This is a genomic window from Streptomyces sp. NBC_00250, assembly GCF_036192275.1.
GTDB lineage: Bacteria > Actinomycetota > Actinomycetes > Streptomycetales > Streptomycetaceae > Streptomyces.
Genome location: NZ_CP108088.1, coordinates 8,924,099 through 8,980,918, shown reverse-complemented (window position 1 = coordinate 8,980,918; position 56,820 = coordinate 8,924,099). Strand labels below are relative to the sequence as shown.

53 protein-coding genes, 1 tRNA gene and 2 pseudogenes (2 of these 56 only partly in view) are annotated in these 56,820 nt (G+C 69.9%); 30 read left to right on the top strand and 26 right to left on the bottom strand.

All coding sequences use genetic code 11. The features are described 5' to 3' along the window. On the top strand, positions 1-26 hold the end of the coding sequence (locus tag OG259_RS40425) for a hypothetical protein (RefSeq protein ID WP_328946817.1). 244 nt of this gene lie to the left of the window's left edge; 26 of the gene's 270 nt are visible here — the last part of the coding sequence; its start codon lies beyond the left edge, outside the window; its stop codon occupies positions 24-26. A 61-nt stretch (positions 27-87) separates the two neighbouring features. Here OG259_RS40425 and OG259_RS40420 read toward each other — a convergent pair whose 3' ends face one another. Further along, complete coding sequence (locus OG259_RS40420) at positions 88-471, bottom strand: hypothetical protein (RefSeq protein WP_328946816.1); 384 nt, start codon at positions 469-471, stop codon at positions 88-90. Between the two features lie 72 nt (positions 472-543). Between OG259_RS40420 and OG259_RS40415 the strand changes: the two genes are divergently transcribed. Further along, positions 544-1,314 (top strand): transposase, encoded by a 771-nt coding sequence (locus tag OG259_RS40415; RefSeq protein ID WP_328946815.1) that lies wholly within the window; start codon positions 544-546, stop codon positions 1,312-1,314. Between the two features lie 136 nt (positions 1,315-1,450). On the opposite strand, the gene OG259_RS40410 is transcribed toward OG259_RS40415, so the two are convergent. Together OG259_RS40410 and OG259_RS40405 are read right to left on the bottom strand one after the other, a co-directional pair. Beyond that, the gene (locus OG259_RS40410; RefSeq protein WP_328946814.1) at positions 1,451-2,323 is read right to left on the bottom strand and encodes an MFS transporter; all 873 of its coding nucleotides are present in this window, start codon (positions 2,321-2,323) and stop codon (positions 1,451-1,453) included. Between the two features lie 53 nt (positions 2,324-2,376). Further along, entirely contained in the window at positions 2,377-2,922 is a 546-nt protein-coding gene (locus OG259_RS40405) for a hypothetical protein (protein ID WP_328946813.1), read from the bottom strand. Between the two features lie 90 nt (positions 2,923-3,012). On the opposite strand from OG259_RS40405, the gene OG259_RS40400 reads away from it, so the two are divergent. Further along, the gene (locus OG259_RS40400; RefSeq protein ID WP_328946812.1) at positions 3,013-3,504 is read left to right on the top strand and encodes a hypothetical protein; all 492 of its coding nucleotides are present in this window, start codon (positions 3,013-3,015) and stop codon (positions 3,502-3,504) included. Positions 3,505-3,646: 142 nt separating this feature from the next. On the opposite strand, the gene OG259_RS40395 is transcribed toward OG259_RS40400, so the two are convergent. From OG259_RS40395 to OG259_RS40385, 3 genes are all read right to left on the bottom strand, one after another. Next, on the bottom strand, positions 3,647-3,985 hold the full coding sequence (locus OG259_RS40395; protein WP_328946811.1) for a DUF4288 domain-containing protein: 339 nt from the start codon (positions 3,983-3,985) through the stop codon (positions 3,647-3,649). A gap of 285 nt (positions 3,986-4,270) precedes the next feature. Continuing rightward, the gene (locus tag OG259_RS40390; protein WP_328946810.1) at positions 4,271-4,936 is read right to left on the bottom strand and encodes a response regulator transcription factor; all 666 of its coding nucleotides are present in this window, start codon (positions 4,934-4,936) and stop codon (positions 4,271-4,273) included. Positions 4,937-4,972: 36 nt separating this feature from the next. Next, positions 4,973-6,145, bottom strand: a complete 1,173-nt coding sequence (locus tag OG259_RS40385) for a sensor histidine kinase (RefSeq protein ID WP_328946809.1) — start codon at positions 6,143-6,145, stop codon at positions 4,973-4,975. Between the two features lie 162 nt (positions 6,146-6,307). Here OG259_RS40385 and OG259_RS40380 point away from each other — a divergent pair, with 162 nt between their 5' ends. The 3 genes from OG259_RS40380 to OG259_RS40370 all read left to right on the top strand — a co-directional run bounded on the left by OG259_RS40380 (position 6,308) and on the right by OG259_RS40370 (position 9,308). Further along, the gene (locus OG259_RS40380) at positions 6,308-7,033 is read left to right on the top strand and encodes an ABC transporter ATP-binding protein (protein ID WP_328946808.1); all 726 of its coding nucleotides are present in this window, start codon (positions 6,308-6,310) and stop codon (positions 7,031-7,033) included. Next, positions 7,033-8,370 carry an ABC transporter permease gene (locus tag OG259_RS40375; protein ID WP_328946807.1) on the top strand — a complete coding sequence of 446 codons (1,338 nt, stop codon included), beginning with the start codon at positions 7,033-7,035 and terminating at the stop codon, positions 8,368-8,370. The genes OG259_RS40380 and OG259_RS40375 overlap by 1 nt, the downstream gene beginning before the upstream one ends. Positions 8,371-8,660: 290 nt before the next feature. After that, positions 8,661-9,308, top strand: a complete 648-nt coding sequence (locus OG259_RS40370; RefSeq protein ID WP_328946806.1) for a DUF4097 family beta strand repeat-containing protein — start codon at positions 8,661-8,663, stop codon at positions 9,306-9,308. A 46-nt stretch (positions 9,309-9,354) separates the two neighbouring features. Here the strand turns inward: OG259_RS40370 and OG259_RS40365 are convergent. The 5 genes and pseudogenes from OG259_RS40365 to OG259_RS40345 form a co-directional block, all read right to left on the bottom strand. After that, positions 9,355-9,471 (bottom strand): annotated as a pseudogene (locus OG259_RS40365) (IS5/IS1182 family transposase); the annotation flags it as partial. A gap of 145 nt (positions 9,472-9,616) precedes the next feature. Beyond that, entirely contained in the window at positions 9,617-10,267 is a 651-nt protein-coding gene (locus tag OG259_RS40360) for a hypothetical protein (protein ID WP_328946805.1), read from the bottom strand. Then, positions 10,246-10,551, bottom strand: a complete 306-nt coding sequence (locus OG259_RS40355; protein ID WP_328946804.1) for a mycothiol transferase — start codon at positions 10,549-10,551, stop codon at positions 10,246-10,248. The genes OG259_RS40360 and OG259_RS40355 overlap by 22 nt, the downstream gene beginning before the upstream one ends. 31 nt (positions 10,552-10,582) lie before the next feature. Next, positions 10,583-10,861 carry a mycothiol transferase gene (locus OG259_RS40350; protein WP_328946803.1) on the bottom strand — a complete coding sequence of 93 codons (279 nt, stop codon included), beginning with the start codon at positions 10,859-10,861 and terminating at the stop codon, positions 10,583-10,585. A gap of 500 nt (positions 10,862-11,361) precedes the next feature. After that, complete coding sequence (locus OG259_RS40345) at positions 11,362-12,330, bottom strand: site-specific integrase (protein WP_328946802.1); 969 nt, start codon at positions 12,328-12,330, stop codon at positions 11,362-11,364. A 241-nt stretch (positions 12,331-12,571) separates the two neighbouring features. Here OG259_RS40345 and OG259_RS40340 point away from each other — a divergent pair. Further along, a pseudogene (locus OG259_RS40340) lies at positions 12,572-12,730 on the top strand (transposase); the annotation flags it as partial. Between the two features lie 298 nt (positions 12,731-13,028). On the opposite strand, the gene OG259_RS40335 reads toward OG259_RS40340, so the two are convergent. From OG259_RS40335 to OG259_RS40325, 3 genes are all read right to left on the bottom strand, one after another. Beyond that, a complete protein-coding gene (locus OG259_RS40335; RefSeq protein WP_328946800.1) occupies positions 13,029-14,450 on the bottom strand; it encodes a hypothetical protein in 1,422 nt (473 codons plus the stop codon). A gap of 632 nt (positions 14,451-15,082) precedes the next feature. Continuing rightward, positions 15,083-15,565: a DedA family protein gene (locus OG259_RS40330; RefSeq protein WP_328946799.1), complete on the bottom strand. Its 483-nt coding sequence runs from the start codon at positions 15,563-15,565 to the stop codon at positions 15,083-15,085. A 731-nt stretch (positions 15,566-16,296) separates the two neighbouring features. Continuing rightward, positions 16,297-17,337: a hypothetical protein gene (locus OG259_RS40325; protein WP_328946798.1), complete on the bottom strand. Its 1,041-nt coding sequence runs from the start codon at positions 17,335-17,337 to the stop codon at positions 16,297-16,299. Between the two features lie 294 nt (positions 17,338-17,631). Between OG259_RS40325 and OG259_RS40320 the strand changes: the two genes are divergently transcribed. From OG259_RS40320 to OG259_RS40310, 3 genes are all read left to right on the top strand, one after another. Next, positions 17,632-18,186 carry a nucleotidyltransferase domain-containing protein gene (locus OG259_RS40320; RefSeq protein ID WP_328946797.1) on the top strand — a complete coding sequence of 185 codons (555 nt, stop codon included), beginning with the start codon at positions 17,632-17,634 and terminating at the stop codon, positions 18,184-18,186. 523 nt (positions 18,187-18,709) lie between these two features. Beyond that, positions 18,710-23,239, top strand: a complete 4,530-nt coding sequence (locus tag OG259_RS40315; RefSeq protein ID WP_328947323.1) for a polymorphic toxin type 27 domain-containing protein — start codon at positions 18,710-18,712, stop codon at positions 23,237-23,239. A 19-nt stretch (positions 23,240-23,258) separates the two neighbouring features. Then, on the top strand, positions 23,259-23,666 hold the full coding sequence (locus tag OG259_RS40310) for a hypothetical protein (RefSeq protein WP_328946796.1): 408 nt from the start codon (positions 23,259-23,261) through the stop codon (positions 23,664-23,666). A gap of 69 nt (positions 23,667-23,735) precedes the next feature. On the opposite strand, the gene OG259_RS40305 is transcribed toward OG259_RS40310, so the two are convergent. Both OG259_RS40305 and OG259_RS40300 read right to left on the bottom strand, forming a co-directional pair. Next, positions 23,736-24,512 (bottom strand): carbonic anhydrase, encoded by a 777-nt coding sequence (locus tag OG259_RS40305; RefSeq protein ID WP_328946795.1) that lies wholly within the window; start codon positions 24,510-24,512, stop codon positions 23,736-23,738. Between the two features lie 181 nt (positions 24,513-24,693). Next, a complete protein-coding gene (locus OG259_RS40300; protein ID WP_328947322.1) occupies positions 24,694-25,674 on the bottom strand; it encodes an NADP-dependent oxidoreductase in 981 nt (326 codons plus the stop codon). Positions 25,675-25,862: 188 nt separating this feature from the next. Here OG259_RS40300 and OG259_RS40295 point away from each other — a divergent pair, with 188 nt between their 5' ends. From OG259_RS40295 to OG259_RS40280, 4 genes are all read left to right on the top strand, one after another. Next, positions 25,863-26,909, top strand: coding sequence for a GlxA family transcriptional regulator (locus tag OG259_RS40295; protein WP_328946794.1), 1,047 nt, complete (start codon positions 25,863-25,865; stop codon positions 26,907-26,909). A gap of 24 nt (positions 26,910-26,933) precedes the next feature. Further along, positions 26,934-27,065 carry a hypothetical protein gene (locus OG259_RS40290; RefSeq protein WP_328946793.1) on the top strand — a complete coding sequence of 44 codons (132 nt, stop codon included), beginning with the start codon at positions 26,934-26,936 and terminating at the stop codon, positions 27,063-27,065. A 213-nt stretch (positions 27,066-27,278) separates the two neighbouring features. Continuing rightward, positions 27,279-28,943, top strand: a complete 1,665-nt coding sequence (locus OG259_RS40285; protein WP_328946792.1) for a helix-turn-helix transcriptional regulator — start codon at positions 27,279-27,281, stop codon at positions 28,941-28,943. A gap of 139 nt (positions 28,944-29,082) precedes the next feature. Continuing rightward, positions 29,083-29,382 carry a hypothetical protein gene (locus OG259_RS40280; RefSeq protein WP_328946791.1) on the top strand — a complete coding sequence of 100 codons (300 nt, stop codon included), beginning with the start codon at positions 29,083-29,085 and terminating at the stop codon, positions 29,380-29,382. 124 nt (positions 29,383-29,506) lie between these two features. Here OG259_RS40280 and OG259_RS40275 read toward each other — a convergent pair whose 3' ends face one another. Together OG259_RS40275 and OG259_RS40270 are read right to left on the bottom strand one after the other, a co-directional pair. Further along, entirely contained in the window at positions 29,507-31,054 is a 1,548-nt protein-coding gene (locus tag OG259_RS40275) for a serine/threonine-protein kinase (protein ID WP_328946790.1), read from the bottom strand. A gap of 252 nt (positions 31,055-31,306) precedes the next feature. Beyond that, the gene (locus tag OG259_RS40270; RefSeq protein WP_328946789.1) at positions 31,307-33,577 is read right to left on the bottom strand and encodes an MMPL family transporter; all 2,271 of its coding nucleotides are present in this window, start codon (positions 33,575-33,577) and stop codon (positions 31,307-31,309) included. A gap of 175 nt (positions 33,578-33,752) precedes the next feature. On the opposite strand from OG259_RS40270, the gene OG259_RS40265 reads away from it, so the two are divergent. Further along, complete coding sequence (locus tag OG259_RS40265; RefSeq protein WP_328946788.1) at positions 33,753-34,925, top strand: sensor histidine kinase; 1,173 nt, start codon at positions 33,753-33,755, stop codon at positions 34,923-34,925. Next, entirely contained in the window at positions 34,900-35,562 is a 663-nt protein-coding gene (locus tag OG259_RS40260; protein ID WP_328946787.1) for a response regulator transcription factor, read from the top strand. Before OG259_RS40265 ends, OG259_RS40260 begins: the two co-directional genes overlap by 26 nt. A 23-nt stretch (positions 35,563-35,585) precedes the next feature. Here OG259_RS40260 and OG259_RS40255 read toward each other — a convergent pair whose 3' ends face one another. Both OG259_RS40255 and OG259_RS40250 read right to left on the bottom strand, forming a co-directional pair. Beyond that, positions 35,586-35,945, bottom strand: a complete 360-nt coding sequence (locus OG259_RS40255; RefSeq protein WP_328946786.1) for a DoxX family protein — start codon at positions 35,943-35,945, stop codon at positions 35,586-35,588. A gap of 167 nt (positions 35,946-36,112) precedes the next feature. Then, the gene (locus tag OG259_RS40250) at positions 36,113-36,607 is read right to left on the bottom strand and encodes a cupin domain-containing protein (RefSeq protein WP_328946785.1); all 495 of its coding nucleotides are present in this window, start codon (positions 36,605-36,607) and stop codon (positions 36,113-36,115) included. Between the two features lie 81 nt (positions 36,608-36,688). On the opposite strand from OG259_RS40250, the gene OG259_RS40245 reads away from it, so the two are divergent. The 3 genes from OG259_RS40245 (at position 36,689) to OG259_RS40235 (ending at position 38,941) form a co-directional block, all read left to right on the top strand. Beyond that, positions 36,689-37,540 (top strand): LysR family transcriptional regulator, encoded by an 852-nt coding sequence (locus OG259_RS40245; protein WP_328946784.1) that lies wholly within the window; start codon positions 36,689-36,691, stop codon positions 37,538-37,540. A 182-nt stretch (positions 37,541-37,722) separates the two neighbouring features. After that, positions 37,723-38,265 carry a 2'-5' RNA ligase family protein gene (locus tag OG259_RS40240; protein WP_328946783.1) on the top strand — a complete coding sequence of 181 codons (543 nt, stop codon included), beginning with the start codon at positions 37,723-37,725 and terminating at the stop codon, positions 38,263-38,265. A gap of 295 nt (positions 38,266-38,560) precedes the next feature. Further along, complete coding sequence (locus OG259_RS40235) at positions 38,561-38,941, top strand: FKBP-type peptidyl-prolyl cis-trans isomerase (RefSeq protein ID WP_328947321.1); 381 nt, start codon at positions 38,561-38,563, stop codon at positions 38,939-38,941. A gap of 228 nt (positions 38,942-39,169) precedes the next feature. Here OG259_RS40235 and OG259_RS40230 read toward each other — a convergent pair. Further along, a tRNA-Met gene (locus tag OG259_RS40230) sits at positions 39,170-39,243 on the bottom strand. A 493-nt stretch (positions 39,244-39,736) separates the two neighbouring features. Between OG259_RS40230 and OG259_RS40225 the strand changes: the two genes are divergently transcribed. Both OG259_RS40225 and OG259_RS40220 read left to right on the top strand, forming a co-directional pair. Further along, on the top strand, positions 39,737-40,342 hold the full coding sequence (locus OG259_RS40225) for a hypothetical protein (RefSeq protein ID WP_328946782.1): 606 nt from the start codon (positions 39,737-39,739) through the stop codon (positions 40,340-40,342). Positions 40,343-40,761: 419 nt separating this feature from the next. Beyond that, positions 40,762-41,991, top strand: coding sequence for a PP2C family protein-serine/threonine phosphatase (locus OG259_RS40220; RefSeq protein ID WP_328946781.1), 1,230 nt, complete (start codon positions 40,762-40,764; stop codon positions 41,989-41,991). 52 nt (positions 41,992-42,043) lie between these two features. On the opposite strand, the gene OG259_RS40215 is transcribed toward OG259_RS40220, so the two are convergent. Beyond that, positions 42,044-42,760: an esterase/lipase family protein gene (locus OG259_RS40215; protein ID WP_328946780.1), complete on the bottom strand. Its 717-nt coding sequence runs from the start codon at positions 42,758-42,760 to the stop codon at positions 42,044-42,046. A gap of 162 nt (positions 42,761-42,922) precedes the next feature. Here OG259_RS40215 and OG259_RS40210 point away from each other — a divergent pair, with 162 nt between their 5' ends. Next, on the top strand, positions 42,923-43,519 hold the full coding sequence (locus OG259_RS40210; protein ID WP_328946779.1) for a SixA phosphatase family protein: 597 nt from the start codon (positions 42,923-42,925) through the stop codon (positions 43,517-43,519). A gap of 100 nt (positions 43,520-43,619) precedes the next feature. Here the strand turns inward: OG259_RS40210 and OG259_RS40205 are convergent, their stop codons facing one another. The 3 genes from OG259_RS40205 to OG259_RS40195 all read right to left on the bottom strand — a co-directional run bounded on the left by OG259_RS40205 (position 43,620) and on the right by OG259_RS40195 (position 46,876). Further along, positions 43,620-44,672, bottom strand: a complete 1,053-nt coding sequence (locus tag OG259_RS40205; protein WP_328946778.1) for a polyprenyl synthetase family protein — start codon at positions 44,670-44,672, stop codon at positions 43,620-43,622. Positions 44,673-44,752: 80 nt separating this feature from the next. Beyond that, a complete protein-coding gene (locus tag OG259_RS40200; protein WP_328946777.1) occupies positions 44,753-45,901 on the bottom strand; it encodes a tetratricopeptide repeat protein in 1,149 nt (382 codons plus the stop codon). Positions 45,902-46,225: 324 nt separating this feature from the next. Further along, the gene (locus tag OG259_RS40195; RefSeq protein WP_328946776.1) at positions 46,226-46,876 is read right to left on the bottom strand and encodes a DUF4360 domain-containing protein; all 651 of its coding nucleotides are present in this window, start codon (positions 46,874-46,876) and stop codon (positions 46,226-46,228) included. 1,042 nt (positions 46,877-47,918) lie between these two features. On the opposite strand from OG259_RS40195, the gene OG259_RS40190 reads away from it, so the two are divergent. From OG259_RS40190 to OG259_RS40165, 6 genes are all read left to right on the top strand, one after another. Continuing rightward, positions 47,919-49,688, top strand: coding sequence for an ATP-binding cassette domain-containing protein (locus tag OG259_RS40190; protein WP_443052163.1), 1,770 nt, complete (start codon positions 47,919-47,921; stop codon positions 49,686-49,688). A 138-nt stretch (positions 49,689-49,826) separates the two neighbouring features. Next, positions 49,827-50,711, top strand: coding sequence for an aminoglycoside phosphotransferase family protein (locus tag OG259_RS40185; protein ID WP_328946774.1), 885 nt, complete (start codon positions 49,827-49,829; stop codon positions 50,709-50,711). Then, entirely contained in the window at positions 50,708-51,133 is a 426-nt protein-coding gene (locus tag OG259_RS40180) for an NUDIX domain-containing protein (RefSeq protein ID WP_328946773.1), read from the top strand. The genes OG259_RS40185 and OG259_RS40180 overlap by 4 nt, the downstream gene beginning before the upstream one ends. After that, positions 51,130-52,413, top strand: a complete 1,284-nt coding sequence (locus tag OG259_RS40175) for an MFS transporter (RefSeq protein WP_328946772.1) — start codon at positions 51,130-51,132, stop codon at positions 52,411-52,413. Before OG259_RS40180 ends, OG259_RS40175 begins: the two co-directional genes overlap by 4 nt. Further along, positions 52,410-53,009, top strand: coding sequence for a class I SAM-dependent methyltransferase (locus tag OG259_RS40170; RefSeq protein WP_328946771.1), 600 nt, complete (start codon positions 52,410-52,412; stop codon positions 53,007-53,009). The genes OG259_RS40175 and OG259_RS40170 overlap by 4 nt, the downstream gene beginning before the upstream one ends. Positions 53,010-53,048: 39 nt before the next feature. Beyond that, on the top strand, positions 53,049-53,813 hold the full coding sequence (locus tag OG259_RS40165) for a class I SAM-dependent methyltransferase (protein WP_328946770.1): 765 nt from the start codon (positions 53,049-53,051) through the stop codon (positions 53,811-53,813). A gap of 126 nt (positions 53,814-53,939) precedes the next feature. On the opposite strand, the gene OG259_RS40160 is transcribed toward OG259_RS40165, so the two are convergent. Next, entirely contained in the window at positions 53,940-54,830 is an 891-nt protein-coding gene (locus tag OG259_RS40160) for an AraC family transcriptional regulator (protein WP_328946769.1), read from the bottom strand. Between the two features lie 361 nt (positions 54,831-55,191). On the opposite strand from OG259_RS40160, the gene OG259_RS40155 reads away from it, so the two are divergent. Both OG259_RS40155 and OG259_RS40150 read left to right on the top strand, forming a co-directional pair. Further along, positions 55,192-56,307 carry a serine hydrolase domain-containing protein gene (locus tag OG259_RS40155; protein ID WP_328946768.1) on the top strand — a complete coding sequence of 372 codons (1,116 nt, stop codon included), beginning with the start codon at positions 55,192-55,194 and terminating at the stop codon, positions 56,305-56,307. Positions 56,308-56,616: 309 nt separating this feature from the next. Beyond that, a protein-coding gene (locus tag OG259_RS40150; protein WP_328946767.1) for a serine/threonine-protein kinase crosses the window boundary here: on the top strand, positions 56,617-56,820 show its beginning. It continues 1,509 nt past the right edge of the window; 204 of the gene's 1,713 nt are visible here — the first part of the coding sequence; the start codon lies at positions 56,617-56,619; the stop codon falls past the right edge of the window.

Below are 56,820 nucleotides of genomic sequence, written 5' to 3'. Positions count from 1 at the left end.
TGCAGGCAGAGTGGGATGCCGCCTAAGCATGATCTGAAAGAGACGCCCTAAGGGGTGTCCCGTAAGTGGTTCCGTGGTCGGTGGGCTTCAGAGGAAGACCAGCGGGACGCTCTTCTCGATGCAGAGCCGCAGGATGCCCGCCAGCTGGCGGGCATCCTTGATGTGCTGCTGGAGGAGCTGGTCGCCGCCCTCCCGCGCCCACTGGTCGCTGATCGCCTCCAGCCGGACCAGAATCGACGCGCACTCGCCAGGCGAGAGGTCGTCACCGCTGTCATCCGGATGATCGAGGAGTGGCTCCAGAGCGGTGGACACCTCGCTCCATGGACGCTCGCCGCCGAAGCCCCACATCTCAGACAGGACGAGCCCCTCGGCCTCGGCCAGACGCCGCCGGAACGTGGCAAAGCCGCTGTAGGACCAGGAGACATCCGGACTGCTGTTGTCTCCGTCGCCCGGGAAAAGAACCAGGCCCATGTGCCCTCCCTGCTTGCCGAGCACACAGGATCGAGGACATGGGGCAGCGTCGGCAACTGGGATGATCCTGGTGTGGCTGGCGTGATCACGGCGTCGGAGCCGTCCTGGATAGCACCGTTCTCCGGGCTGAGCCCGCGCGCCTTCGGGAAGCTGGTGACGGTGCTGCGTCGCGCAGGTGCGGACTCGGTCCGCAAGGGCCGGCCGTGGAGCCTTCCACTGGAGGACCGGGCCCTGCTGGTCACTGCGTACTGGCGAACGAACCTGACCATGCGGCAGCTCGCCCCGCTGTTCGGGATCTCGAAGTCGGCAGCGGACCGCATCATCGACCATCTCGCGCCGATGCTCGCGCTCCAGCCCCGCAAGCGATTCGCCAACGACGCCGTGCTCATCGTGGACGGCACCCTGGTCCCTACCCGTGACCACTCCATCGCCGAGCGGTCGAAGAACTATCGGTACTCCACCAACCACCAGGTCGTCATCGACGCCCACACCCGCCTGGTCGTTGTGGTCGGCCGGCCGCTCGCCGGGAACCGCAACGACTGCAAGGCGTGGGAGGAGTCCGGCGCCAAGGCCGCAGTCGGCAAGACCCTCACGGTCGCCGACGGCGGCTACCCAGGCACCGGACTCGTCATCCCTCACCGCCGCAAGCGCGGCCAGACCGAACTCCGCGGCTGGAAAGAGGAACACAACAAGTCCCACAAGCAGGTCCGGGCCCGCGTCGAGCACGTCTTCGCCCGCATAAAGAACTGGAAGATCCTCCGCGACTGCCGCCTCAAGGGCGACGGCGTCCACCACGCCATGCTCGGCATCGCCCGGATGCCCAACCTCGCCCTCGCCGGCTAGATCAGCTGGCCGTACGGCGGTCAGCCCTGCCCGAGGCGATCCGAAGATCATTTACGGGACAACCCTTAGGCGACTCGCACGTGAGCGAGCCGGACGAGAACGACGACCTCCTGCAGTGCCTGTGGTTTCCGGGGCGCTATGGGGAGCGACTGGCAGCGATGGCAACTCCGCATTGCCGCACGCGGAGCGGCCCTGTGCCGTGGCTGCCGGTGTCAGTGGGAACCGGTTTGAAGCGGGCGCGGGAGCGGAGATGAGGGGGTTCCTCAGCATCGCGGAGGCCTTGGGTGGTGACCCAGAACACGGCGGCCAGGGCCAGTGGCGTGCTCTGGCCCATCCCGAGGACTGTGTAGCCGGCGGCCGCGGTGAGGGCGGCGAGCCAGGTGGTGGGGCCGCCGCCGATGCGGGGCACGACGTGTTCGGCGAGCAGTGAGCCGGCGATCGACGCGGCCGCGGGAACGGCGATGAGCAAGCCGTAGCTCGACATGGCCAGTCGGTACGGCCCGGTGATCAGCAGGACGAGGAGCCCGCCGGTGGCCGCACCGAAGAAGTTGATTGCTGCCGACATGAATGCGACTCGGCGCAGCAGGTCGTGGCGCCAGAAGTGGGTCCATCCGCAGCGGATGTCCTGGGCCATGGTGGTCGGGTTCGAGCGGCGGTGCTCGTATCCCTTGCTGGTGGGACGCAGCGCGGGCAGCAGCGGGGCCGCCAGGCCGGCGAGGGCCAACGCGGCCGCGCCGGTGCAGAAGGCCGCCGATGCCGCCAGCGCGAACAACGCCGCACCGGCCGGCGGACCGATGAACGTGTTGATGACGGACTGCGTAGCGAACAGCCTGCCGTTGGCGCGCTCCAGCTTCTCGCGGGTCAGGAGGCGGGGCGGGCCGGAGCGTCGGTGACGGGTCGCCTGGCCTGGAAGAACGGGCCCCGTGGCCTTGCGATCCCGGTCGCGGCCGGGAGCGCAAGGCCAGTCTGAGGGCGGAGCGAGTTGGCACCGGAGCCCCCGCCCGGACACCGGGTCACACGTATCCCGCCAGTGACTTCCAGGGCTTCGCGGCGACCGACGTGTCAGCCGGTGGTCTTCCCGGTTACGCAGGGCCAGGCGAAGGACGCCTTGCAGGGCGCGCTGGCGTAGTGCCCTACCAGGGGCGACGCCGCACGGATGGTGAGGAAGTCGTGGGTGGAAGGTCCCAAGGCGTCGGTCACATACTTGGACCCCTGCTTGATGGTCAGGTCCACTGCTGTGATGTCCACCCGGGGGCGGAAGCCGTCACGCTCCCGCGCTTGCGCGTGCAGGTCGTCGCCATCTAGATATCCAATGATCTTCCAGTGGAACTTGCCGCCCAGGAAGCCGTACTCCTGCTGGTTGACGTACCAGACGTTCGGCCACCTGTTGTCCAAGGCTTCGACTTGGGACAGCCTCACCGTGCTCTGCAGATCGAGGATGGGTCCCCCAAGGGGCCAGACGGCGATGGAGTGGCACTTGTCGCGCGCCGGCTCCCTGCGCACCTGCATGAACGTGCCAGATGGTCCCGCCCACCCGTTGCCTTGCTCGACCAAATGCCGTGCCATCTCATTGGCAAGCGAATCCCTGATCCAGTCGTCGTTCCCCACTTAACCGCCTCCCTCGGTCGAATCGTCACTCCACTCTGCCAGTACGTCACTGCCGCGGATCTCAACTGCAGGAAGCTACCGCAGGGTTACTTGACCGAGGTCGCGACGATCCTGACGGTCATGCCGGAGACCGCAAGACACGTTGGCCTCATCGTGCGTCAGCCAGTCGCCGCCAGGCTCGCGGGGCATCCGCATGCCGAAGTCCGCCGCGCGGTCGCACCCGGCGAGGCGACGTCACCAGTCGTGCCGGCGGCGCTGGCCACCGGCGAGGGGGCTGCCTCGCGCCCAGGGATATCTAGTCTGCGAGCGCCCGAGGAAACGCCATTCGTACGTGCGCCGCAGTGCCCATGCCTCGGCTGCGATCTGCTGCCCGGCGCCTCGTGCGACGGCTCCCACGAGTTCACCGTGCACGACATGCGGCGGATGGCGCTGGGGAACCCGGCCACCCCCACCAAAGCAGTCGTCCGCTTCCCCGACCATCCTTCAGTGCTACCGCGCTGGGCACTCGCCGCACGTCCCGAACCAACCTCGGAGGTGTACGCGAAGGCGGCGGCGTCCCGGCGCCGAAATCCGGTCGGCTGACCGGGCAGGGCCGGTCAGCCGACCGGAGGCGGATCGTTGCGGTGCTTCATCGTGCACGCGTCATCGAAGGCCATCAGGCCGATCACGCCACAACTCCTCGCCCCACACACCATGACTGCAGGGCCGAGCGCCACCAACGACATCACTCACTGATCTGAGTGTGGGCCGGTCCCGAGTCGTAGCGGTCGAGAAACTCGTTCGCCGGGAGGTCGAGCGCATGCAGTTTGGAGAACACCTCCGTGCCCGTTCCCACTTCTTCGTCGCCGTCGCAGATCCGGTATGCCTGGACCATGTCGAGGACTTCGAAGTCACTCTCCCCGGCGTACTCGGCCGACTCCCGCTCGGCCAGTTCAACGGCCTCGCCGAGGGACCGGGCCCTGAACAGCACGACGCGCTCCTCGTAGGGCCGATTTTCCCAACTCGCCCACCTATAGAAGGTTCTGGCGCTGTACCACGCCTTCGGCTCTTGCTTCATCGCCAACCCGTCGTCCCCTTCACGCCGAACCGTGATCGTCGCAAAGGAAGATCCGCTTTCGCAACAGCCCTAGTACAGATCTCCGCCCCGTTCGACGGCATGGCGAAGAGTTCGAGCGGAAGCTCCTCGAACGAGCACTACCTGCGCCCCCCAATGACTGGCGGCGCCCACGAGCTCGTAGGGACCAGGATTCTGGGGCCGACACGCGTTGAGAACGCTCCCAGAACCTGCGGCACCGACGCAGGGCTCACGGAGCTGTGGGCGCTGCTGGACGGCGCCCGGGGCCAATCCTCAGTTGTATTCGAACCAGGCCAGAATGGCCTTTACGCGCCGATTGTCCTCGTCGGGAGGCATGCCGAGCTTCACGAAAACGTTCGCCACATGCTTACTCACGGCAGCGCCGGAAAGAAACAGCTCCGTCGCGATTTCTGCGTTGGAGTGCCCTTCGGCCATGTGGGCGAGCACTTCCCTTTCCCGAGCGGTGAGCCGGGCAAGCGGCCCCTGTGGCGAGTCCGCGCGGGTGACGTGGCGAACAACCTCGGGGTCGATCACGACGCCACCTGCGGAGACCGTCTCGACAGCTCGCAGGAAGTCGGCGACTCTGCCCACTTTCTCCTTGAGCAGGTATCCGACGGCTCCGTCGGCACCCGGGCCGTTCAGAAGCTCCCTCACATAGGGGCCCGTGACGTAGGCGGAGAGAACCAACACCGGCAGGTCCCGGTGACGGGAGCGCAGATCGATCGCGGCACGCAGTCCGTCGTCGGTGTTCCTGGGGGGCATGCGGACATCCGTGATCACCATGTTCGGGGCGGCTCCGGCACGCACCAGCTCGTCGACCGCGGCAACCAGTTCGTCGGCGTCCTCGCATTCGCGGATGACATCATGAGCGTGGGAGGTCAAGATTTCCCGGATGCCGGCCCTTATCAGCACGCTGTCATCTGCCAGAACAATTCTCATGACCCCCCTCCCCGGGGAACGTCCTGATTCAATTTATCACCATGGGGGTTGACTGGGAGCGGACGCCACAACCAGCGTCCCGCCACCCGGTGGGCTGATGATTTCGAGATTCCCGCCGACACTTCGCATTCGCTCGCGCAGTCCGGCGAGCCCGGAGCCCGTGTCGATTCTCGCACCGCCGACACCATCGTCATGCACACGCACGTGTACGTCTGTCGTGGCGCATCGTAGGTCGATCCGAGCGATTCCCACACCTGCGTGTTTCGAGATGTTCGTCAGGGCTTCGGACACCGTGAAGTATACGGCGGTCGCAGTCGGTGACGAAAGCTGGGTGTCATCGCCGGTGCTGGTCAATTCAACCCGCAAAGGTGATCGCGCGGCCAGCTCTCGGACGGCGGCGATGAGACCGAGGTCGCTCAGTTCACGGGGATGGATGTCGCGCACCGTGTCCCTCAGCCGTTCGAGTGCACGCTCCGCGTGAGCCTGGGCCTGCCGCGCCAGCCGCACGATTCGTTCCCGGTCGGCGGCTGCGCCTGCGGCCGTGGCTTCCAACATCCCGAGACGCATGACGACGGCGACGAGTTCCTGTTGGGCGCCGTCGTGCAGATCGCGTTCGATGCGCTGTCGCTCGAATTCGAAGGCCGCTGTCAGCGAAGCGCGACTGGTCCGGAGCTCCTCCAGTTTCGCGAGAAGATCCGGGTCCCGGCTTCTGGAGAAGGCGCGCAGGAGAAAGTCGCGAAGAAATGATGTGCCGGTCAGTACGGTAGTGGTGACCGCGCCGAGAACGATGCCTGCGGGCATCGCCAGGAGGGTTTCCCCAACGGATTCAGGGGTGAATGGACCGACCTGCGCAGCGATACCGAAGAGCCAGAAGACGGGGGAGAACACCAACGCGGCAGCGCCGATGAATCCGAAGAAGGCCACCAGCAGTGACAGTGCGGACAGGAGCACGACGGTCACGAAAACCGGGAGGTCGGTGCGCCACATCGACCGTGAACGCAGCCGGAGTACCACCCACTGGGCCCAGCTGTGGTCAGAGGGTTTCAGGGGCATCGTCTCGACGCCGCACCACCGGGCTCTCGAACGGTCCGTCTCCGCCACCACCGGGGCCGAGACCGGCGCGACGAGAATGGAAAGCAGCAGAATCGGAAAAGCCATTGCCGCGATGCATTCCGTCAGCACCCTCCGGGCAATACGAATCTGCGCCATGCCCGCCATTGTCGCATACTGCGGATCGCGCAAAAGGTAGACCTAGGTCTACCTTCAAGCAGAGCAGACACCCGTGTGGCTCCCGCCGCGCCCTGCTTAGCTCGATGCATGCCTATCTCAGCTGCCGCTTCCGTGCCATGCATCCGTTTGCGCGGCCTACATATGGACTTCCCCGTCCCGGGTCGTCGACGCGAGACGACGCGCGTCCTGCACGATATCGACCTGGACATTCCCGAAGGCCGGCTGACCGCCATCGTCGGCCCCTCCGGGTCGGGCAAGTCGACGCTTCTGCTCTGCATGGCTGGTCTGGAGCAAGCGACCGCGGGTTCCATCGAGGTCCTGGGAACGGATGTCCTGTCGCTCCCCCCTCGCAAGCAGGCCGCATTCCGCAGTGAGAACGTCGGATTCATCTTCCAGGAGTACAACCTCGTCAGCTCGCTGACGGTCGAGGACAACATCGCCCTGCCGGCGCGACTCGCCGGCCATCGGGTACCCAGGTCGAGGGTCGGCGACGCCATGTCGAGGCTCGGTATCGCCCAGCACGCGCGGCGGCGCCCCGACCGGCTCTCCGGAGGGGAACGCCAGCGCGTCGCGGTGGCCCGGGTCGTCGCGAATCAGCCGCGGATCGTCTTCGCCGACGAGCCGACCGGCGCGCTCGACCTCAAGTCGGGTCACGTCGTGCTCGATTGGCTGCAGGCACTTCCCGCGCAGGGAACCACGGTCCTCATGGTCACACACGATCCTCATGCGGCCGCACGTGCTGACCAGGTCGTGGTGCTGGGGTCCGGGCGAGTGCACGCCGTCATTCCTGGTGGCGACTCCCACGCGGTGAGCGATGCCGTCCTCGCGGCGCAGTCGGAGGACGAAGCGGGTGAGCAGGCGTCGTGATGCGACTTGTCCTGTCGGACATTCGGATGCAGGCGTCCATGTGGTTGTGGACGTTCCTGTGCGCAGTGGTCGGTGCGGCATGCTCAGCGGGCTCGGTCATCGCCATGTTCACCGCCGTCTCGGCAGCGCGGGCGGCGGGTGATGCGCGGATGGTCTCCGCGTCGATCGCACTCGGCGGCAACATCGTCTTCTTCACCGTGCTTGCCGCCGTGGGCATCGTCGCATCCACCGTCGGACTGACCTTGACGACCCAGCGACGCGATCACGCCCTGTGGGCGATCCTCGGGATCCCGCGCAATCGCATCAGATCCATTCTGCGCACGGAACTGATCGTGCTCGGCACTGCAGCCGGCGCGCTGGCAGTACCGCTGGCCCCTCTTGTCGCGAGCACCGCCCTCTCACAGTGGACGACCACGGGACTCGACCTGCACGGAGCCACGGCCGGATTCCAGCTCTGGCACGTCGGGGCGAGCGTGCTGTCCGGAGTGGTTCCGTGTCTGCTCGGCGGCTGGGGAGTCACGCGCCGCGCCGCCAAGACACCGGAGATGCGCGCGTTCCGAGACCTCTCTGATCCACCGGCGCGGCCCGGCGTCACGCGCAGCGTTCTCGCCCTCTGCCTCCTCGCCGGTGTGGTCGGGATGTGGATTCCCGGGCTGGGACTCGAACTCGAAGGCGGGATCGCACAGCGGACGGCCTTCGCTTTCGCCGGCGACCTCTTTCTCATCTGCCTGTTGCTGCTGATGGGGCCGTGGGTGCTCACACCTCTGATGAGGTTCTGGACCGCACTCCTGCCCTCGCGCGGTGTCGCCTGGCACCTTGCCGTGCAATCGTGCCGCACCCGCGCGGCGAGAAGCGTCGCCACGGTGCTGCCCTTCGCCCTCTCCTTGTCGTTCGTCGGACTCTTCATGGTCATGGGGAACGTCATGCCCGGAAGCGCCGCCGGGCTGGACGATGTCCTGGTCGTGCTGGGCTGGGTCTTCGTCGTGTCCTGGGTCGGCGGCCTTGCTGTGATCGCTCTGGTCGGGCGGGAACGCACACGTGATTCCGCCATCGTGGCGGTCGCCGGTGCGCGACCGGGCGTGGTCACCCGATCGACGATCTATGAGGGAGTGATCTACGCGGGGACGGCGATCATCTTCGGTGCGATCTCCATCGCGGTGACGAGTGCCACTATCGCCGTGGGCGCCAAGATCAGCGTCGTCCGGGTTCTGGACGGCCTCCCCTGGGCGACTCTCGGCGTGCTCGCCGGCGTGACGCTTGTGACCACCTGCCTCGCTCTGGCTCTCCAAGCCGCCCGTGTGTCGCGCACGGTCGCAGCCCGGGCTCTGCGCTCGTGAAGCAGGGCGACGTCCGTACCTGTCGCCGCGACAGCAGAATCCCCCGCCCGTTATTCAGGTTGCCTGCTGACGCCACGGAACGAACTCGCCACCGATGCGATCGCGCCCTTTGAACCAACCACCATCATGAACGGCATGCGTCACCTGCATGTCCAGAATTACGAAGGAATGAATCAATGGGAACAAGGCCTCACGCTGTGCTCGCCCTCGGGGGCGTCGCGATCCTCGCTGTCGCAGCAACGGGATGCAGCCCGGACGGTACCCCGGCGAACACAGTCGTGGAATCGAAAATGTTTGATTTCAGTGGGGACAGCCTGACCGTGAAGTCCGACTCCGCCGACCTGGAACTCGTAGCCGCCGATGTCAAGGGCGTTCGGGTGACGCGGCAGGTCAGCGGTACGAAAGTAGGCGGCGAAATAGAATCCGGATGGAAGCTCGAAGGGGGCGTTCTCACGCTCTCGCTGGACTGCACGGGCCTCTCCGTCAGCTGCGGTGCGAAGTACACCGTGAAGGTACCGCGCGACGTCGCGATCACTGCCGAGAACGACAAGGGTCTTGTTGAAGCCACGGGCTTCACCGCAGATTTCTCGGCCAAGGCCGACGACATGCGGTTGTCGGAACTCAGCGGGCCCCATCTGGATCTGGAAGGCCGCGACGGAACCATCGAAGGCGACAGGATCTCCGCAAGGTCGGTCACCGTCGCCTCACGGAACGGCGACAACGAGCTGAACTTCGTCTCCGCACCTGACCTCGTCGATGTGCGAAGCCAGGACGGCGACGTTCGGCTCGGCCTGCCGGAGGCGACGTACGCAGTCGACACGGCCGCCAAGAAGGGCGACATCACAATGGATGTCATGAAAGACGACACAAGTGACCATGCCGTGAGGATTCACACCCGTAACGGAGACATCGTCATCGGCAAGAGGGAGGCACCTTGATGGCTGTACCGTAAATGACCCCTGGGGCGGTGCCAGTGAGCCTGCTTCATCCTGCATAGTTGCAGGTCAGCAGCGTGTGGACAGCCTGGATGACGGTGCTGATGCGGCGGGTGGAGCATCTGGCTCGTCGTAGCAGCCGCCAGGACTTCATCTGGGTGATGGAATCCCCAGGTTGACCGGTCCCTGGCGGCCAATCGCCGAGACTGTTCGCGCTTGCTCCGCAACCCGTGGCCGGAGGACCCGGCTGCCGCCGAGCCGACCCGGCGGCTCAACACGCCCAACCGGGGAGCGCCACGGGCGGCCCGGGGTCAGCCGCCACCCGAGCCGGCCGAGGCCGAACCGCCTGAAGTCCAGCCGGAGTTGGGCTGCGGCCGATCGCGCGTGCTGCGCTCGGTGCGCAGCTCCACCACGACCCCAGCCGGGCCGAGCAGGGCCTTCAGCGCGTCGGCGAGCCGCTGCGGGTCGCCGCCGAACGGGAGCGCGAGCCGCTCCCGGACGCCCCGCAGGACGAGTTCCAGCGCGAGCGTGGAGACGGCCGGCTTGTAGTCCCCCTGGTACGGCTCCACCACCTTGTGCGTCAGCCGCACCTCGCGCAGGGTCTTGATGGGCAGCCAGTCGTCCGGCCCGGCGGCCCGGACCAACCGCAGAGACGCGGGCACCCCGGCCGGCGCGAACTCCACCCGCAGGATGTCCCGGGCCCGGGAAAGGGCCAGCGCCAGCCAGCCGATCAGGTACTCCAGCCCGGCGATCACCCCCACCACCACGAACACGGTCGACGCCCGCGCCCCGGCCAGCGCCATCCAGAAGGCGACGAGCAGGGTCGGCACGCCCAGAGCGATCGGAGTGAACAGCGCCGGCCCCGCCGAGGTCAGCGCGTTCCGCGTCGGCCCGGCCGGGCCGACGCGCAGGACCAGATCCGTCGAGTCGGGGCCCTGCCTCAGCAAGGGATCGGTGGCCATGCTTCCAGCGTAGGACCGGTCCGCAAGAGCGCCTCGACCATATCCGGCCGATGGGGCACGACTTCTGACGGCCGTAGCCCACAGCCGGCGGGCGCGGCGGGCTCCCAAGGCTCGAACCACGGATCGGGCCACTGGGCGGCGGCCATCAGCGGGTAGAGGGTGGCGCCGTCCAGGCTCTCGCGGATGATGTCGGCGTGGCCGCCGTGGCGTGCGGTCTCCTCGATCAGGTGCAGCAGCACCCACCGCACCGACCACTCCTCGACGTCGGCGGGGAACCACGGCACACCCCGGGGGACGGGAACGCCCTGGCCGAGGTCAGCGATGCCGGAGAACGGCCTCGTCGGTCTCCCCGGTCGCCAGCTCGTAGTCGGCCGACAGCCCGGCTAGGGTCTCGCCGGGCGCGGGCTGGAACTCGTCGTCGTCCGACTCGTCGGCCGCCCGCTGCAGGGCGCCGGAGCGCCGCAAGGCGAGGGCCGTCCAGCCACGCTCGCAGCGCGCGGCGTGCTTGATCAGTTCGGCAATGCTCAGCCTACTGGCGGAGGGAGTGGCCCGGCCCTGCTCCTCGGTCAGGCCGTACGCGGGGATGCGCAGCAACTGCCGCTACCTGTCGAGGAAGGCGAGCCGCGCAGGACCCGCCCGAAGTACGCGTCGGCGTCGGCGGGCTCCATGTCCCATGGCGGTCGGCCGAACCACGTGCGGATCTACTCCAGTTTGCCGACGTCCCCTCGGATGGTGCCGTCTGCCAGCCCTGCCGAGGCCCGCACCCGCACGAAGCCGAGAGCACGTCCGTCTCGAACGCCTCCAGTTGCTCATTCGAAACCGGTGCCCTGAAGTCACGCAGATCCCGTACAGCGGCCAGCGCCAACCCGAGCCCCCTCAGCTTCACCCAGAAAGTGGAACCATCGTTAAAGCTGGGATTACTTCATGAATCATGAACTTCCTTCACTGGGACCCGAGCCACGGAGGGAGGGGTGAACCCCCTGGCCAGCAGGCTGGACTCTCTTCGGGGATCAGTGGAACTCACGGGATGTCGCACAGTAGGCGCACAGCCTGTCGCGCGCCTACCACCGGCTCAGCAGGTTCATGGATGGCTGTCACTCCTCCCTGACAGGGGTGAGTCTGCCGGCGGTGGTGCGTAAGTCGGGCATGCCCAGGTGGACGGTGGACGGTTGCGCTGCACGCTCGTGCATGGCCTCCAGCTTCTGCGCTGCGGCGGCCATGGTGGTCTCGATGGCGGCCACCTCGCCAAGCCAGCCCTGGTCCCGGGCCTCCTGGAGGCGGTCGACGAGGTTGGCGTGGATCTCCTGGAGACGTGGCATCTGGGCCGGGTCCACGAGCAGTAGGGGACATCTGACGCAGGCGTTTTCATGCTGGCACGGGGTCGCGTAATCGCGACCGCAGGTTCCCAGGGCGACCTTGCGGAGTTCGAAGTGAGCCAGGAACTCGTCCCACTCGGTAGCGGTGAGCTCGCGGTACTCCTCGCTGGGCCGCTCAGTTCGGCGGCGGGCGATGAAGGCCCGGTGATGGGAGATCACGTCCTCCGGGTAGATCGCGGCATAGCCCATGGTCGTATCCAGAGTGGCGTGCCCGCAGATCTTCGCGGCGATGTGCGGGGGCAGTCCGGAGCGGATGGCGTCGGTCACGAAGATCCTTCTGAAGTCGTGGGGACGCCATTCGAGCGGGTCGCCGGCCACGGCGATCTGGGCGGACTGCGAGGTCGTGACTAGGCACTCGCGGATGTAGCTGCGGGTCAGCGGCCGGTCCTCGGTTCCGTACCGGCGTTGGAACAGGAACGGCATGGGCGGGCTCCAGGTCTGCTCGAACACGTCGTAGGCCGACACCAGCGGCAGGGCGGCGTTCCCGGCCCGGACCCGGAAGATCACTGCGGTCAGCACCTCCGCCAGCTCCGGGGAGACCAGCAGCAGGCGCTCCGCATCGGTCTTGGACGGGGCGACCTGCAGCATCGGCACCACGTCGCCGGTGGTGGGCAGGCTGTAGGCGATGAAGCTGTGGTGGGTGAGCTCCAGCATCTCCTCGATCCGGATGCCGGTGTGCCGCAGCACCTCCACCGTCGCCCAGGACCAGAACGCCGCCTCCTCCTCGTGGGTCAGGTTCCGCCGCCTGCCGGCGGCCCCACCTCGTTGACGTAGACGCGGCGGGCCTGCCCGGACCCGCAGCGCTCGAACTCCTCCCCGGCGACGAGGAACCGTCCACCGGCCGGCATCGCGCGAGCTGCGGTGATGCGGGCCTCGGCGTTCTTGCGCTGCCGGTCGACGGCGCGGAGCAGGGCGGGCAGTAGCGGCAGTCTCTGCCAGGCTGCTGCGCAAGGAGTACGACACGCACATGCGCCGGTACCTGTGGGGCGGACACTTCTGGTCCGGCACCTACTTCGCCGGAAGCTGCGGCGGCGCACCCCTGACCATGGTCAAGCAGTACATCGAGAACCAGAAACGGCCCGTCTGACCACCACTTCGGAGGCGCAACGAACTCCGGCGCTTCGCGCCTCCAGGTCAAGGATGCGCCCCACCCCCGCCCTCAAGGGCGGAGCACTGCGCAAGATCATTGGTAGACACCGACGGCCGAAATCCCACCGACGACGACCGGGGCGGGACAGCCGTGAGCACATCCATGGTCAAGACCGCCAGTTACGCAGACTCGATGAACTACAGAACTGGAGCCAGGACCCGTCCTCTTGGACAGTGCCACACCCGCACCCGCACCCGCACCCGCACCCGCACGGCATGGTGGCCCAGAACGTCGGTCAGTGCTTCAGGTCGAGGACGATCAGTCGCATGATGTCCGTGCCGGCGTATGTGACGAACACTCCTGCGCCGGTGGCCATGGCATCGGGCACGACGGCCTTCTCCGGCAGGGGGGTGGCGACGCCCGTGGTGGCCGAGACGGAGACCGGGGTCAGGGGCGGTTCCTCACCCGCGGTGCCGTAGGCGGTGCCGTCGTCTCCGACGGTCCTGAGGGTGATCTTTTTGGCGTCCTCGCCGCTGTCGGTGCAGGTGCCCTTGCCGGTCTTCAGGTCGAAGACATTGCCGCCCTTGACCAGGAAGCGGTCGTTGGGAGACAGGGCAGGCTTCACTCCGGCCCCGTTCCCCGGGCCCGGGATGCGGATCGCGTACTCGGTGTCCTCGGTCCGGCACGGGGCAGTGGACCGGACGGCGCCCGTCGACAGGTCGTGGACGGCGGAGAGGTCGTCGCCCTCGGTGAGCCAGTTGGCGATCACGTAGTTGCCGGCGGCGCCGGCGATACGGCCGTTGGGCGTCTCCGTCATGCCCGAGCCCACGCTCTCCTCCTTGCGGACGGCCTCCACACCGGGCGGAGCGACGCGCGTGCTCTGCCAGCCGCCTGCGGCGCCGAAGCCGCCGTCGTCCCCGAAGCGATCGTCGCCGTTCGTCACCAGCCCCTTCGCGCTCGGAAACGACATCAGGTAGTCGGGGTCCGCCGACTCACCGTTGAGGGTGACCTTCGCGTCGCTGGTGTCGCTGACCTTGCCGTCGACGGACACCAGGATGTTGTCCCCGCCGTACGAGGTGACGACCAGGCCCCCCGGTCCCGGCAGGACGCTGGGCCGGTCGAAGTCGCCGTCCGGGGCCTCCGCGTTCCCCGTGCCGACCGGGGCCAGGTCCTTGCCCCAGGCGTCGGCCGGGTAGAACGCGACGGCGACGACCTCCTTGTACTCATGCAGCTCGTCCTTGCGCGCCTCACCTCGCGCCCACACCGCGTAGTACTCGCGGTCCTGACCGGAGATCAGGGCGATCTGCGGGACCGCCAGCGCGCCGGACTGCTCGTCCGCCTGGTCCTCGGTGAGTTTGGGGCCCTGCCACGGCTTGCTCGTCGACAGCACCTTCCCGGAGGCCGCCTCGCGTACGTTCAGGACGTAACCCTGCTCTGTCTTGTCGAGAAAGGCGACCGTGCCGGCTTTCCGCGAGACCGCATAGGGCAGCGGCTGCCCCTGAGGGAGCCACTCGGCCTGGACCTCCCAGCCTTTGGCCGCGTCAAAGGCGGCGGGGGCGGCGATCCTGCTCGTCAGCGCAGCGCCGCCCGTGCTCCCGGTGCCACCCCCGCCCGACACGTCGCCACCGGTCGCGTCGCTGTCCGAAGAGCAAGCGGAAAGGGTGCACAGCAGCGCCCCCGCCAGCAGTATGGACGTCCCCGCCGTGCGGATTCTCATGGTCGGACCCCCGAGTCCCTGTGCGCCATGGAGGGGGCGACCAATCGTCGTCCCCCGACAGACGATCTGTAAACGATCAAGCAGAGGGGGGAGCCTAGCAGCGCGCTGTGGGCGAGGGGCGATGCCGTCGTGAAGGACCGGAGCGTGCTCCGGCCTGAGTCTTCAGGTCTCCCGGCAGGTCCCGTTCCGGGGTTTCGCTGCGCGCGCAGAGAGCCAGAGCGGAGCGATAGGCCGTGGGCGCGCCACCGCCCAACTCCCCCGGCGACATGTCGGCTCCTGCTCCCTCTCCATGCCGTGTCCGGACAACAGACCGGCCGTCGCGCCGTTCGGTGAGCTACCGAGGGCGTCGCTTGAGCATGCGGTGCAGACGGGGCCATCCCTGCGGGCGGGGGAGCACGTACCGATCGTCGGAGGCTGGTCTAAGGTGGCGAGGCCGACCACGCGTACCGGCCCGGATAACGGCCTCCTGCTCGCCACCCGGCACCCACCTGCGGCCCGTCAGGCCGGGCGGGACGGAGGAGGGGCGAAGAAACCCGGCTTCGCGCACGACTTCGTCCTACGGATCCCGTCCGAGAAGAGCTAAGACCGTGTGTACGTCGCGCCTGTAGAGGCATCTGCCCTTGCCGACGGGCTCACGATTCGTCGGTCACGGGGTCACCGGAGGACGGGACCGCTCTCCTCCTGAGGTACGTCGCCACCCCGCACACCGCGAGGAGGAGGGCAGCCACGGCAGACACGCCGAGGGCCGTCCGCTCGGCGAAGAGTCGTCCCAGCACTTCGAGCACGCCGATCCCTGCCGTCGCGTAGACCAGCGCCCAGGCCGCTCCGCCCACGAACAGGGCGGGGAGGTAGCGCGGCAGCGGCATGCGCATGCTGCCCGCGAGGAAGTTGGCGGCGGTCTGGAAACCGACAGTCAGGAAGGAGACGGCCACCACCGGTGCGCCCCACCGCTGGATCGCGCGCTCGGCGCGCTGGAACTTCGCCGAAGAGATCCGCCCGGCGAACCTGCTGCGCCGTGCACCGGCGCCGGCGAGCCACCCGACGGCGAACGTCCCTCCGGCGCGAAGCAGGACGATGACGTAAAGGGCTCCGGCCGTGACCGCGATCTTATCCACGGTGCCTCGTCTCAGGCGCCGGTCCGGAACCCGCGTTCCCCGTCACTCGCATGGGCGTCCCACTCCACCGAGCGCACGACGTGCACAAGCCCGATCACCGTCTCTCACCTGCGCCCCGCCTCTGCCCGTTCCGTCCTCTGTGTTCCCACCTGCGGCACCCGAACCCGAACTCGCTCGCCCGAACCCGCACGTCAGACAAGGGCAGCCTAACCTAATGCCCATACAGCGGATACAGGGCATGTTCCCGGGTCGTTGCCGGAGGGGAATGCCGCGGCGAGCAGGGATCCCCAGGCGTCGGCAGTGGGTGTCCGGCTCAAGGGACGGCCGCGGTGGGTTCGAGACACTGCGGGGCGACGAACGCCTGTCGAGCAGAGCCTAGAGGATCATCTGCTTCGCCCCTGTCATTGCCGCTCCGGTGACGGCACTACGCGGGCATGGGTTGCTGGGGCATGGTCGGCGAACCAACTGGCGGTCTCCTCTTCCCAATCCCAGATAGTCAAGATCCCAGCCGCACGGACCGTAGCGGTGCCCTGCGGACCGTTGCCGTCGTCCTCGCCGGTCGTCTCGCCGTAGCCAGCCGAATCCGTGGTCTGCCCAGCCGTTCCAGCCCCACCACGCGTCATGGCCGAGGTCGGTCGTCCCCGGCGGAGTGGTCGCCTTGGATGGTCATGATGCGGTGGGGGCGTTTGGGTGCCGCTGCCACGTGCAGTGCAGCCCACGCAGGTCCAGGACTACTGGAAGGAGAGGTGGTGGGGGTGGAACTGATCGGTGGGGCAGGCGTGGATGCGCATGTAGCCACGCCCCAGGTACACGCCGGTGGGGGTGATGACGTGCCGGTTCAGGTCGGGACGGAGGTCTTCGCGAGGGGCCCAGCTCTGCGATGCGGGGTCCCATTCGACGTAGTGGGTGGTGAGGAGCGGTGGCATGGAGGTGCCGCAGACGGTGCAGTGGACGGGGCGGGGGTCGGTGAGGTGCCAGGTGGCGAAGCCGCCGACCTTCCAGCCTGGTGCGAGGGAGAGGTCGCTGGTGTACTCGGTGGGGAAGTTTGATTCCCCTTCCCCTTCCCCTTCCCCTTCCCCTTCCTCTTCGTGCTCGTCGAGGAGGTCTTCCTCCCATGTCGCAATGGCTTCCTGGATGTCCCCTGGGAGCAGGCCGAGGTATTCGTGCTCGATGATCTGCTCGGGGTGGACTTCGCAGGGCCGTGGCACGCACTCGGGTGATCCGACGACGACCGGCTCGGGCTGTTCGGTGAGGGTCGCGCCGATGTCTTCGCTGCGGCGCCACTTCAGTACGACGTCGACGCTTTCACCGGGGCCGTGTACTTCGAAGGGGCACCAGAAGACCTGGAGGAGGTCGTGTCCCTCGGGTCCGGTGAAGTCGGGGATGTCGCGTCCCCAAAGCTGCGCTACGGCCAGCATGGGGATGGGGTCCGCTTCGCCGATGGTGGGGTCGTGGAGGCCTGCCTGGAGCGTGGCGAGGAGTGCGATCTCCTGGTCGGTCTTCCTTCGTCCCTCGGCGGCAGCGTGGATTCGGCGCGCGCGGCGCACGTCGGCGAGCAGGTGCCCGGTTCCTTTGGGGTGGATGGCGGTGCACACCGGCCAGGGCTCGTCGGCCGGCCACAGCATGGGGCCGGCGACGGAACTCTCCTGGACATTCGGGTCGCCGGGGCGGGGGTGCAGACGCGTCGCCGTGCGCCGGTAGTCGGCGAGGGCGGGAAACAGCGCCTCGACGTCGTAGGGACGCGGGGGTGTGGCGCGGGTCATGCGGGTCATGCGGGTCTCCGGAACGAGTCGTCGTGGGTGTTGGACAGTTACCGGTTCAGATGTAGCCGACGGCCTGTTCCAGCTTGGACCTGCTGGAGCAGACGCTCCCATGTCCCCGTCGGTCGACCTCAGCCGGTGCCGTTCATGCACGGTCTTCCGCGGCCTGAAGCGTTCGGGCAGGGTACGCCGCTGCGCTCCGGTCCGAGCCCGGTGCCGAATCCCATCAGTTACAGAAGAACGGGCGCGGAAGCGCCAGCGGAAAGACAGTCGCGGTTGATCAAGGCGCCTGAAAACCTGACCGTCATGACTCCGGACCCCGTTGACCAGGCTCGACGGCTCGCGCGTGACCCTTTCCCCGATGCGCTCGGCGTGGTCCTTGCCGGGTCGCCCACTGCGGGGCGAGCCACTGCCGGCAGCGACCTGGACATCGCTGTGCTCATCGGGGACGGTGGCGAGGCCTGCCGGGAGACGATCCGGTTCGAGGGGCGCGTCGTGGAGCTCTTCATCCACACCCGTGCCGGTCTCGTGGACCTCTTCGCTGCGGACGTAGCCGCACGTCGTGCGGTCCTGCAGAGCATGTGTGCCACCGGTCTCGTCCTGGTCGACACGGATGGGGAGGCCGGACGCGCTCGCGCCCTGGCCGAGGCGGACCTCCGCGAGGGTCCGCCGCCGCCGGCACCGGAGACAGTGGAGACAAAGAGGTACGGGCTGACGGACGCCCTGGACGATCTCGCTGATGCGGGCGACCCCATTGCGGCATCAGGGATCCTCGACCTGGTCGGCGGTCCGCGTCGCGAGGGCTGTCGCAGGTCCTGGCGCGGTGTCGTCGATTCGGTGGCTGCTGCCTCCGGGAGCTGACGCGTTGCGGCCGGCGGCGATCAGGGCAATCCCCGCGGCAGGATCCCGGGCTGGGTGAGTGGGGCCCGAGCCAGGGGTACGAGCCAGGTGGGGCACGAGCCAAGTGGGGCAATAGCCAGGTGCCGCCATCTCAGGACGGCACGGTGGGGACGCCCGTACTGCATCGCGTCGAGACTGCCGTCGAGACCGCCGCTGTCGCAGCACGCCGGGCCGCCCCCGCCGCCCCTGGTCCGCTCGACTCCCCCGCCGGGGAAGATCATCCTCTATCCAAGCCTGACGCTCTCTGGGTAGCATCCTGCCCCCAGGTTCGGACACCTGTTCAACATCCGTTCCGGACACGCTATTTGAGTGGCCGTCAGGTGCGAGGACTTGAGGCCGCTGAGTCATGTCGGCCGCGCCGCATCCTTCGGTCGGCTCCCTGATCAGAAGTGGTACTCCATTGCGCTCCAGACCCCCAGGCTCTTTCAAACCCTTGCATCGACTTTCCCGCTTGACCAGCCGTCTGCTCCCGCCGTTGCTCGCCATGGCCGTGGTGGCCGGGGTGGGTGTGAGCAGCGACTACACGGCGCCGCAGATCGAGCCGGTCGCCGACTACGACTGGTACGAGGACACCGCCGCCGAGCAGTTGCGGCAGGACCAGTGCCTGATGAGCGACGTCCTGCGGCTGGGTGGTCCGGCCATGGCCGGCACCGCGCAGGACGGGCTCAACCAGAGTCCGGAGCGGCTGCGGGAGCTGGCCGACCGGGACTATTGGGAGAACACTCCGCTCGCCACCGCGTACAAGTCGGACCGGGATGCCGCGCTGGTCGAGCTCGACCGGCTCAACACGCTCCACGACAGCTGGAAGATAACCGGGCTCCAGACGCCGGGCGGCTTCGGTTCCGTCGTCGACTTCGAGTGGCCGCCCGGGACCAGCGGTGACGACGGTGAGGACTTCCACACCCAGACCGGCCTCACGGCGTGGATCGCCGACCGGTTCTGGAAGGACGAGAGCGACTTCTACGAGGACGCGACTCCGCCGGCCGACGCGGAGACCATCGCGGCCGTCAAGGCTCTGGGACAGCCGCTGTACGGCGGTGACCCCGATCCGTCCCTGCCGGACTGGAACCGACAGCTCGCCCTCCGGAGCGCCTACGAGCACCTGACGGACTGGAGTCTGGAGCCGACCGGCGCGGACAACGCCCGTATGTTCCTGAGCTCGGGCGGCTTCCCGAGCAAGGCACCGGTGCCGGGTACCGCCGAGCACCGGGTCGCGGTCGAGGACCTCAAGTCCCGGTTCGCCGCCTGTGCGTGGCGTGATCCGATGGACCCGGAGAAGGTCCTGGGCGAGGTCTCCGCGACCGCCGGGGCGGAGTGGCAGCAGGAGATCGGCTCGCAGGCCGCCAAGCGCAACGACATCCTGACCGCGAACAAGAACGCCGTCCAGGCGTTGACCTTGGCCTCCGAGTCGATGGGCAAGTTGCTCGGCCACTCGTGGGTCGCCGACCACATCACCCGCTGGCAGGACTACTGGTCCTCCGGCGGCATCGGTTGGATCGGCTCCTCCCCGATGGCCGTCCAGATCCCGGGCGCGACCGGCAAGTGCCTGGGCGTGCAGGGTTCCGGCACGGCGAGCGGCACGGCTGTCGAGGTCGTCGCCTGTTCCACGGCGGCCGCCCAGCAGTGGAGGATCAACGGGAGTTACGGCGAGGGCTACAGCCTGCAGAACGTGAACTCGCAGAAGTGCCTCGACGTCGCGACCAACCAGACGAAGATCCAGATCTGGACCTGCAACGGCACGCCCATGCAGGTGTGGAAGTTCGGTGTCCGGGCCGGCGCCACCCTGCAGAACCTGGGGGCGAACAAGTGCCTGAACTTCCCCACGTACACCGCGGGGCAGGACGCGCTCGCGGCCGCCTGCAGCACCGCTGCCACGCAGAAGGTGCTGTTCAAGGTCTCCGAGCACAACGGCAGTGTTCCGCCGTCGACGGAGTTCACCAAGGCTTCGCAGCGGCTGAGTGCCGCGCGCGCGGGGGCGGCGGCCGAGCTGGCCAGACTCAAGAGCCAGGCGACGGCTGCGACGACCGCCCAGACCTCCAGCGCCACCGCCGAACAGGCCGCGTACGCGATCGCGGACGCCAACGGGTCGCCGCGGGGCCGCGGTCTGCTGGTGGGCCAGCAGAAGGCGCAGGTCACTCAGGGTGCGGCGGCCGCGGTCACGGCGCTGGTGAAGGCCGGCGAGACCGCCGAGGCGGCCACCCGGGCGGCTGCCTCGGACAGCGCCACGATCGCCCAGCGGGCGCTCGCGCAGGCCGCGCAGTCGAAGGCGGAGTTCCGCAAGCAGGCGGCCTACCGGGCCGAACTGCAGGCCAAGGCTGCCGCGGACGCGGCCAAGCTGCACCGCGACAACGCCAAGAAGGACAAGGAGCTGGCCGAGGCCAAGCTCGCCGAGTCCCTGGTCGCGGAGGCGGACGCGAAGGCGGCGGCGGCTGACGCGCACGCCAAGCGGCTGAAGGCCGAGGCCGAAGAGGCCACGGCGAAGAAGGAGAAGGAGACCGCCGACCTCAAGAAGGCGGAGGCGGCCCAGCACCGGCAGACCGCGGAAGCCGAAGCGGTCAACGCCGAGACCGCCAAGGGCGAGGCCGAGGCGTCGGAGGCCACCGCGGTGGCCCGGAAGAAGGACGCCGAGACCGCCCGGGATCGTGCCAGGGAACTGCGCGACGACGCGTGGGACGCCCAGCAGAAGGCCGACGCGGAACGCGCCAAGGCCGATGCCAAGAAGGCCTACGCCGAATCCCTGGAAGCGGGGGACGCGGCGGACGCCGCGCGGGCGGCGGCCAACGAGGCCGACGGGCACGCGGACGACGCCGAGGCGGCGGCCGGCCGGGCCCGCACCGCGGCCGACGCGGCCACCCAGGCGGCAGCGGACGCGGACGCGGCGGCGACCCGCGCGGAGGCCGCCGCCAAGCGGTCCCGGGCAGCCGCGGACGAGGCGCAGGCGGCCAAGCTGCGCGCGGACGCCGCGGTGCGCACCGCGACCAGCGCCGCTGCCGACGCCATCGACGCCTCCGAGCACGCCTCGGCCGAGGCCGCGCTGTCGGTCAAGGCGGCCGACGAGGCTGAGGCACACGCGAAGACGGCCAAGGCGGAGGCGGACGCGGCGCAGGTCGAGGCCGACAAGGCCACCGTCGCCGCGGCGAAGGCGGCAGGGTTCGCCTACGTCACCGCGCAGGCGGCGGTGGACGCCGGGAACTCGGCCGCACAGGTCGCGGCTCCCGCGAACGACGCGATCCAGCTCGGCTCGCCGTACGTCACCAAGGACTCGGCCGCTTCTCTGGTGGTCCTGTCCGGCCAGGCGGCGAAGACCATCGCCGAGCAGCAGAAGGCCGTCGCGGACGCCCACGCCGCGAACGCGGCCGAGGAAGCGGCTGCCGCCCAGGTCATCGCCGACCAGGCACAGGGCGACGCCAAGGCCGCGTACCAGCACGCGGCGAACGCCTCCAAGCACGCCGCGGACGCCCGCGGCTACTCGAAGGAGGCACTGACCTACGCGGCCGCAGCGGCGACCGCCGCGGCGAAGGCGCAGCAGTCACTGGCCCGCACCATCGAGTACGGCCGGCAGGCCACCGCCGACGCGGCGGCCGCCGACAAGGCCGCGGGCCGTGCCGAAGGCTACGCCGAGGCCGCCCGCACGTCCGCCGATGCCGCCGCCCTCGACGCCGCCGCCGCCCGCGCGGCCGCCACGCAGGCGGAGGAGTCCGCGAGCCAGGCGAGGGCCGCCGCCGAGCGGGCCGACGCCGCGGCGACGGCGGCGGAGGAAGCCGCCAAGGACGCCCAGGCGTACGCCGAGTCGGCCCAGCAAGCCGCGACGCAGGCCGAGAACGCGGGGAACACCGGGCAGATCGAGACCGGGACGGTCCCGGACGAGGCCGGCGGACTCATCGGTGGCGTGTTCTACGTCGTCAACAGCATCGAGAAGGTCGGCGAACCGCAGATCCTCAAGAAGACGGAGGGCTGCGACGGTTGGTGGGACCAGCTCTTCTACGACGGCGACTGCACGATGACCCAGAGGATCGGGTACAAGGCCGACCTCGACCTGTACCTGTGCCGTACGGAGGTCTGGGAGAACTCGTGCTACTCCGGGAACACGCTGTACCTGGGACCGCACAAGACGGACACGCAGTACACCGAGGTCACGCACACCATCACGATCGGTGAGTACCAGCAGGGCGTCGACCCCATCGACATCCTCTTCGGCAGCTGGATCCGATGCGCCCAGAAACTCACCCCTGGTGGTGAGAACGGGAGCTGGGGCGGTTGCGCCTGGGCCGTGGTGGATGTGGCGTCGCTGTTCGCGGGCAAGATCATCCGCCCGATCGCGGACGCCGTCCGGGCGATGGACGCCGCCGCCAGGACCGGAATCGGATTCATCGACGCGTGGGCGGCTCTGCGCACCCTTCGGTTCTCCGAAGTCGCCGTCGCGGGCATCGCCAGCAAGATCATGCAGGCGGTGTACGAGGCGTGCGAATCCGCCGCTTCGAGGGCGGGGCCGGCCGTCGGCGTTCGGGCGTTCGCCGCCCAGAGCTCACCTCAGGAGTGCATCGAGGAGATCCTCGAGGGCCTGGTGAAGGACGGGGACCACGTCGTCCTCGGCATCAACCCCTACGCGGACGACCTGGCGGAGTCGATCGGAGCCAAGACGTTCAACAACGACGCCTACGGCACGAACCTGCCACGGGACATGGGTATGGGCGAGCGTCCGATCTGGACGGTCGGAGTCGAGAGGTCGGTGTCCAACCCCAACGTGCGGCTGACGGTCTCCCTGGACGGTGTCGCCGGCGCCGCCAACGCCGACGAGGCGATCCAGCGTCTGCTGCAGCGAGGTGAGACGATCAGCAACAGTGACTGGAAGTTGATCCGGTCCAGCGGCTACGGAACCGCGTGGGAGATGATAAAGCTGCGCACGGCGGTCAGGCTGGGCCAGCGTACCTGGAAGTCGATCGAGTGGCGCATGGGCGGCAAAGAGGTCTTCCCCGAGCGCTTCAAGCTGGCCAACGGGGAGCCGGTGCCGTGATCGAGAGAGGGCTTCGGGCATGACCGAGTTCATCCGTACCGGGAGGCTGTTCCGAGTGCACGGGTTCAACCCGTCCCACCGGCAGCTCATCCTGCAGAGCGAAGCGACGCTGATCGACGGGACCTCGACCCACATCGAGGTGCATGTCGGCCACGTGAGGCTGATGCTCCTGCAGCCCTACTACCGCAACGGCCTGCACATCCGGCGCGCCGGCCCGCAGGAGTTCGCGGTGCTGGCGGAGCGGCACGGGCTGAAGCCTGAAGACGCGGCCTACACCTGGATGCTGGACCCTGACGGCGACAGCTTCGTCATCGGTAGCCCGCCGGACTGGCGGGAGGCGGAGTACGCGCTGATGGGCGACCGGGAGTCGCTGTACGACGGGCCCTGGCCACCGGACTTCCCGACGGAATCGGGAAACCTCTTCTGACGCCTCGGCGCTGCGGAGACACACAAAGGTGAGGGCGGCACCCGTATCGCGGGTGCCGCCCTCGGCCTTTCAGTGACGGTCCGGCACCTGGTCGACCGGATGGACGAGTTGGCTGGTCAGTTCGTATCGCGCGCCGACGATCGCCAGCCGTCCCGCCGTGATCCTCGTCGCGAGGTCGGGCTCCGCGGCGAGTTGTGACCGCACGCGCCGCACCTGCGCCGAGACGGTGGCGTCGATGCGGGCGGGGCCCTCGTGCGAGTGGTCGATCGCGGGCTTGATCTGGTCGGCGATGTACTGGATGTGCGCGGGAAGCCGCTCACCGGTCTGCTCCGCGTGGACGGCCGCGGAGACGGCGCCGCACGACTGGTGTCCGAGGACCACGACGAGCGGGATGTCCAGTTCCAGCACTCCGTACGCCACGCTGCCGAGCACCGCCTCGTCCAGGACCTCTCCCGCGGATCGTACGGTGAGCAGATCGCCCAAGCCCTGGTCGAAGACGAGCTCAGGCGGGACACGGGAGTCGATGCAGCCGAGTATGACGGCGAACGGATGCTGTCCGGAGACCATTTCCCTCCGTACGGCGAGCGTCTCGTGAGGGTGGCGCTCGTGGTGGGTGCGCCAGCGACGGTTGCCCGCGTTCAACTCGCGTAATGCCGCTGCGGGGGTGGCGGGTCTCGGCTTCTCGTTCACCGGAGGTGCTGCCGACGCCGCGGGGAGGTCCGATGCCCAGGACCCTGCGGTGAGCGCCGCTCCTGCGAGGGCGGTGCGCAGCAGTGTGCGACGCGAGGAGGAAGCGGCCGTGGCAGGGCTCTGGGATATGTGTGGTTCAGAAGAAGAAGGAGTCATCCGAGGAACGTACGGCCCTGTGAGGCCGCCCCGGTTGCGCATTGCTCAATGCGCAGAACGTCTTTGACGGCTGTTGACGGCTGTTGACGCCACGCCGCCCGAGGGCCCGCTCCCCCACCTCGGGAGGTATGGGGAGCGTGCGGATCGGCCGCTCGCAGGGCAGTGGCCGAGCCGTGCCGGGTCAGGGGGTGACGGTGAGGACGATCTTGCCGGTGGTGCGACCGGTCTCGCCCAGCGTGTGGGCCCGGGCTGCTTCTTCGAGGGGGAAGACCTCGTCGACGATCACGCGCAGGCGGCCGTTCTCGACCAGGGAGGCGATCTCGCGCAGCCCCGCGTGGTCGGGCTCGACGAGCATGAACACCGCCCGAACTCCGGCGAGTTCGGCTTCCTCGATGGGAAAGGTGTCGTCCAGCGGCAGGATCGACACCAGTGTGCCGCCCGGGCGCAGCGTTCGTAGGGAGCGGGCCCGGTCGAGGCCGCCGAGGGGATCCAGGACGACGTCGATGTCGACGTCGCGAAGGGTCTCGGCGACGTCCTGGGTGCGGTAGTCGATCGTCTCGTCGGCGCCCAGCGAGCGCAGCAGCCCGTGCTTCGCGGCGCTGGCCGTGCCGATGACGTACGCTCCGCGCGCCTTGGCGATCTGTACGGCCAGGTGGCCGACGCCTCCGGCGGCCGCCTGGATCAGGACGCGCTGGCCGGGCTGCACGTTCGCGGTGTCCACCAGGGCCTGCCACGCGGTCAGTGAGGCGAGTGGCAGGGCGCCGGCCTGTACGTGGGTGAGGCCGTGGGGGCGAGGGGCGAAGTGGCGGGCCGGGGCGGTGACGTACTCGGCGTAGGCGCCCGCCGGGTGCGGGAAGCGCGGCATCCCGAACACCTCGTCGCCGGTTTGGAAGAGCGTCACTCCGTCGCCGATCGCCTCGACCACCCCGGCGACGTCGAAGCCGAGCGTGAACGGCGGCCTGCTGCCGTCGGCGAAGACTCCCCGCTGGCGGGTCTTCCAGTCGGCCGGGTTCACGCCCGCCGCATGCACGCGGACCAGGATCTCGCCACGTCCGGGGACCGGGCGCCGCGTCTCGACGAGCCGGAGAACGTCCGGCGCTCCGGCGGCGTCCTGGGAGACGGCTCGCATGGTCGTGGCGGCGTCCCGGGAGACGGCTCGCATGGTCGTGGCGGCGTCCCGGGAGACGGCTCGCATCGTCGTGGTGGTGGTCGGCTTGTCCATGATCACGTGCTCTTCTCATCCGGTGCTTCTTGTCCGCTCGTGCCGTTCGGCTCGGCACGCCCCAAGACTGTCCGGGCGGGCACCGCCCTCGTAGTGGCCCGATGGTCAGGGAGTGAAAGGATCGGGCCATGCACCACGTTGGCGTTCTGGCCCTGGACGGCGTCTTCCCCTTCGAGCTCGGCATCCCCGCGCGGATCTTCGGCGCCGCCCGCGACGACGCGGGCAACCGGCTCTACCGGGTGACCACATGCAGCCTGGACGGCGGCCCGGTCCGCACGGAGGGCGACTACGAGATCACCGTCGCCCACGACGCCCGCCTCCTGGCCGCCGTCGACACCGTCGTGATTCCGCCCTCCCACACCCTGGGACCCATCCGCGAGGAGGGGCGCCTGCCCGACCCCCTGCGCGAGGCGCTGGCCGCCATCCGTCCCGGAACCCGGATCGTGGCCATCTGCACCGGCACCTACGTGCTGGCGGCAGCCGGACTGCTCGACGGCCGCAGCGCCACCACGCACTGGCGCGAGGCCGACCGCCTGCAGCGCATGTTCACCACCGCACGCGTCGACCCCGATGTCCTCTTCATCGACGACGGCGAGATCCTCACCTCCGCCGGAGTGGCCGCCGGCATCGACCTGTGCCTGCACATCGTCCGCGGCGACCACGGCAGCGCCATCGCCAACGACGTCGCCCGCTCCTGCGTCGTCCCTCCCTGGCGCGACGGCGGCCAGGCCCAGTACATCCGACTCCCCGTCCCCGACCCCACCGCAGCCGGCACCGCCCCCACCCAGGCATGGGCCATGGAGCACCTCGCCGAACCCCTCACCCTCGCCGCCATGGCCGCCCACGCCAACGTGAGCGTGCGCACCTTCACCCGGCGCTTCCGCGCCGAGGTCGGAATGAGTCCCGGCCAGTGGCTCATCCGCCGGCGCGTCGACCTGGCCCGGCACCTGCTGGAAACCACGGACTGGCCCGTCGATCTCGTCGCCGACCGCGCAGGCTTCGGCACGGGTGTATCCCTACGCACACACCTCCACACGACCCTCGGGACCACACCCCAGGCCTATCGCCGCACCTTCCGCCCGACGCCCGACACCGGCGACCACCTGACCCGGGAATCCCGGCCGGCATCGGAGTGGGCTGCCGGGGCGGGGGCGGAACGGGGCGGGATGGGGTGAGGCGGGGCGGCGGGATGGGGTGGGGTGACCGGAAGCCGCCTCGGCCACCTCGGCGTGGCCCAGGGCCTGTTCGACCTCGGTAACCGTGGCGCCACCGCGTGCGTGCTCCAGATCGGCGATCTGGTGATCCGACCGACCGGCGATCCGATGACCTGATGATCTGATTGACGGGCGATTCGGTGATCTGTCGAGACCCACGATTCGATGATCTGAGGCACGTCCGTTTGAGCGGGCTTGTCTTCGGCGCCGACCAGGCTGACCCAGCGACCTTCGATCCGCCCGGGCTGCTCCTTGCCCCGTGCCACGGCATAACACGCCCTGGGAGCGTTGACCCGTGGTGTCGTGCGGCAACGGGTCGATACTCGCCTCGTGGACACCGACACCGATCTTGCCCGCGGCCGTGCGTACTACGCCGCGGCGGCCTGGCTCGATGCGTTCGAGGGGTTGGGGGCCGTGGACGCGGCGACACCGCTGGGGCCCGTTGACCTGGAGCTACTGGCGAGGTCCGCGTACATGCTGGGCCGCGACGACGAGTACGTGGCGGGGCTGGAGCGCGCGCACGCGCTGTGGCTGGACGCCGGCGACGTACCCCGTGCCGTCCGCTGTGCCGTCTGGATCGGCCACAGCATGCTGTTCCGGGGGCACGGCGCCCGGGCGAGCGGCTGGTTCTCGCTCGGCGAGCGCCTCCTGAAGGCCGACGGGCGGGACTGCGTCGAACGCGGATACCTCCTCATCCCCGTGTGGCTGAGCCAGATGGGTGGCGGTGACTGGCAGTCTGGTTACGCGACGGTGACCGAGGCCGCCGAGATCGGCGAGCGGTTCGGCGACGTGGACCTGATGTGGTTGGCACGTGACGAGCAGGGCCGCGCCCTGGTGAACCTGGGCCGTGTGAGCGAGGGCATGCGCCTCGTCGACGAGACGCTCGTGGTCGTCGAGTCCGGTGCGCTTTCGCCGATCGTCAGCGGCATCGTCTACTGCAACACCATCGTCTTCTGCCGCGATCTGTTCGATCTGCGTCATGAGCGTGAGTGGACGGATGCCCTGACCCAGTGGTGCGAACGGCAGCCGCAGATGATCGCCCACAACGGTCTGTGTCTGGTGCATCGGGCCGAGGTGCTGCAGTACAGCGGCGCCTGGCCCGCCGCGCTCGATGCGGCCCGCCGGGCAACAGAACGATTCGCGCGGGGCGTGCTGAACCAGATCGCCTGCGGTCAGGCGTTCTACCGGCAGGGCGAGATCCACCGGCTGCGGGGTCGCCTGCCCGAGGCCGACGCCGCGTACCGGGAGGCCAACCGCTGCGGATTCGAGCCGCAGCCCGGATTCGCGCTGCTGCGGCTGGCACAGGGCAACGACGAGGCCGCGGCGGCGACGATCCGGCGTGCCGTCTCCGAGTACACCCGGGAACTGGAGCGAGCGGCTCTGCTTCCGGCGTACGTCGAGATCATGCTGGCCGGGGCCGCCCCCGACGTCGACGGTGCGGCTGAGGCTGCCCACCAGATCGAGGCGATCGCGGAGCACCAGGGCAGCGACGTGCTCCGTGCGATGGCGGCGCACAGCGTTGCCTCGGTGGCGTTGGCGAAGGGCGACGCCGACGCCGCCCTCACGGCAGGGAGGCGTGCGTGGCACGCGTGGCAGGAGCTCGGGGCGCCGTACGAAGCCGCCCGGGCGCGCGTCCTTGTGGCGTCCGCCTGCCGCTCGCTCGGTGACGACGACACATCCGCCCTGGAGCTCCAGGCGGCTCGCGCCGTGTTCGCCGAGCTCGAAGCCGGGCCGGACGTCGCTCATGTCGATTCCCTCGCTCGTGGCGGGCCGGCCCCGGACACCCACGGTCTCTCGGCCCGCGAGCTCGAAGTGCTCCGCCAAGTGGTCAGCGGCGCGAGCAACCGGCAGATCGCCTCCGCTCTGGGGATCAGCGAGCACACCGTGGCACGGCACCTGCAGAACATCTTCGCCAAATTGGACGTCTCCTCGCGGACGGCGGCGAGCACCCTGGCGTTGGAGCACGGCCTCGTCAGAGCCGATGGTCAGGAATGACCATCCCGGTCGCTGACTGCTTGGTGAATACGCGCGATGCGACGCCCGCCACCACAGGCCTAGTGTCGAATCGTCCGAACGACACGACACGCCACCGCAGGGGAACCGCATGACGTGCCGCTGAACCGAGGAGGACAGCATGTACGTCGTGGTCCAGCACCAGATCGTGAACCCGGCAACCGCCTATCCCCGCGGCCAGGCCCTGATGAGCGGCACCGGAGCACCCGACGGCACCCGGGTGCTGCAGTTCTTCCCGCACGTCGACGGATCCGCCGCGATGTGCCTCTACGAGACGAAGTCCGTCGGGGACGTCCAGCGCTTCGTCGACACGACTCTCGGGGACTCGAGCATCAACATCTGCTACGAGGTCGACTCCGAGAAGGCCTTCGCCGACCGTCCACTGGGCCTGAAGCAGTCTCCGGCGCCGGTCACCCACTAGCGAACAAGTCCGATGTCTTCATTGATCGAATGCGATGAGCGACCGCGTGATGGGGGCGCCGGTCGTGTGGTTACGCCAGATCGCTGCGGCCATGGGATCGCTGTGCTGCCCGAGTTTCAACAGGTCAGTGGCCGGCTTCCGGATGCCAGAGGGCGCCGGCGTAGCGGATGAGGGCGTCAGTGAACTCCGAGTGCTGCTGCTCGGTCATGGGTCCGAGGACGCAGAGCGGGATGCGGCGGTCCGGCCGGCGGTAGATGCCGCTGGGGTAGGCCCAGCCCGCTGGACGGGCGCTGGCAAGGTTGGCGGCGTCGGTGGAGCGAACATACAGCGCCCTGTAGTCGTACGGCATGTGGGATGGGATCGCCTCCACGGTGACCATCTGGATCTGATCCCAGCCGACCGCACGGCGGAAGGCACCAGTGGCGACGATGCCGTGCGGACCGACGCTGAGGGACCAAGGAGGCCTCTCCCGCTCGTAGCGCCTCCTGACCACGCTAAGCACCAACACTAAGAGATACACGAGCGCGAATATCCCGGCGATGACACCCGCCAACCCGGCCAAGCTCCCCGGAGTGGGGCTGCTCTCCTCCCGCTGGAAGGCTCCGTCCGCCAGCGCATAGCCGAGGCCGCCTGCCGTGATCGCCCACAGAACCGCAGATACCCGCCACACACGCGAGACGTGCGCACTGGTCATTCGTGCGTAGTCGGTGGTTGGCTCCCGGCCGGTCCAGGAAATCTCGAAGGGGCCGTCGTCTGCGGGCTGCCGCTGGGTGGGCGGCGGGGTGGTGATGCGAGACGGCACCCGGGTCAGGGTGGTCGCGTCGGAGGTGCCGAGGGTGTCGAGGGCGGTGCGGAGCCGGCCCAGGTGCTCGTGGACTGCTGCTGCCGTCTGGGGACGCTGGTCGGGGTCGCGTTGGAGCAGTTCAGTGACGAGCTGGATCACCGCGGGCGGCAGCTCGGGCCGATGTGTGCCGAGTGAGGGTGCGTCCTCGGCGAGCTTTTGGTGCATGATCGCGAGGCCGGTTTGCCCGGTGAACGGTGGACGGCCGGTGAGCATGGCGAAGAGGACGCTGCCGAGGGCGTACAGGTCCGAGCGCACGTCGCCGTGTTCGGTGAGGAACTGCTCGGGCGCGCCGTACTCGGGCGTGCCGGCAGGGGCGAGCTGCGAGGAGTGGGCGAGGGTGAAGGCCCTCTGGATGAACCCGGCGATGCCGAAGTCGACCACCTTGACCCGGCCGTCGGGGGTGAGCATCACGTTGTGCGGCTTGATGTCGTAGTGGATGACCTGCGCCTGGTGCGCGGCGACCAGGGCCGCGCAGATCTCCTGGGCGATCTGAAGAGCGCGGGCCACGTCCATGGAACTCTCATCGCGGATGTGTTCGGCGAGATTGGCACCCTCGACCCGTTCCATGACCAGGAACCACAGGTCCTCGTGGACTCCTCGGTCGTGGAGGGCGACCACGTTCGGATGGCTGATCTGCGCGGCGGCCACCGCCTCCCGCTCGAACCGGCGCGGCAGATCCGTGTGCACCCCCTCGTCCAGCACCAGCATCTTGACCGCGACATCCCGGTGCAGCATCCGGTCCCGCCCGGCCCACACCTCCCCCATACCGCCCCGCCCCAGCCGCTTCTCCAACTCGTACCGCCCCGCGATCAGCTCTCCGCGCTCCACCAGCCACCCCCGATGACAAAGCCGTGCCGGCCATTCACCAGGGTATGGCCAGCACGGTCGGCCAAAGGGAAATCCCTGGCCCCTCCTTCAATCCGGCACACGCGGGCCTGTCGGGCTGCGGCCTGGTCGGCTACCGATCGACATGGCCATGTATCGGTCGACGTCGCATCCCGGATACACCGTCAGGCATCGGACTCGTTCGTCCAGGTGACGCGCCGAGGTGCCGGACGCCAAGGGCGGGCAGGAGTTGAGTCAACGGTCGACCAGCCGTGGACGCGGGGCCTCACCCGTGGATTCCGCGTCGGTGTCGTCGGTGCCGACCGGGCCGTGGGGAAGCATCCGGTCCAGCCACTTCGGCAGCCACCAGTTGGTCCGGCCGAGGAGTGTCATGGTCGCCGGTACCAGCACCATGCGGACGACCGTGGCGTCGATGAAGATCGCGGTGGCCAGGCCGAGCCCGAACATTTTGGTGGAAGGGTCCTCGGCGACGGCGAAGGACAGGAAGACCGCCACCATGATGAGGGCGGCCGAGGTGATGATCCGGGCGGTGCCCGAGACGCCCTCGACGATCGCCGTGCGGTTGTCGCCGGTGCGCAGGTACTCCTCGCGTACGCGGGAGAGGAGGAACACCTCGTAGTCCATCGACAGGCCGAACAGGATGGCGAAGAGGAACATCGGGATGAACGACACGATCGGAACCGTCGCTTCCAGCCCGATGAGTGCGCCTCCCCAGCCCCACTGGAAGACCGCGACCATGATGCCGTAGGACGCGCCGATGCTCAGCAGATTCAGCAGTACCGCCTTGAGCGGTACGAGGATCGAGCGGAAGGCCAGCATCAGCAGCAGGAACGACATCGCCAGCACGGCGGCGACGAACGCCGGCAGGCGTTGGCTGGTGCGTTGGCCCACATCGGACAGGCTCGCGGCGGCGCCGCCGACGTGGGCCCTGGCCGGGCCGTGCCCGATCGCCGTGGGCAGCACGTCGGTGCGCAGCCGGGCGATGGTGTCGGCCGTGGTCTTGTCCTGAGGGCTGGTGGTCGGGAACACCACGAGGGTCGCGATGCCGGTGGCCCGATCGATGTGCGTCGGCGCGACGGATGCGATGCCCGGATCCGCCGCGACCGTTGCGACGATTCGGTCCAGCACTCCCGGATCACCGGTGGGGTCCGCGGCGATGACGAGGGGACCGTTGGTGCCCGGGCCGAACCCCTCGGCGACGAGGTCGTAGGCCCGGCGCTCGGTACGGCTGTGGGGCAGTGAGCCGTCGTCGGGCAGGCCGACGCGCAGGCCGAGCACGGGCAGCGCCGCGGTCAGCAGCAGCCCCGCCGCGCCGACCGCGTACGGCACCGGGTGCCGGCTGACGTGCCCGATCCAGCGACGCCACCCGGCGGCGTGGGCGGCGCCTGCCGCCGGGTCCCGCCGCCGTGCGAGTCGGCCCGGCTTCCTGGTCTGCAGAGCGCGGCCGATCCGGCCGGCCCGGGCCAGGCGTGGGCCGGCGGCGCCGAGGAAGGCCGGCAGCAGCGTCACCGACGCGATCACCATGATCAGAACGACGATCGAGACGGCGATCCCGCCCACCGTCATGAACGGTACGTTCGCGACCGCCAGGCCGAGGATCGATACGACGACGGTGCCGCCGGCGAAGACAACGGGCCTCCCCGCCGTGGCCACCGCTCGCCCCGCCGCCTCGCGGGGATCGAGCCCGCGCGCGAGGTACTCCCGGTGCCTGGCGAGCACGAACAGCGCGTAGTCGATGCCCACTCCGAGCCCGACCATGCTGCCCAGGACAGGGGCGAAGGTCGGGACGTCCGTCACCCCTGCCAGTACCGTCATCGTGGCGACCCCGACGGTCAGCCCGAAGACCGCCATGCCGATCGGCAGCGCGGCGGCGACGAGCGAACCGAACGCCAGGAACAGGATCGTGGCCGCGGCGAGGAGGCCGATCAGCTCGCTCGCTCCGCCGTCGGGGTCGGAGAAGGCGTAGAAGAGGTTCCCGCCCATCTCGATGCGCAGGGGCAGCTCGGCGCGCAGCCGGTCGCCGAGATCGACGAGGGCGTCGAGGTCTTCGGCCGACAGCCGGCTCTGGTCGGGGTACTGCACCCGGACGACCGCGATCCGCCCGTCGGCCGAGACAAGGCCGCCGCGCACGGCGGTGTCCCCGCCCGCGCCGAGTGCCCCCGCCGGGTCGCTCGTGCCGAGCACGTGCGGCAGCCCCTTCACCTCGGTCTGCAGCCGCGTGAGAGCGGTGCGCGCACTGTCGTGGCCGAAGAACGTCGCACCGCCGTCGAGGGGGGTGACGACCACTTGGGCGGTCATCCCCTCCTGGCCGGTGCCGGCCCGCTCGATCAGTTGCGCGGCCCGTTGGGAGTCCAGTCCCGGAGCGGTCATCGAGTCCGCGGTCCGCCCGCCGATGGCGATCGCGGCGAGGACCGCAAGCGTGGCGGCGATCAGCCATGCCGCGATCACCCGCCAGGGATGGCGGGCGGCGCTTGTGCCCAGGCGCAACAGGGCTTTCGAGAGCATCGGGTCCTCCAACCACCTCGTCGGCCGTCCTTGTACGGCCTCCGATGCCGAGGTTCCTCGCCGCGGCGCTCCGCGGCATCGGCTCGCGGGCCGCGGATCCGTCGGCCCCGGGGCCGAGTGACACCCCGTACTTTCGGCCGATGCGCGGCACGGCGCGGCACCTAAGCTGAGAACCGTGCTGCGAGACGACCTGCGAACCCTGTGGACCGAACCCCGGCCGCCCGACGCGCCCGCCCGGGTGTGGCGGGACTGGGCGCTGCTCGCCGCGAGCCTGGGCGCTGTGGCGCTGGAGGCCACCCTGCGCGAGAACGTCGTGTGGCGGCCGGTGGCGGTGGTGTTCGCCGTATGGCTGTGCCTGCTGCCCCTGTGGCGCCGGACCCGCCCACTGGCGATGGTCACGCTGGGGTTCGGCTCGGTGATCCTGCTCCAGCTGGCCTCGCTGGTCGCCGCACCGCGCGAGCACGTCGGCCTGGACACCAGCATGGTCGTGCTCGTGCTGGTGTACGCGCTGCCCCGGTGGGGATCGGGACGGGAGATCGTGCTGGGCAGCGCGGTGATCCTCACAGCCTTCGTGCTGGGGGTCGTCGCGGACGACACCCAGGCCGCCGAACAGGTCGGGGGCTTCGTCTTTCTGTGGCTGCCCGGCTTGATCGGGGCCGTCGTGCGGTTCTGGGGGACCGCTCGCGAGCGACAGTTGGAGCAGGTGCGCTCCCGCGAGCGTGAGCAGCTCGCCCGGGAACTGCACGACACGGTGGCCCACCACGTTTCGGCCATGGTGATCAGCGCCCAGGCGGGCCGGGTGCTCGCGGGCACCGACCCGTCCGCCGCCGTCGAGGCGCTGGAGGGGGTCGAGGAGGAAGGGGCGCGCACACTGGAGGAGATGCGCGCCATGGTCGCCGCGCTGCGCAACCGCGAGGCCGGCGCCGAGCTGGCGCCGCCCGCCGGCGTCGCGGATCTGGAGCGCCTGGTGCGCACCCCGGGTGGTCGCCTCAGGGTCGACCTGGGGCTCGACGGCGAACTGGACACGCTGCCACCGGCCGTGGACGCCGCCGTCTACCGGATCGTGCAGGAGTCGGTGACCAATGCGCTGCGCCATGCGGTCGACGCGACCGAGGTCGTCGTCCGGGTCGCCGCGGAACGGCACACGGTACGGGTGAGCGTGCGGGACAACGGCCGGCGCACCGGCCGGGGTCGCGAGGGATACGGACTTACCGGACTGCGCGAGCGCGCGACGCTGCTCGGCGGCACACTACAAGCCGGCCCCGGCGCCGACCAGGGCTGGCATGTCGAAGCCGAACTGCCGAGAGGGAGGACCGAGAGCGGTGCCCATCCGCGTCCTCGTCGCTGACGACCAGGCCATCATCCGCACCGGGCTGCGGATCATGCTGAACGCCCAGCCCGGCATCGAGGTGGTCGGCGAGGCAGCCGACGGACAGGAAGCGGTACGTCTGGCCCGCGAACTGCGCCCCGACGTCTGCCTGTTCGACATCCGCATGCCCGTACTCGACGGGCTCGAGGCCACCCGGCTGGTCGCCGGCCCGGGCGTCGCCGACCCGCTGGCCGTGGTCGTCATCACCACGTTCGACCTCGACGAGTACGTCTACGGCTCACTGCGTGCCGGCGCCCGCGGATTCCTCCTCAAGGACACAGGACCGGACCTTCTGGCCCAGGCCGTACGGTCGGCGTCCGACGGGGAGGCGCTCATCGCGCCCAGCGTCACCGTCCGTCTGCTCCAGGCGTTCGCGGACCTGCCCGCCGGCCGGCCCGCGGCCCAGCCGGTCTCCCCCGTCACCGCCCGCGAGGAGCAGGTGCTCCTCGCCGTCGCCCGCGGGCTGACCAACACCGAGATCGCCGACGCGCTGCACATCAGCCTCAGCACGGTGAAGACGCATCTGGCCAGCCTGATGGCCAAACTCGGCGCCCGCAACCGGGTCGAGATCGCGATGTGGGCCTACGAGACGCGCCGCATCCTCCCCGGAACCTGAGCCGGGTGCCGGGCCGTGCTTGATCACAGCCCGGCGGCCAGCCAGATGGTCACGGCTGCGGCGGCGATGAGCCCGATGTTGAGTGTGATCCGGTCGTCTTCGCCGGTCAGATGGACGGCGACCGCACCGGTCTGCAGGAGTACGAACCCGATGGCAGCGGCGGGAGCCAGCCAGGGAGCGATGCCGGTCAGCGGCGGCAGGATCAGCCCGGTCGCACCGAGTATCTCGACCACACCCAGCGCCCTGGTGGCGGCCAGCGGTATGCGGTCGACCCAGGCCATCATCGGTCGGAGTCGGTCACGGCTTCGGATCACCTTCATCGCACCCGCGTAGAGGTAGAAGAGGGCGAGCAGTCCGGCGACGATCACATAGGCGATGTTCATGGTTCCCGTTCATGGGCCGCCGGTTCTCGGGGCCAGTCGTTTGAGTCGATTGCGGGAAAAGCCCTGCCGAAGACGCGGTCCGTGATCGGAGGAGGCTGGCCACCGAAGGGCGACCGAGCCCCGGCCCTGCAGATGGGGAGGAGTACGGCCGAGCCGTCCCGTCGGCTTCAGGTGAAGTCGGTGGCGGGCTCGGTCGCGTAGCGGCTCATCGCGTCGATGTTGGTTTGTGGCGTCAGCGGCCGGCCGTCGGCGTTCATGTCCTGGAGGTCTCGGAAGTACTGCACGTACAGGTCGGGGGTGAACGTGCTGAGCATGACTGCGGGTTGGTCGGTCGGGTTGGCGAAGGTGTGCGGCGTGCCTGGTGGAACCATCACGAGCGTGCCCGCGGTGGCCTCGTGGTCCTCGTCCCCGACGGTGAACCGGACGGTTCCGGAGAGGATGTAGAAGCCCTCGTCGTGCCGGGCATGGCGGTGCTGCGGCGGTCCCTGCGTGTGCGGGGCGAGGACGGACTCGGCGATCGCGAGGCGGTGCCCGGTGCGGCCGCCGTCCTCGAGGATGCGCATGCGCGTGGTGCCCAGGACGATCGTCTCTCCGTCGCCAGGTCCCACCACCGATACGGAGGGGTCTGCCTGCGACTCGCTGGTCTTCGCTACGTCGGTCATGCCCGCAAGTGCATCGCCGCGGCCCCGTGGCTGTCCAAGACCTATCCCCGTACGTCGATACCCAGCGGGTATCGTTGCAGCGTGGAGCTACAGATCTTGCGCTACTTCGTGGCCGTCGCCGAGGAACTCCACTTCGGCAGGGCCGCCACCCGACTGCACATGACTCAGCCACCGCTGAGCAGGGCGATCAAGCGGTTGGAGGCCGATGTCGGGGCCCTGCTGTTCGTCCGCTCGCCCGCCGGTGTCACGCTCACCCCGGTCGGCGTGGTGCTGCTCGACGAGGCGCGGGCCCTGCTCGACCATGCCGACCGCGCCCGCGTACGGGTGAGCGCGGCGGCCGGTGTCGCGACCCTGACCGTCGGCATCCTGGGTGACGGCACCGACCCGGGAGTGGCCAGGCTGGCGGCTGCCTACCGCCGACGCCACCCCGGCATCGACATCCGCGTCCGCGACACCGACCTGACCGACCCCACCTGCGGGCTACGCGCCGGACTGGTCGACGTCGCCCTGACTCGGGCACCGTTCAACGAGACCGCCCTGACGGTGCGTGAGCTGCGCAGCGATCCGGTCGGCGTGGTCCTGCGCGCCGACGATCCGCTGGCCCACCATGACCGGCTACGGCTGGCCGACCTGCGCGACCGCCGCTGGTTCCAGTTCCCGCGGGGGACCGATCCCGTCTGGCAGTCGTACTGGAACGGCGGCAGGCTGCGCGAGGGTCCGGTGGTGCGCGCCGTCCAGGAATGCCTGCAGGCCGTGCTGTGGAACGGCACGGTCGGCCTGGCCCCACTCGGACACGACCTGCCCGCGGAGTTGGCCGTGGTGCCGCTGATCGACATGGCGCCGAGCCGGGTGGTGGCGGTGTGGAACGAGGGTGACACCAACCCGCTGATCCGATCCTTCATCGAGACGGCGACAGCCGCGTACCGCCGCTGACGCGATCGCGGCATCGGCCTCCCCCACGCGCTCCACGCCCTCCACACCGTCCAGGCCGTCGCCCACACGCACACCTCGCGCTCACCGGGTGATCGGGCCCGCCGCGAACCCCGCTCCCACCCGCCTCGAACTACCGAGTCCGGTTGTGCCGGGGCCCGCGCCTGACCTGCAATGATGATGGCGTGCCAGAGCCAGGAACCACTGCCGTCGTCATTGTCCTGCCCGATGCCGCGCCGCTTCTCGATGCGGCATGGCGGATCGACCCGGCTCTGGTACGTCGTGGGGTGCCGGCGCACGTCTCGCTCCTCTACCCGTTCGTGCCGGAATCGACGCTTACGGATCAGGACGAGCAGAGCGTGCGTTCCCTCGCGGCGAAGTTTCCGGCAGCTGACCTGCTCTTGGAGGTGGTGGTGACGGCGTCCGGCTTCGTCGCCGTCGCCGTTCCGGGACTCCAACCGGTCGTCGATGCGTTCCGCGCCCAGTGGCCCGGTGTGCGCCCGTACAAGGGCCGCTTCGGGGAGCGACCCGCCGCCCATGTCACGGTCGCTCTGGGCGCAGACGACCCGACGGCCGCCGCCCAAGTACGCGCTGCGGTCGGCAGCCTGCTGCCGCTGCGCACCCGTGCGACGGCGGTCCAGCTGGTGGTGCTGACGGAGGAAGGCTGGCGGGCTCGGTTGACCGTGCCCCTCGGCGGCTCGCCGGACAGCCTCCTCCAGAGGCTGTAGTCCCGGACGCATGACGATCAGCCCGGCCACCGAGACCCTCCCGGAGCGGCGGCCGGAGATCTTCACCGTCGGCGTGGTGGTCGAGGGTGGCCGCTTGTCCGCCCGCCGGCTCGGGCGCAAGTGGCTGGGCCGGATGCCGACCATCGTGCGGATTGCCAGCTCAGCGCCGTGCTCGGTTCGATTCGTCGTGCTCCAGGGAACGGCATTGTCGGTAGCGTGGCCATCTGCTGCGTGGAGTGACCATGCGCCCGGCTGGTCCGTACGAGGGCTTCCGGCGGAGAGTGATGAGGCTGCCATGGGTGAACTGACGAAGCCCGAGATCGACCTTCCGGAAGGAGACGCTCCCACCGAGCTGACGACCCGGGACCTGGTCGTCGGGGACGGGGCCGAGGCGAAGCCTGGCCGGGTGGTTCAGGTTCACTATGTCGGAGTCACCTTCGAGTCCGGGAAGGAGTTCGACGCTTCCTGGGACCGGGGCCAGCCGTTCAAGTTCGCTGTGGGCGGTGGCAGGGTCATCAAGGGCTGGGACCGGGGGATCAGGGGGATGAAGGTCGGCGGTCGGCGCGAGATCGTCGTTCCCCCGCGTCTCGGCTACGGCAACCAGTCGCCCTCGCCGTTGATCCCGGCGGGTTCGACGCTCGTCTTCGTGGTGGATCTGCTCTCGGTCGCCATCTGAGGCAAGCCTGCTCCTGCCCGGCCTCTCCGGCGGCGGCTGTCGCGCTCGGGGCCTGTGCGGGTTGCCCGTCCTGCGACCGACGTCCCGTGGGACGGGCCCCGGCCCGGCCTCCTCAGCCGTCGAACACCTTGAGGAGCGGTCAAGTGGCTCCACCCGGATGCAAGGCTTGAGGTGCAGGTACATGCATGAGGCCCGGATCCACAGGATCCGGGCCTCATGCGACTTCAGTAGCGGGGACAGGATTTGAACCTGCGACCTCTGGGTTATGAGCCCAGCGAGCTACCGAGCTGCTCCACCCCGCGTCGGTAGGACCAACACTACGCCATCCACGGCACCACTCGAGACCATGCCGCGAAGCTCTACCGCGACGCCCGCCGGAACGGCTCGTGGGTCTACCTGCACCAGGGTCACTCCATCCCCGCCCTCGCCGCGTCCGGCCTGAAGTTCTTCAGCCCCGGTCATGGCCAGGGCGAGCTCGTCGACGACCGGGGCGGGTCGTACCAGCAAGTCTCCGTCTGCCGACGGCACCCGGACCGGGCGCCGGTCCGTCGGGACTCCCTCACTGGACCGGTGTCCTTCCGGCTTCCCTTGTCGATCTTCTGGCCCGACCGGTCGCGAGCAGTGCAGCGTGAGGAGTCGACCTCGCCAGGCCGATGGTGAGCATCGGCGTGTCGCGTGTGTCGCACGTTTGCCCGGGAGGCGCGGTGGAAGAGTTGAATCGGACGACCGGTCGGCTGCCCCGCGGCCTGGGCGGCCGGACCTCCTCGACGCCGCGACTCGAACGGGAGTCATTCGTTGCGCTTCTACGCCCAGACACCCGCACGTCGGAACCTCCAGGTGCTCGTCGACCTGATCGCCGTGGCCCTGATCGCCGCCGTGGTCTGGGCAGCACTCGTCGTCCGCGAGACGATCATGCTGTTGGCCGAACCGGGGCGCAGGGTGGAAAGTTCCGGTGACCGCCTCGCCGAGGGGCTCGGCAACGCGGGAGACGCGGCGTCGGACGTACCGCTCATCGGGGGCGTCCTGCAGAGGCCGCTCCAGTCCGCGGCCGACGCCAGCTCCGGATTCGCCGACGCGGGGGTGTCGCTGCAGGAAGCCGTCAGCCAGGTCGCCAACGTGATCACGACGGCCCTCATCGTCATCCCGGTGTTCTTCGTCCTGCTGCTGTGGCTGCCGCCGCGCCTGCTCTGGATCCGGCGCAGCAGCACCCTGCGCCGCCTCGCCGAGGCTCCCGGAGGCGCCGATCTGCTCGCCTTGCGCGCTCTCACCGGTCCTCCAGCCGCGCTCGCCAAGTTGCCGGTCCCGCCGGGCGGATGGGCCGATGCCTGGCGTCAGGGGGACCGGAAAGCCATCACCGACCTCAGCGTGATCGCCCTCAAACACGTCGGGCTACGACCTTGAGACGTGACGCCCGGACGCATGCGCGGGTGGACCATGTGCTGCCGCTGATGGAGTGCGGCGCGTCGAGCATCCAGCCCCCGGTACGCCGTCGAGCACAGGTGCGAGCAGGCCTTCGCGAACGTCGTCGTGGTGGTGGGCCACGGTCTTCGAGGACCCCGCCACTCCGATGATCTTGTCGTGCGTGGCGGCTACGGTGCCGTGGTCGGCGAAGTGGCTGTGCATGACGGGGGTCAGGATCACTTCCTGACGTTCGGTGGGAAGCGGGTTCCGGTGGCTCCCGGCGGCCGCCTTGCCGTACCGCCATGGGGCCGATCGGGTGACGGCCCGACGCCGCACAGCATTGGACTTCGGCCGCCGTCGCACGTTTCCTCCTATCGTGGAACGGCACACGGTGGCGGTCGATCGGGACGGGCAGCGGAATGAACGAACAGCAGGTCGACTACGCAGCCGTGTTCCAGGCCCTGCCCGGCATGGTCGCACTGCTCACGCCCGACCTGGTGTACGTCGATGTCAACGAGGACTTCGCACGCGTCGCCGGGCGTTCCCCTGCGGAGCTGATCGGCCGCTACATCTTCGACGCCTTTCCCGAGAACCCCAACGACTCGGCGGCCGCCGGCATGCGGGAGACCGAGGCGTCGATGCTGCGTGTGGTCGCCACCGGCGAGCGCGACACCATGGCTCTGCTCCGCTACGACATCGAGGACGCCCAGCGGCCCGGCCACTGGCAGGAGCACTTCTGGAGCCCGGTCAACGCACCCGTACTGGACCCCGACGACCAGGTGGTGCTGATCGTGCACCGGGTGGAGGAGATCACTCCCCTCATCCGGGCCCGTGGCGGTCTGGGAGGCACGACCCAGGCAGCCAGACTGGAGGCCGAGCTCTACACGCGCTCCAGGGAATTGCAGGAGGTCAACGAGCGCCTGCGCAAGGCGCACGCCCGGGAGCGCAAAGTGGCACTGGCCCTCCAGGCGGCGATGCTGCCCACCCCGAGCCCCGTCGGACACCATCGGGCGGCCGTGCGCTACCGCCCCGCGGTCGGCGGCCTCAACGTGTGCGGCGACTGGTACGACCTGGTCGGCCTCCCCGGAGACCGGATGGCGGTGGCCGTGGGAGACGTGGTGGGCCACGGCCTCACCGCCGCCTGCGTCATGGGACAACTGCGCAGCGCACTGAGCGCGGCAACGCTCGTCGCCGATGGCCCGGCCCAAGCACTCGACGTCCTCGGGATCTACGCCCGCTCCGTCGAGGGCGCCGAGTCGTCCACCGTGGCGACGACCTTCATCGACTGGAGCACCCACACCCTCACCTACAGCAGCGCCGGCCACCCTCCGCCCGCACTGCTCTCCCCCGGCGGCGACGTGATCTTCCTCGACCGGGCGACCGACCCGCCGCTCGGCGCCCGCCCCGAACACGTCGACCGCCCCCAGGCATCCGTCCCCTTCAGCGAAGGGGCGACGCTGGTCATGTACACCGACGGCCTCATCGAGCGCCGCGCGGAGGACATCGACGTCGGCCTCGCCCGCCTCGCCGAGTCCCTGCGACGACGCAGGCGAGACAACCCGGAGGTCTTGGCCGACGCCCTCCTCGCCGACCTCCTGAGCGCCAACGGCAGCACCGATGACACGGCGCTCGTCGTCATCCGCCTGTGAACCGAGAACGCGGCCGCATCAGCCGCGAGCCCGGCTCTCGGCAAGACACAGCTCAGGAACGGAGGAACGCGCGGACGCCTTGGGAGACTGTGTCGTCTCCCAGGAGGTCGTTGTGGGCGAGGCACCCGGCGGCGTTGTTGGTCGCGCCGGTCAGGGGGACGCTGCTGTCGGGGTTGATGACCTCGTCGCAGTCGGACCACCAGGTGGCGTAGCGCACGGTGCCCGGCGTCTCGTCACCCGTCGCGAGACTCTTCTGGACGTACGAGCCGGGAGTCATGTCGCGGCACGCCTGATCCCACAGGGCACAGGCCCATGCGGTGCTGGTGCCGTGGTTGGGGCCGGCGAGGGAGGCCAAGTGGGCGACCGCGGCCTGGCCGGCGGGGTCGTACTTCGCGTACCAGCGGGTGACGAGACTGCCGAAGGAGTGTGCGACGAGGTCGACGCGGGCGGCGCCGGTCCGCCGCTTCACATCCTCGACGTACGCGGCGAGCTCGCCGGACAGGACCTCGTTCACGGACCGGTGCGTGTCGTAGCCGAAGGAGAAGAGCTCGGCGTCCGTGTACCCCTCGGCCTTGAAGTCCTCCCGCAGACCGCCCCATACGCCAGGGTCGGCGTTGTAGCCGTGGACGAACACGACCGGTGTGCGGGCGACCGCGCTCCGAACGGGCGCCTGGGCCCGGACCGCGGCAGGGGGCACGAGCAAGGAGACGACGACGGCGAGCGTCGGAACGGCGATCCTGGCTGCGATCCGGGAACCGGGCTTCAACACACTTCCCCCTAGGACGTGTTACGCACGAGTAGCCAGGAGCATGGTGGGGCCTCGGGGCCCGGATGAACAGCCTTCGTACGTCGTGAAACGCGCGGCGACGGCATGCGGACGTACTCGTGGCGTCCATGGCCGTTCGGCGAACCACCCCGTACGCTCGGGAACGTGCAGCTCTCCTCCGAGTCCCCTGAACACATCGACTCCGTCGGCGGCCGACCTCGCCGACTGTTGGTGCTGCGCCACGCCAAGAGCGCCTGGCCGGAAGGCGTTGCCGACCGGGACCGTCCCCTCGGCCCGCGCGGGCTGCGTGACGCCCCTGCCGCGGGGCGCTTCCTGGCCGAGAACGGCGGGCTGCCCGACCTCGTCCTGTGCTCCCCTGCCCGGCGCGCCCGCCACACCTGGGAACTGGCGGCCGCGGAGTTGGACAGCCCTGTGCCGAGCCGCCATGACCCGCGGCTGTACGGGGCCGACGGCCCGGACCTGCTCGATGTCCTCCACGGCGTACCCGACGAGGTCGCGACGTTGCTCCTGGTCGGGCACAACCCCGGTTTCCAAGACCTGATCCTGCTGCTCGCCGCCGGGGCGGACGGAGCGGCCGGTGCGGCGGGGGCGGACAAGGACGTCCTGGACCGCGTACGGACCAAGTTCCCCACGTCCGCGATCGCCGTCCTGACCTGGTACGGCACGTGGACCGACCTGCGCCCGGGCGAGGCTCTCCTGACGGACCTGGCGATTCCTCGCGGGGTCCGCCACTCCTCCTGAGCACGGCTCTCACCCTCCGACCCCGCAGGGGGCCGGGCCGGCGCGAGAGAACCCACCGACGGGTCCGGATACTCGGCATGCGTCACCAGGACAGCACGCGTCACCAGGTGCGGTCGAGCAAGTGGGTGAACAGCACGTCCAGTTCCCGCGATGCCGGGTGCGTCAGCGACGCATCTCGCAGGGCGCGGTGTGCGGCGTCCAGGTGTCGGCGCGCCTCCTCGCGGGTCTCGGTCCGTCCGCCGGCCTCCTCCACGAGCGCCGCGACGTATGCCGCGGTTTCGCCGTCGATCCGCTCCGCGGTGTCGAGCAGCACCGCGAGTTCGTGCGCGGCCTTGCCTCCGTCGGCCAGCGCGATGAGAACCGGGTAGGTCTTCTTGCCCTGCCGAAGGTCCGCGTGGACGGGCTTTCCGGTCACTCTCGGGTCGCCCCAGATACCGAGGATGTCGTCCACCGCCTGGAAGGCGAGGCCGAGATGGCGTCCGGCTCGTTCGAGCGTGCTCACGGTCGTGTCAGGGGCGCCGCCGAGGATCGCTCCGAGCGCCAGCGCGCCACCCAGCAGAGCGCCGGTCTTGTGCTCGGCCATGGACCGGTACTGTTCCGGCTCGACCGCTCCGGGCCCCGACCACGGACGCTCCTCGAAGCGCAGGTCCTCCGCCTGGCCGGACACCAGCGTGTTCAGGGTGCGGGAGAGGTGCCGTACCGCAGCCGCCGTGTGATGGCCCGGGGCCTCCGCCAGGGTCGCCACGGCCTGGGCGAGGAGGGCGTCGCCTGCCAGGACGGCCGGTCCGGTCCCGTAGGCCTTCCACACCGCCGGGCGCTGCCGGCGCAGGGCGTCGGCGTCCATGATGTCGTCGTGGAGCAGGGAGAAGGTGTGCACGAGTTCGACGGCCACGGCGCCCGGGACGGCGTCGGCGCCGTCCGCGCCGACGGCCTCGGCCCCGAGCACGGCGAGCGCCTGCCGCACCCCCTTGCCCTCGGATCCGCCGAGGTCCGGGGCTCCGGCCGTATCGGCCCAGCCCAGCGCGTACGCCGCCATCTCACCGGTCCAGGGGTGCAACCGGCCCACCGCGTCCACCAGCGCGGGCCGGACCAGTTCACGGCATCGCCCCAGGAGAACGGTCGCCGAGGTCTCGTGAGTACGAGAGGTACTCACCGCGGCAACGGCCACGGCCGTGGCGCCCGGCGACCCACTGGTAGGCGAGCAGACCGCCCGGGCGGACGTCGGGAGGAGGCTCACCGCAGCCCCCCGACGTCGGCCTTCTGCAGGGCTTCCGCGCCGACTGCCGGCAGCACCGGTCCGACTGCCCCTTCTCCGTCTCCGTTGTGGTCCGGCAGCGTGCCGACACCCAGCTCGGCCGCGGCCTTGTCCACCATGTCGCGGGCGTGCCTCAGTCCGATGCGGTCCAGCGTCGTGCGCAGGTCGGCCAGCTCCTCGGCAGTGTGCGCGGTGTCACGGCCCAGACGGGCTTCGGCCTTGACCAGTCCCAGCCTCGACAGCGCCGTCCCCCGTGGCTCCTCCATCTCGCGGAACTCCTCCAGGGCCTGCTGGTACAGCTCACGGGCCTGCTCGTAACGGCCCGCCCGGTACAGCACGTTGCCGCGCATCTTGTGGTTGTAGGCGAGCGCGCCGGTCAGCCGTATCTCCCGGCATGCCTCTTCCGCCTGCGACAACAGGGACAGGGCCCGCTCCACGTCCCCGTCCCGTACGGACACCACGTCGGCGATGCCCCGCAGGGCCCATGCCCACCCACGTCGGTCCTCGGCTCGCGACGCCGTCTCGGCCGCCTCCTCGAAGAGGGCGAGGGCCTGGTCGTAGGAGCCGGTGTTGCGGTGCATCTGGGCGATGCCCTCCAGTGCCCAGACCGTGTGCCGGGCCTCGCCGCGGCGGCGGGCCTCGGCCAGCAGCTGTTCGTGCAGCCTCCCCACAGCCTCGTAGTCGCCCTGAATGCGACCGGTCTCGGCGAGCCCCGCCAGCGAGTAGCCCCGCACGACGACGTCCCCGCCCCGCTCACCGGCCTCGGCTGCGAGCCCCAGCAGCCGGTACGCCAGCCTGAGCGCACCACGCTGGCGGGCCAATGTGCCGCCGCTCCACAGCGCCCACGCCATGGCCCCCTCGTGACCGACCGAACGCGCCGCCCGGTAGCTCGCCTTCCACGCCCGGTCGGCCTCCTCGATCCGCCCGAGCCTGCGGCATGCCTCCGCCACGGCCAGCCCGCAGCGTGCCGCCTCCCGCCGGTTCCCGGCCTCCTCCGCCGCCCGGAGTTCCTGAACTCCACGGGCGAGAACCTCGGGCAGGGAGGCGTTCACCGACAGCGACCCCAGAGCCCCTTGGTACTCCGGCGCCGACGCCATCGCCGGCCTCTCCGTCACCTGACCTGCCATCAGAACCTCCTCAGGTCGACTCGACGATCAAGCCGACGCGAGGATCAAGACGTCTGTCTCCGGGCCAGGTTCCCCATCGGTAGCAATGTCCGTCTCAGTACGGGCATCGGGTCATCCTCAAGTACTAGGCGGTGGTCGGAGCTCCTCAGCGAGACGTACATCGGCACGGTTCCGACGCGTGGTCGGAGGCGGCCGGCGGATCGGAGGCGGCCGGCGGGTCGGCGGATCAGAGCGGGGCGACGGATCGGAGCGGATCGGAGCCGGCCGTCGGGTCCGGGCCGGTCGGCGGCCGGGCGCGTCGGTGCGCCGCGACCGCCGCGCGCGTCAGTCGTCCGGGCACTCCTTCCACGCCAGGTGATAGACGGTGCTGATGTCACCGTCCGTGGAGTCCATGGTCATGTAGCTGGTGGTGCTCGGGTTCGACGTGCCGACGTTCACCCGGAGCTCGGTGTTGATGTTGAAGTTGCGCTGAACGCCACAGGGCGCCCACACCAGTTGTGCCCAGTCGGTGTCGTCCGTCGCCTGCCAGTTGTCCTCGTAAGGGCCCCGGAAGGTGTGCGTGCGGGAGGCGGTGTTCGGTGAACCCTGGAAGTAGTACGAGGCCTTCTCCGTGCTGCTCGCCCCGCGCTGGAGCGAGGCGTAGCCCCGGTAGTCGGCGCTTGCGATCGCGTAGGTGAAGCCCTGCGGCACGTGTACGAGAAGGTTCAGCTGACAGTTCCTGCGGGCCGCCGTGGGGGACGAGCCGCCGCCCACCTGCGCGAGGTACTCGCTGTAGGTGACGGTGAAGGCGGTGTTGTCCTCGGACACCGCGATGGCGGCGGTCCCCAGGGGGCAACCGGATCCGTTCACCGTGGCGATGTCGATGACGATCTTGTCCGGCGGCGGGTCGACGATCGACGACGGGCCGACCTGGGCGGGCAGGGCCGAGGCGAACAGGGCGGCGACCGCCCCGCTCACGAGCAGGGGAACTCTCATGTTTCTCCCATCCGGTGCTTCGGTTCCCGACGGGCGCGGACGCACGGGTGCGTCCGCGCCACGGGCTGGGTTGCGGCGCGCCACGCTCAAGGGCGGCGGCCGTCACGGACCTACTGCGGTGGAGACCTGGTGCGAGGGATCGGGAAGGCCGGAAGTACGCAGCGGGGTAGTCCAACCGGCAATCGTTGAACTATCATGCGAATGAACTCTGTCCGGCCACCCCGCCGTTGTGAGCGGGGATGGTCGAATGCTAGGGGTGCGTGCACGCCGAGGCAGGACTGCAGCCAGCCATAAAACGCGTTGCGGATCGCCCTCTTTTGGCGCAGAAGAACGCTTGGCGCCTCTTGAACCCCATGGAATCAGGGCTACAGCCCCCGGGCCGCCGTACGCGCCACGGTGCGGTTTCATGATCGTGGACACCGGGTTCGCCCAGTAGCCACGGCGGTCGCGGCCTTCGTCACGGGTGGCCCCGGAGCCGTTCTTCGGGGCGGCGACGGGGACCGCGGCTTGCAGCCGTCCACGGAGTGGATCGCCGCGCCGCCGGTGCCACGTTCACGAAGTGCGCTCGCCCACGCCCCCCGTCGGCAGCCGACCAGGCACGCCGTGGCATTCCCTGAAGTCGCGAGGCCGCTTCGCCCAGCGAGTCGGCGGCGTTCCCGGCTCGCCCCGGCCACGCCCCCTGCCGGCCCTCCGGCAACCGGCTCCGACGTCACCCCTCCGTCGAACATGCCGAGCGTCGGCGTTTCGGCCAACCGGGCCGCTCCTCACGCCTGTTGCGGGGTCTGGGTCCGTGCATTCGCCACGCTCCGACACGCGCCGAATCTCGGGGTTCCGGCAGAGACCGAAAGACACCAGTTCGATATCCCGGCGTGCTCGTTGAGCTTCACGACCACGCACGACGACCGTCCAGGAGGACCCGCCGTTGACCTCGACCGCGAGGAACGACCAGCAGGACACCACACCGCCGCCTCCGCCGCCCGCGGAGATCACCTACAGCGGGCAGTACGCCATCAATCCGCTCGCCGAGGTCTCCTTCCGGCGCATGTGCGCGCGGATCCCTGCCGTCCTGAGCCGTGTCGCGCGGCTGTCGTGGCGGATCGACCGGCGGGCCGTGCAGCTGCTTCTCGGCTGCCAACTGGTCACGGGCGCCTCGGCCGCCGCGCTGTTGACCTCCACCGCCCGCGCCATGGAGCCCATCCTCGGAGCCGGCACCACCGGGGACCGGCTGCGGAGCGCAATGCCGGCGCTGCTGGTGGTGGCGCTCGCCGCCGCACTGGCTCGTACGGCTGGAGCGGTGGCCGCGTATGCGGAGCGGCGGATCACGCCGCGGCTGACGACGGAGACGGACTCGGCTCTGGTCGAGGCGGTGTGCCGGGTGGAAGCGGTGGCGTACGCGGAGGACGGGTTCTCGGACCGGCGCGAGGCGGCCGAGATGGGGGTGATGCGCACCCATGTGATGGTGACCGACGCGCAGCGGTTCGTGTCCGCGGTGATCCGCATGGTCACCGCCGGGGGTGTGCTGTCGGCACTGAACCCGCTGATGCTGCCGTTGCTCCTGCTCGCCGTGCTCCCGGCCGGTGTCGGGGCAGTCCTGAGCGCGCGGGTCGACTACGAGATCCACTACGGCAACATCGCCGACCGCAACGTGCGCGGGATGATGCGCTGGTGGGCGACCGAGTCGAAGTACAGCGACGAGGTCCGCGCGAACTCGATGACCGACTACCTCACCTACTGGTACCGGGCCCTGTCCGACCGGTGTGACCGGCGCACCCTGGCCGCCGCGCCGCGGACCCTGCGGATCGCGCTGCTGTCCGCGCTCGCGGGCGGCGTCTTCCTGATGGTGACGTGGGGTGCGCTGGCCTGGCTGGCGATGTCCGGCCGGATCGCCCTCGCGGTCGCCGCGACGGCCGTCATCGCCGTGCAGACCACACTCTCGTCCCTGTCCCAGGTCGTCATCCACGGAGCCGCGGTCTTCCACACGAGCCTCTACCTGGGCGACATGCAGACCTTCCTCGACGACGCGGCCGCCCGCGCCCCCAGGCGTGGCCCCCGGCGCCTCACCGTACCGGTCGACGAGATCCGCCTGGAGGAGGTCGTCTACCAGTACCCGGGCAAGGACAAGCCCGCCGTCGACGGCGTCTCCCTGACCCTGCGGCGCGGCCAGATCCTCGCGATCGTCGGCGCGAACGGCTCGGGCAAGTCCACCCTCACCCGCCTGCTCACCGGGATCTACCTGCCGGACAAGGGCACGGTCGCCTGGAACGGCACGGATCTCGCCGGAGTCGACCCCGGCACGGTGTGGGCGAACACCGGTCTGGTGCCGCAGATCTTCGCGCAGTGGCCGCTGCGCGTGCGCGAGAACGTCACCCTCGGCCAGCCGCGCACCCACGACGACACCCCCGTGTGGGAGGCCGTCGACGCCGTAGGTCTCCGCGACGCCGTCGACGACCTCCCCGCGGGACTGGACACCCTCCTCGCCCGGGACATCTTCGGCGGGACGGAACTCTCCGGCGGCCAGTGGCAGCGCATCGCGTGCTCCAGGGCGCTGTACCGCCGGCCGGAGCTGCTGATCCTCGACGAGCCGACCTCCCAGATGGACCCGCGCGGTGAACACCAGATCTTCGAGCGGATCAAGGCCATCGCCTCCGGCCGCATCACGATCGTGGTCACCCACTGCCTGGAGAACACCAGGATCGCCGATCACATCATCGTGATGGAGCAGGGCCGGATCACCGAGCAGGGCCGGTACGACGACCTCGCCCACGGCGGCGGCACCTTCGCCGAGCTGCTGGAACTGTCCCAGGACCGCTGATCGACCACGTCACCGCCTGTCCTGCCCCGCGGTAGGACGGGCACCACCAAGGAGGAGCAGTGCCCTATCCCTCGCCACCGCCGCGATGCGTGTCCCCTGCTCCCTGCCCGTTTCGCGGACGGGCGTGAGGTGCGCGGCATGAGGCAGGCGAAGCCCCTGCCCGCGGCCGCGCGGCGTTGGGCCGAACGGCGGATCGGGCCGGTCGTGGCCGTACGCGATGCCTCGCACGACTGGCCTCGCTCCCGGGTGTGGGAGCTGCGGAGCGAGAGAGGGGCCGGCTGGTACGTGAAGGTCTCGCCCAGCGAGAAGTTCTTCACCCGCGAGACCCGGGCGTACCGCCACGTCGTCCCCGCGCTCGGCCACGGCCGGGCGCCCCACCTCCTCGACAGCCGTGCGGAGGACCTGACGCTGCTGCTCTCGGTCGTGCCGGGCTCCCCGGTGCCGGGGCTCGGTCTCTCCAGCGGCGAGGGGCGGGCGGTGCACCGGCAGGCCGGTGCGCTGTGCGCCCGCCTCCACGAGGCCGGCGAACTCGACCGTGCCGACCAGGCGGAGGCCGAAGCGTCCCTGGTAGCCGCTGCCGACGGGGCGGAGAAGTACCTGTCGCGTGCCGGTGCCCGGCTCACGGCGGGCGAGCAGCAACTCATCCGTGATCACGCCGCCGAGCTTCGCCGCGTCGGCCCGGTGCCCGTCGGGTACATCCACGGCGACAACCAGCCGCGGAACTGGCTGTGGTCCACCACTGGGCTTGCGCTGATCGACTTCGAGCGAACCCGTCCGGCTGCCGTGGTGCAGGACCTCGTCATCCTCGCTGTCACCGAGTGGATCGACCATCCCGATCGCGAGCAGGTGTTCTTCCAGGCGTACGGGCGAGCGCTCACCACGGCCGAGCGACGGGCACTGCGCTGTCTGACCGCTCTGGACGCGGTCAACTGCCTTGCCTGGGGCCCGGACAACGACCATCCCGAGGTCACCACCCGGGGGCGGCGGACCCTGGACCGGCTCAGGAGGGAGAACCTGCTGTGAGCGGCATCCACCGGAGCACCGCCCACGTCATGGTGCTGCCCCAGCGCGGCGGTACGCGGGGGAGTACGGGGGTACGGGCCGCCCGCCCCGGCGACGGGTGGGTGCTCACGGGCCGGCGTCAGCCGCGCTCGTGGCCTTCCGATGGCCCGCAGACCGTCGTCGGCGGCGGTGGTCGGCTCGAAGCTGGGGAATCCTTCGACGGAGGCGCGGCGCGCGAGCTCGCCGAGGAGGCCGGATTCGGTATCGCTTCGGCACGGCTCGGGTTCTGCCGGCTCATCCCTCTCCATCCCGTGGACGCGGATCCCGCAGGACCACGCGCCGACTGCCGTCCCCTCAAGCGCGAGGTCCTGCGTCTGTTCGCTGTCGGCAGCCGGTACGCCGACGTGATCCCACCCGAGCGGTCCGGGGGTGGGACCGGGTGAGCGTCTCCCTTCGCGCGCCGCGGACGCCCGCGTGGGCGAGCCGGCCCTTCCTGTATCTCCTGGCGAGCGAGAGCACGAGCCTCGCCGGTTCGGCTGTGAGCACGATCGCCCTGGCCGCGGTGGCCGTCCTCGAACTTCACGCGACGACCACCGAGGTCGCTCTGATCGCCTTCGTCGGCCAACTGCCGAGTTCCTTCGCACTGTGGGCCGGAGTCCTGTCGGACCGGTACGACAAGCGGCGTCAGCTGCTCGGCTCGGACCTTGCGGCGGCCGGCGCCCTGCTCACCGTCCCGGTCGCAGCCGTGGCGGATCTGCTGACCATCGGCCAGCTGTATGTGGTCCTCTTCCTGCTCGGCTCGGCCAAGGTGGTGCACGACGCCGCGGCGATCAGCCTGCTGCCCTCCGTCGTCGCACCGGAACGACTCCAGAACGCCAACTCCCGGCTGGGCGCGGCGTCGTCCGTTGCCGACAGCGCGGGCAGCAACGCGGGGGCCGCTCTCGTCGGTGCCGTCGGACCTGCGGTGGCGATTCTCGCCGACGTCGCGTCGTTCGTGGTCTCCGCCGTGCTCGTATCGCGTATGCGACCTGCCCAGCCCCTCGTACCGTCCGACGCAGAGCAGCGCGGCCTCGGACAGGGCATCGTCGAAGGGGTGCGGTACGTGCTCGGGCAGCCCACGATCCGCACAGTGATCGCGGCCCTGTCCGTACTGTCCTTCGGCCTGGCGATCATGAACACGTACTGGGCCTTCTACCTCCTGACGACGATCGGCATCTCTCCGACCTCTCTCGGAATGATCGTGGGCGTCGGAGGCGTCGGGAGCCTGGCCGGTGCGCTGCTCGCGCCGAGGATCGCGGCCAGGATCGGCATCGGGCCCACCATCATCGCCGGGTTCGCGACCAGCCCGATCGCCCAGCTCCCCCTGCTGTTCGCCGGTCCCGGACCGGGATGGCAGATCGCGCTGGCCGCGGCGCTGGCCGGGCAGCTGTTCTGGGCCACAGCGGCCGGCACCAGCCAGCGGTCCCTGCGGCAGACCCTGTGCGATCCGCGCTTCCAAGGCCGGATGCAGGCGGCAAGCACCACCGTGACCGCCGGAGGGCGCCCCTTGGCCGCCGCGACCGCCGGGGCTCTCGCGCTCGTACTGGACGTGCCGACCGTCCTCGCCCTCGGCGCGCTCCTCCAGATCGTGCCCGTACTCCTGCTGCTGACGTCCCCCGTACGCGCTCTGCGGACCATGCCCGCCCCCGCGGTCCTGCCGCACGCCCGAGAAGGAGCATCATGACCACTACCGTGTCCACCGCGTGCCCCGCCTACTGGGAGCCGCGCTGGGCCGACGGCCGCCGCTACCGGCGGCCCGACGCCGCCGAGAAGCAGCTGATGGCCGAGCACCTCGGCCGCGGCCGCGCCCGCGCCGCCCTCGACATCGGCAGCGGCGACGGCGCCTTGGCCCGATACCTCCAGGACGAGCTCGGCTACCGCGCCACCGGTGTCGACTGCTCCCCCACCGCCGTCGCGCTCGCCGCCAACGCCGTGGACGCCGCCCACGACACATGCCCCGGGCCGGCTTGGCAGTGCCTGGACATCACCACCGACGACCTCTCCACCCTGCCGGACCCGGCCTACGCCCTCATCACCTGCCGCCTGGTCTACCGGTGGATCGACGACAAGCCCGCGTTCCTCGACCGCGTCCGCCGCCTCCTCGCACCCGGCGGAACCTTCTGGGTCGTCACCGAGATCGCCGGCCGCCGCAGGACCACCGACCCGGCTCTTCTGGGGCTCGGGATCTCTCCTGCGGACGCCGAACTGCTCACGACCGGTTGGTCCGTGGTCCGCACCGCCGACCTCGACGTCCTGCGCTGCTATGCCCTGCGTCCCTGACCGACTGCCCCCTCGCCCTCTCCCCCCTCTCTCCCCCTCGTGACCGGAAGGAAGAACCTGGTGCTGGACATCGAGAAGCACTCCGCCGAGATCTGGGAGCTCTACGGCCACCACCAACTGGGCCGGACCTTCTACCTTCCGGAACTGGACAGGTGGGCCTGGGACATCCCGCAGGCCGGCACCGGCGTCGAAGTACTCGGCGATGTGGCCGGTCTGCGCGTCCTGGACCTGGGAGCCGGGGTCGGCCGGCACGCCGCCCACCTGGCCGCCCTCGGCGCGCACGTCACCGCCGTCGACGCCTCCCCCACCCAGCACCGGCGCGCCCTCGCCCGCTACCCCGCCACCCCCGGGCTGCACCTGGCTTGCGCCGACGCCGTTGACCACCTGCGGGAAGCCTCCCCCTACGACCTGATCTACTCCATCAGCGGCGTGCCGTTCCTGGACCCGCACCGCCTTCTGCCCGCACTGTCCAACGGACTCAAGCCCGGCGGGCGGTTCGTGTTCAGCGCGCTGCACACCAACTCCCACGGCGCCGGACCGTCCGGCTCCGTCACCGCGCGCCCCGAGGTGCTGCGGCTGCCCGGCACGAACACCGAGCACCGGATGCACATGTGGGTCCTCGCCCCGCCCCTGTGGCAGGACCTCCTGGTCGAGAACGGCCTCACCGTGGAGTCGGTCACGGCGATGGACCACCCGCAGGCCGCCCAGCCCCTGTCGTACCGGCTGTACGCGGCACGCCGCCCGGAACGCGTGCCCAGCCGCCCCCGTCAGCCCCGACCGGGAGGCCTCGACGCCGTCGAGTGACCCGAGATGGCCCTGCGCCCGGTAAGGGCCCCCTTGAGCAGGACGCCGCCCAGGTGATCCCCCGCAACCGGGGGGTCATCGACGAAGTCCCCATCGCTGGAGGTCTTCCAGGTCTTCAGACGGTGTTCAGGACCCGGCGCTCCCGCTGCCCCGTTCGACCGGAATCCACAGCTGGGAGTCGGTCTCCGTGCCGATCTCCACCGGCTCCGTCCGCAGGAGCTCCGGACCTGGCCTGCTCACGTACGGGTTCGAAGGGAACCAATGCGTGAACACGTCCCGCCACAGCTCCTGGAGGGCTCCCGGATAGGGCCCGTGGTTGTCGAAGACCGCCCAGGTCCCGGCCGGCACGTCGAGGGCGTCCAGACTGTCGAGCTCCTCGGCAGCCGTCTCCAGACCGGTCGCCACGCCGATCCAATAGTCCACCTCGGCGCCCTCCTCCCGGCTGTCGGTCAGGTGCACCACCGCCGACAGGACCCCCTCCGGCTCCCGGTCGGCCAGCTCCTTCATCCGTACGATCGCCTGCTTGTCCAGGCTCTCCAGGTGCGCCTCGGCGGCCGCGTTGGCCCCCTCGTGCACGAGGGGGACCCGGGCCTTCCTGCCGACGACCCGAAACGGCTCCTTCTCCACGATCCGGTACCGCATGGCCGTACTCCCTTCGACGACGACACGGAAGGACATGCGCGGCTGCGCCGTGAGCACCGCACCCGTGCGCCGGGCCTCGCCCGGCCCGATGCCGTGCACCGACCGGAATGCTCGGGCGAACGCCTCGCCCGAGCCGTACCCGTATCGCACCGCGACATCGAGCAGCGTCAGCTCCCCGGCCAGCACCTCGGCCCCGGCGAGCGTCATCCGCCGCCGCCGCACGTAGACCGGGAGCGGCATTCCGGCGAGCGCGGAGAACAGCCGCCGGAAGTGGTACTCCGACACCGCTGCGATCCGGGCCACCTCGGCCATGTCGATCTCCCGGTCGAGGCAGGCCTCCAGGTGGTCCAGCGCCTGATTCAGCCGTTCCAGCACGCGTAACTTTCCTTCCTTCGTGGGCCTCCATTGCAGGAACACCCATCCGCGCTGCGCTCCGGGACACCGGCCGGGCTGTCGTCGCGCACATGCTCGACGAGTGATCCCGGTAGCTGTTCCCCGTGGGAACAGCTACCACTACGGCTGGTCTTCGGGACAGCTGGCAGGGCCGTCGGCCGGCCGGGGGAATCAGGGGAACCAGTAGCGGTCGAGCGACGGGGTAGCGGTCCGACGACGGGCCGACCACGCGGGCGTCAGGCCGCCTTGCTGGGACAGAGAAGACATGATCGCGCCCCGCCCGACAAAAGCAGTGCGGGAATTGTTGGGCAGGACACCCCGGCGTTACCTGAGGCTAATAGCCATGACCGATATCAAGGGGTTTTGTGAGCCGCGGTTTGACGCAGTGCGTGAGGCACTTGCGGCGTCACTCGGCAAGGACGATGTCGGCGCCTCGGCGGCCGTCTACGTCGACGGCGAGCCGGTGGTCGACATCTGGGGCGGGTACGCCGATGCGAACCGTTCCGTCAGCTGGGAGCGCGACACCCTCACCGGCGTGAACTCGACGACCAAGAACATGACCGCCCTGTGTGCGCTGATCCTGGCCGACCGGGGCCGACTCGATCTGTCCGCGCCGGTCGCCGCCTATTGGCCCGAGTTCGCCGCGGCAGGCAAGGAGAAAGTGTTGGTACGGCACGTTCTGTCGCACACCGCAGGGCTGCCTGACCTGTCCGGCCTGACGGCGGTCGAGGAGTTCTACGACTGGGAGCGCGTGACGACGAAGCTGGCCGCGCAGGCGCCCGAATGGGAGCCCGGAACGGCCGCCGGCTATCACGCGCTCACCTTCGGGTTCCTCGTCGGTGAGATCGTCCGCCGCATCACCGGTCGCAGCCTCGGTGAGTTCTTCGCCGAGGAGGTGGCCGGGCCGCTGGGCGCGGACTTCCACATCGGGCTCTCCGCCGAGCATGACCACCGCGTCGCACCGCTGATCCCGCCGCTGTCACTGACTGACGAGTACGCCGCCGGCGCGCCGCTCGGACCGGACGGTGCACGCCGGGAGCACACCGGTGCCGTGATCCAGGTCAAGGACACCAACTCCGTGGCCTGGCGTCGTGCGCAGATCCCTGCCGTGAACGGCTTCGGGAACGCCCGGTCTGTCGCCCGTGTCCAGTCGGTACTGGCGAACCGGGGCTCGGTCGGCGGTGTGCGACTGCTGTCCCCCCAGGGTTGCGAGCCCGCGTGGCAGGAGGTGTTCTGCGGCGACGATCGCGTCCTGCGGACCCCCATGTCCTGGGCGGTGGGCTTCGGTAGGTTCGGCGGCACCTTCGGCTGGGGCGGCTGGGGCGGTTCGCTGGTTGTGAGCGATCCCGGCTCACGCATGACGGTGGCCTATGTCGTGAACCAGATGGTCGATCGGGATCAGCGGGACGACAACCGCGGCATGGAGATCGTGATGGCCGCCTACAGCGGACTGCACTGACGACGGCGACGAGCAGCCTGGGCCTGCAAAGGCTGCCCGCTCCCGTCCCCCACTCCCCGTCCCCACTCCCCATCTCCGTCCCCGTCCCCACTCCCCGTCCCCGCCTCCTCTCCCACTCCCTTCCCGCTGGTTCCGCCGGTGGGCGACCTGCCCGGTACGTGGTCGGCCGACTCCCCTTTGCTCGGGGCGCGTTCCGGAACTGTCACGGTCCGCAGTACGTCTGCTTGCCCTCTTTCGCGGGGAACCGGCCGTGGCCAGAATCTGTCCATGTGAGGGGAATGGTCGGCCGCGGCGTCGAGGGGGACGGGCATGGGCGCATGGGTGGTCCCGGGGTATGTCGAAGCCCGGGAGCTGGGTGCGGGTGGCAGTGGGCGCGTGGTGCTTGCCAGGCACGAGGTGACCGGCTTGCCGGTCGCCGTGAAGTACCTGAGTGAGCGGTTCCGTTCGGACGAGGCGTTCGTGCGGGGGTTCCGGTCCGAGGCCCGGCTCCTCGGGGCCCTGGACACTCCGTAT

What these genes read in the sequence shown, in the direction of transcription:
- OG259_RS40250 (WP_328946785.1), bottom strand. Translation starts at nt 36,607, where the DNA reads ATGACCGACGTAGCGAAGACCAGCGAGTCGCAGGCAGACCCCTCCGTA.
- OG259_RS40270 (WP_328946789.1), bottom strand. Translation starts at nt 33,577, where the DNA reads ATGCTCTCGAAAGCCCTGTTGCGCCTGGGCACAAGCGCCGCCCGCCAT.
- OG259_RS40170 (WP_328946771.1), top strand. Translation starts at nt 52,410, where the DNA reads ATGACCACTACCGTGTCCACCGCGTGCCCCGCCTACTGGGAGCCGCGC.
- OG259_RS40185 (WP_328946774.1), top strand. Translation starts at nt 49,827, where the DNA reads ATGAGGCAGGCGAAGCCCCTGCCCGCGGCCGCGCGGCGTTGGGCCGAA.
- OG259_RS40220 (WP_328946781.1), top strand. Translation starts at nt 40,762, where the DNA reads ATGAACGAACAGCAGGTCGACTACGCAGCCGTGTTCCAGGCCCTGCCC.
- OG259_RS40310 (WP_328946796.1), top strand. Translation starts at nt 23,259, where the DNA reads ATGACCGAGTTCATCCGTACCGGGAGGCTGTTCCGAGTGCACGGGTTC.
- OG259_RS40190 (WP_443052163.1), top strand. Translation starts at nt 47,919, where the DNA reads ATGTGCGCGCGGATCCCTGCCGTCCTGAGCCGTGTCGCGCGGCTGTCG.
- OG259_RS40235 (WP_328947321.1), top strand. Translation starts at nt 38,561, where the DNA reads ATGGGTGAACTGACGAAGCCCGAGATCGACCTTCCGGAAGGAGACGCT.
- OG259_RS40155 (WP_328946768.1), top strand. Translation starts at nt 55,192, where the DNA reads ATGACCGATATCAAGGGGTTTTGTGAGCCGCGGTTTGACGCAGTGCGT.
- OG259_RS40385 (WP_328946809.1), bottom strand. Translation starts at nt 6,145, where the DNA reads ATGGCGCAGATTCGTATTGCCCGGAGGGTGCTGACGGAATGCATCGCG.
- OG259_RS40325 (WP_328946798.1), bottom strand. Translation starts at nt 17,337, where the DNA reads ATGACCCGCATGACCCGCGCCACACCCCCGCGTCCCTACGACGTCGAG.
- OG259_RS40200 (WP_328946777.1), bottom strand. Translation starts at nt 45,901, where the DNA reads ATGGCAGGTCAGGTGACGGAGAGGCCGGCGATGGCGTCGGCGCCGGAG.
- OG259_RS40280 (WP_328946791.1), top strand. Translation starts at nt 29,083, where the DNA reads ATGTACGTCGTGGTCCAGCACCAGATCGTGAACCCGGCAACCGCCTAT.
- OG259_RS40255 (WP_328946786.1), bottom strand. Translation starts at nt 35,945, where the DNA reads ATGAACATCGCCTATGTGATCGTCGCCGGACTGCTCGCCCTCTTCTAC.
- OG259_RS40295 (WP_328946794.1), top strand. Translation starts at nt 25,863, where the DNA reads ATGCACCACGTTGGCGTTCTGGCCCTGGACGGCGTCTTCCCCTTCGAG.
- OG259_RS40320 (WP_328946797.1), top strand. Translation starts at nt 17,632, where the DNA reads ATGACTCCGGACCCCGTTGACCAGGCTCGACGGCTCGCGCGTGACCCT.
- OG259_RS40315 (WP_328947323.1), top strand. Translation starts at nt 18,710, where the DNA reads ATGGCCGTGGTGGCCGGGGTGGGTGTGAGCAGCGACTACACGGCGCCG.
- OG259_RS40390 (WP_328946810.1), bottom strand. Translation starts at nt 4,936, where the DNA reads ATGAGAATTGTTCTGGCAGATGACAGCGTGCTGATAAGGGCCGGCATC.
- OG259_RS40420 (WP_328946816.1), bottom strand. Translation starts at nt 471, where the DNA reads ATGGGCCTGGTTCTTTTCCCGGGCGACGGAGACAACAGCAGTCCGGAT.
- OG259_RS40375 (WP_328946807.1), top strand. Translation starts at nt 7,033, where the DNA reads ATGCGACTTGTCCTGTCGGACATTCGGATGCAGGCGTCCATGTGGTTG.
- OG259_RS40370 (WP_328946806.1), top strand. Translation starts at nt 8,661, where the DNA reads ATGTTTGATTTCAGTGGGGACAGCCTGACCGTGAAGTCCGACTCCGCC.
- OG259_RS40300 (WP_328947322.1), bottom strand. Translation starts at nt 25,674, where the DNA reads ATGCGAGCCGTCTCCCGGGACGCCGCCACGACCATGCGAGCCGTCTCC.
- OG259_RS40380 (WP_328946808.1), top strand. Translation starts at nt 6,308, where the DNA reads ATGGACTTCCCCGTCCCGGGTCGTCGACGCGAGACGACGCGCGTCCTG.
- OG259_RS40335 (WP_328946800.1), bottom strand. Translation starts at nt 14,450, where the DNA reads ATGAGAATCCGCACGGCGGGGACGTCCATACTGCTGGCGGGGGCGCTG.
- OG259_RS40195 (WP_328946776.1), bottom strand. Translation starts at nt 46,876, where the DNA reads ATGAGAGTTCCCCTGCTCGTGAGCGGGGCGGTCGCCGCCCTGTTCGCC.
- OG259_RS40360 (WP_328946805.1), bottom strand. Translation starts at nt 10,267, where the DNA reads ATGGCCACCGATCCCTTGCTGAGGCAGGGCCCCGACTCGACGGATCTG.
- OG259_RS40305 (WP_328946795.1), bottom strand. Translation starts at nt 24,512, where the DNA reads ATGACTCCTTCTTCTTCTGAACCACACATATCCCAGAGCCCTGCCACG.